Here is a 57,671-nt window from a genome sequence, read left to right as displayed (position 1 = left end):
GTTGTTGGTTACTGAATCTTCCAAAGCATCGATCGCATTAGTTAAAATATTCATAAATACCTGATTGAGTTGGCCAGCATAACAATTAACTTCTGGAAGTTTTGTGTATTCTTTGATGACTTCAATCTCAGGGCGATCGCTCTTTTCCTGGAGTCTGTGCTGTAAAATCATGAGGGTATTTTCCAGCCCGTCATGAATATTAGCCAGCTTCATGGCAGATTCATCCAATCTGGAGAAATTACGTAAACCCAAAACTATATTTCGGATTCGGGAACTGCCAAGTTTCATTGAATCTAGAATTTTTAATAAATCTGAAATCAGGAAATCTAAATCAAGTTCTTCTAATTTTTGATTAATTAAATCAGGACTATAATCTTCCTGTTGACATATATCAATCAACTCTACTAACTCTTGTACATATTCACTAATGTGGGTGATATTACCATGAATAAAATTAATCGGATTATTTATTTCATGGGCTATTCCTGCTATCATTTGACCCAAACTCGACATTTTTTCAGTTTGAATTAACTGAGTTTGAGTACGACGCAATTCCTGTATTGCTTGTTGTAAACTTTGATTTTTTTCGTTAAGTTCCTGAGTTCTTGCATCTACTTTATCTTCTAAAGAATGGTTATATTCCTCTAAATCTTTCTTGGCTTCAGCCAAATTATTGTAGAGAATAGCATTTTCAAGAGCAATTGCCGCTTGGGTAGTTAAAAGTTTGATAATTTCTACGCGATCGTGTGTGAATGAACCTGCGGTCAGGTTATTTTCGAGGTAAAGAATACCAAGCAATTTACCTTGATTTAGAATCGGTATACATAAAAAACTTTTAGGCTTATGAAGACGAAGGTAGCTATCATCTACTAAAAATGTATTGATTTTGAGATCATCACTTACTAATATTTCTCTTGTCCGTTTGACATAATTAATTAAATTTATAGGTACATCTTCACTTGCTTCTATGTGAACTGATGGAAATTTTATACAAGGGCAAATCTCATTTGAATTAACACTAACTGCTGTAACTGTTAAGCTAAGGTTAGCACCTTTGCTTAATATAAAAGCTGATTTTGAGGCTCCTGCATTCTCCATCACAACTTCCATTAAGACAGAAATCAGTCGCTCCATCTCCATTTCGCCAGAGAGTGCTTGCGACGCTTTAATCACAGCTAACAAATCTAGAGAATCAGAAATGCTGGTTTTGGAACCAATCATAGTTTGGTGGCTACTATGAGTTGATAAATGTATTTCATCGGAAATATTTTTCCTAGAGGAATTTAAGCGAATTCTCTCTTCTTGAATAATTGGATTTAATAATTGAGAGTAACGTTTTTCCAATTCCCTAACTTTGGTTTTAGCTCCCCAGTAGATATAGCCATAATATGCATCAAGTAAGTAAGTTTTAGCAATCTTAACTTTGCCCCATTCAAAATACAATTTAGCTGCAAGTTCATTAGCAATGGCTTCCTCATGAATGTATCCATATTGCTGGGCTAGAGATATGGCACGATCGTAATTATCCATTGCTTCAACATATTTACCAGTAACTCGATATTTTTCAGCCTCAACCAAATAAAATTTATGCAAATAGTTCATGGGAGCATGATGTGCCCATTGTTCCATTTTTGCTTGATTAGCTGTTACTTTGAGCATTATTTCCTGTTGTTTCTCAGGCTTAATATCTGAGTAAACAGCAAGTTGTGCTAATGAATCATAAAAATAGAATTGAGCACTTAATAGCATTCCTATGCCTGCATATAAATACTTTTCTGCCTGCCTTGCATTGTCAACTGCCTGCGGGTAATTCGTTAGCAGATAACACAGTTGCAACTTACAAACAAACAAGAAAAAAAGAGCAATACCATCATTGGATTTAATATGAATTGGCAGCATTTTTTCCTCATTGTATGCCTCACCCATTAAATAACAATGATTATCGACATTTCCCAATAAATTTAATATTGTTTGTCGATATATCTCGTTCCAGTAAAAAGCTCTTTCTTGTTTAATTTGCCTAATAGCTTTACTGTAATTTGCTACTTCTGGTTCTAGGGATGCTAATTCTTGACCAATGAAATATGCGCTATAAGAGTAAGCATAAAGAGCATAAGATCCAAACTCTAAATCTCCTGTTTCTAAATTGCTAGAATAAGCTTCTATCAGAGGTTTTAAAGTATCTCTAATATGTTCTTTCCAAGGTCTAATGAGTTGATTAAAGGTTTCAATAACTTTTAAGGTGACTTCCTTAGTATGAAATCTACTCAACATACTTGCAGCCAGTTTGCCAAATTGATAACCAGACTCAATGTCTCCTACTACGCCACACAGCATTACCCCATAAGCAACATAGGAAAAAGCAGACAATGGCCCATTACCATAGTGGATCGATAAGTTTATCTGTTTGAGTACAATCAAGGGGAATAGTGCAGGAATGGCAGTATAGGCAAAAGCAGTTGTATTCGATAGAATACGCATAACTACTAACGCTCGCTCATCTGTCATTTGGGGTAGGTTAATTAAGTCTTCAATATCTTTTCCGGCTAGATGTGATGCTGTTTCTAGCATTGCTATTTGAACATCATTAGGGCTAAGATTTTTGGGAAAATCCACTCCCAATAACTTTAAGAAAGCTAATGCAATATTTACAGCTTCTAGTGCTTTACCTTGTGCGCCATAAGCCTGAACTTGGACTTCATAAACTTTTACTTTTTCTAGCAGTTTTTTAGCTTTTGCTAAGACTACTTTTACTAATTCTTCCATCTCTTCAAATTCACCAGACAAGTAAGCTGCTTCAGCTGCTGTCTCATACAAAGCTAGAGTTAGTTCATAATAGTTATCCCAGCTATCATCAGCTAATAATTCAATACCTATTTTTAAATACTTAAGTGCAGATGAATAAGCTGTTGAAGCTAATGCTTTACGTCCGGCAGTCAGATTCATCTCAGCTAGATGATTGCGTTTAGATTGATGCGTAATAAACTCTAATGCAATATTGAACTGGTTAATAAGCTCAAAAATTTTTTCTTCCCGTTCGGATATGGGAATATTACTTAATAATAAAAGTCCAATTTTTAAATGAATTGGCTTTTTCTGATCAACGGGAATTAAATAATAAGCTGCTTGCTGTACCCGATCGTGGACAAATTTATATTTCGGAAATTGAAAGTTAGATATTTGTAATGGCTGCTTTTGTTGATGTTCAATATTTATTACTGAATCTTGGGCATCTTGAAATAACTTATAAGCATCATTTTCAGGTAAAATTAAGCCGTTACGTAAAGCTGGTAATAAGTCTAATGATGTATCTTGTGCAGATTTTTCATGGATAATTGCCAAGGTTTTCAAATCAAACGCATTACCGATACATGCTGCAAACATTAATACCTTTTGAGTCTGTATTGGCAATTTTTCTATTTGCATTGCCATAAATTTAACAACATCATCTGTAAGAGATAATGCTTTTATTTCTCCAAGATCGTATTCCCAATACCCATTATCAAAGTTAAACTTGATTAAATTTTTATCGTATAAACTATGGAGGAATTGATTGCTAAAAAAGGGATTACCTTGAGTTTTGGCAAATACCATTTGTGTCAAAGGTACTGCCATGCTCTCTTGGCAATTGAGAGTCTCTGTAATTAAACTATTTAAATCACCTTGTGTTAAAGGGTTTAAATTAATCTTACTAATATTAACTCCCCTATTTTCAATTTCCTGGAGTTTCAAATAAAGGGGATGGGCGTTTGAAACTTCGTTATCTCGATAGGCACATATTAGCAGTAAGCCTCCGGCTATTTCTGCTGGTTTACCAGTCTCACTGACAATTTGAGAAGATGTATTTTCATTCATTAATAGCTGAATGAATTTTAAGGAAGTTACATCTGCCCATTGCAAGTCATCTAGAAAAATTACCAGAGGATGCTCTTTTGTAGCGAATACTTGGATGAATCTTTGAAATAATAAGTTGAAGCGATTTTGCGCCGCACTACCAGATATTTCTGCAATTTCAGGCTGCTTACCAATAATTAGTTCTAGTTCTGGAATAACATCAATAATTATCTGACTTTGTTCGCCCAAGGCTGAAAGTAAATTAGTTTTCCATTGTTGGATTTGGTAATCAGTTTCACTCAGTAATTGCCCAATTAAATCGCGAAATGCTTGCACTAATCCAGACAAAGGTATGTCACGCTGGAACTGATCGAATTTTCCTTTGATGAAGTAACTACGTTGGCGAACAATTGGTTTATGGACTTCGTTCACTACGGCGGTTTTACCAATTCCCGATGAACCTGTAACTAAGACCATTTCCGTTGTACCGTCTGCAACTCGTTCAAAAGCAGCTAGTAGGGTTTCTACTTCTGATTGACGGCCATAAAGTTTTTCGGGAATGAGGAAATGGTCGGAAAAATCACGCAATCCTAACTCAAACAGAGGAATATTTTTTGTGTCTTGCCAGAATTGGTAACACTTTTCTAAGTCATGTTTAAGTCCTTGGGTACTCTGATAACGGTCTTCGGCATTTTTGGCTATCAGCTTACCGATCAGATCGGACAATATCTGGGGTATATTAGAATTAATTTGGTTGACTTTTGGCGGTTCTTTGGCAATGTGGCAATAAACTAACTCCATCGGGTCAGTTGTAGTAAAGGGTAACTGTCCGGTGAGGAGTTCAAAAAAAGTAACACCCAAGGAATAAAAATCGGTACGGTAGTCGATACCTCGGTTCATTCTTCCTGTTTGTTCGGGAGAAATGTAAGCTAAAGTACCTTCTAAGACGTTGGGATTGGTTATAAATTGAATTTCTCTTGGTAGGAGAGTTGCGAGGCTAAAGTCAATGACTTTTACTTCACCTGAAGTAGGATGAATTAAGATGTTGGCTGGTTTAATGTCTTTATGGATAATGCGATCGCGATGCAGTCCCTCTAAAATAGATGTAACTTCGATGGCGATAGTAAAAAACTCATCGAGAGCAAGAGAATTTGCTTCTATTCTCCCATGAGAAGATTGCCATTCTTTCAGGGAAACGCCACCAAAATCTTCCATGATTAAGGCATAGCCATTGCGATAATTTTCTAAAACTAAGGGCTTAACTATGCCTTTCAAATCAAGATTTTTAATAATATTGTATTGATTGCGGAATTGAGCTATTTCAGCGAAGGTAGGATATTCATTTCGCATCAATTTGATGATGACAGATTTTTGGTCTTCTTCTCTAATACCCCGGTAAACAAGGGTTTTATTACCTGTGTAAATTTTTTCAGTGAGACGATAACCGCTAATAGGATTTATTGTATTGATTAGTACGGACATTGGGTTTGAGGTTTTATATACTTACTTGTTAGTATTATTCCCAGGTATCTCTAGCGAATATCATAAAAAATTAAAAAATGTCTTCTAAAACACACGTTTCCTGTACTTTTTTTATCGCCCAACCGGGATATAGGTAACTCAGAAGTATAGGCAACACATAAAATTAATTTATGAATATGTAAAGATATTGACTAAATTTTCCGGACATTTATATTTGTGTGATGAAACACAAGCAACATTTGGATTGTTCATATGTTGCGCAAAAGTCAAAAGGCTGTGATTTCGAGTTTTTGCACTATTGGTAATCGGAGATTTATGACTGCGCTCGGTAGATTTTTAAATTTAAATGTTTTCTAGATAACAGAAATTATTTACCTAAGGAAATTTATTGATTCAAAATGCGATCGCGCATCAGGAGTAGATATACTTAGCCCAAACGTAGGAGGTATTTTTACGGGCGATCGTGCGAACCTAGAAATAACTCATCTAGGATAAATTTATGGCTTCCCAATCACAAAACAACCTAGAGCCAGCTCACAATTCCCGCGTTGCTGCTACCTCAAAAATCTGGGGAACTACGGTAGGAATCCTTGCATTGTGCATTCCCCTGTCAGCAGTTACCAGAAGTGGAGCGATTTTGCCTTTAGCTGCTCTAGGTGGTGCCGCAGTTGGTACAGTGGCTATATGGCGTTCTGATGAAAAGAAATCTCAAGCTAATTATCTACCACAAGAGCAGATAGAACTTTTAGAAGCAAGAATAGCAAATTTAGAAACAATTATTAGCAGTAATGATTTTGATTTGCACATGAAAATCCAAAAATTAGCAGCGAGTGATGTCCAAAAACAAGCTGCTACGCGGCTAAATCCTACAGAATCACTTCCAGAACATCAACCTTAAAATCAACTGATATTGATAATTTATAGTTATCTGATTTCCTTGCCAGGAGATGAGAGCGAAATCAGATAATTTTGAGATGGCTATCTATAGCTTACCACTCCTCCTCTCCTTTCTGTCAGCCTTGGAGCGCACTATTGCTTGCTGCTAGAACTGTTTCCATCGAAACAATATATTGTTCTGCATTTTAGTTAAAATGATTTGACATCAATTAACTCTGTATACCTCAGACATATCAGTTATGGTATGTTTGAGGGCTATCTAGGTGTATCTTTTCCGCGAACATATGCTTTAGCTTGTGTTCTCTTTGACTGCTAGAATTACTGAATTTTAATCAATAAAGATTATTAACTTGAGTAATTGTATTCGTATAGATTACCTTAGGTATGCAATAGCGTGCGGCTCTAATGCAGATGGATTGGATTAGCTTACTAAAAGCTCAACAAGTTGACTTTCTCCAACGTGTCAAAAAACTGAAAACCTATGACTTATCTGTACTGAAAAGTCAAATGAAAGGTTGTCATAGTGAAATTATGACTTTCTGGGGTGAGTCTTTGGCTGAATTAATGGAATTATCTCGTCAACAAGCCGAAATTCTCGCCAAAAATCCCCCACCTACACCACCAGAATATCCAGAACCACCTGATTGGACGATACCCTTTCCCCAATACTTTCAACAACAAGCCCAAGATTATCTTTTGCGCGAGCAAATTGTGGATCGGGTAATTGGAGAACGCTTGGGTAAGTTAGTGAAAAAAGTACCCCAAGATACCATTAAAAATATGGTTTTGGATGATGAGGGTAATTTACGCGGTGAGAGTAAATTTACTTATTTACTCACAGCTAACAAAAAACTGAGTATTCAAGTTTACGCAGCTGATGGCGAAAGTTTTAATGGCATTAAGAAAGATAAAATTAAGTGGTCAGTTACTCAAGAGGATTTAAAAAAGCACCAAGTACTAATTTTTCTGGCTTTATTTTATCCAAATTCTAGTAAATTAGGATACGAAAAAAAAGTCATTATTACTGGCTTTTTACCGACTGCTCAACTTGAATTTACTGAACAAAAAATCTCCATAACTCCCAGTAATTTATTGTATACAGGAGGATTAAATTGGTATTTAGAATCTCTAGTTAAGAAACAAGATTTAACCGTAATAGTCAATGAAAAGGCGATCGCGGAAAGGGTAGAAACTTTACCCCCAGAACATCCTCTTAAGAAGATCGTCGGTGACTGGGAATATTGGCAAACTTTAAAGGGACATACTAGAGGAATTAATTGTCTAGCTTATTCTGCTAGAACACCTCAGGCGAATGTTTCTGTGTGTAGTCTCAGTCAGACGCCACCAATATTAGCTAGTGGAAGTCGTGGAGAAACTAAGCTATGGGATTTATCTAGAGGAGAATTGATCGAGACATTGTCAGAGTCTCCTTGGGTTGTATCTGGGTTAGTCGATGAAGTGAATTCCCTGGCTTTTAGTTCCGATGGACAGACTTTAGCGAGTGTGGGTGCAGATTCTACAATTAAAATTTGGCATGTCGGAGCATTAGATTTGATCGATATCCTACACAAACATAATGGGATAGTCAGATGTGTTGCTTTTACTCCCGATGGTAGGATGTTAGCCACTGGTGGCGACGATCGCAAAATTCTATTTTGGGATTTGATGAAGCGTCAGGTAGCGATCGCTCTTTCTCTCGATGATACCGCAGCCCATTCTATCGCATTAAGTCAAGATGGGCATACTCTCGTCACCGGTAGCTATCGCAAAATCAAAGTCTGGTGTACTTCCCACATTGCAGGCGCGAAAGATGTTCAAGATGTGCAACCCCTTTACACCCTCATGGGACATTCTCACATCGTTCGTTCTTTAGCAATCAGTGCGGATGGTAAACTCCTCGTTAGCGGTAGTCGCGATCAAACGATTAAAATTTGGCAATTAGAAACTGGGGAATTAATTCATACCCTCAAAGGACATCAGGATGAAGTCTGTACAATTACCCTCAGTCCCGATGAGCAAATTATCGCTAGTGGTAGCGCTGATAAAACTATCAAGTTGTGGCATCTAAAAACTGGAGAACTTTTAGGTACTTTTACTGGACATACTGATACTGTCACCGCAGTAGCATTTACCACTTCTGGTGAAATGTTGGTAAGTGGTAGTTTGGATAAAACCATTAAAATTTGGCAACGCAGCTGAAGGTGAGTCACCCAACACATCAAAACCTTGTCTATGTTGGGTTTCCACAAGGTAAGCTCAATCTACCCATTTGTCGCATTTTTTACCTACAATTATCCTTAACAGAAGCGTGTTGTCGTATAAATAGTCACTTTCTTTATGAAAACTTCATAAACTTGCTGAGTGGCATAGTTGCATACTAGGACGTAATTATACATATTTTGGTATATTTATTGCCAAAATTAAGTAGCTAATTTAATATATTTTTTACGTAAAGACACTGTATAAAGTTGTTTTTTAAAGAAAATTTTTGTAGATTAAGTGTGTTATCAGTAGCTAAATAATTTATACAAGATTATTTGCGTACATAAAAGCATAATTAAAAACTGAAGTTATCTTCTAGTATGACTTTTAGTACAAGATGCTTTACCAATACAGAGAAAGTGTTGGTAATGCTTTTAGCATCTATCACTCAATATTTTGCTGTCGCCATTAATTTGTTTTGGGTAAAAAACATGCGTTGATTAGTATACTGCGCACCATCATCTGCAACTTTTGTATACCTAGATTTTCCACAAGATTGAAGTTTTTGAGGAATAAATTTCATGACTAGTGTAACTTTTTTCAAGAAGTTATCAATTGCTACTGCTGGAGCAGTGTTGATTGGTATGGGGATGGGAGGAACGGCTCATGCGGCTGCAATTAACTTTGATTCACCTACAATAGACTCCAGTAATGGCGAGTGGAGCCTGGGTTTTAAATTCTCTACTAATAAACAAATCGCCATCAATCAACTTGGGTTTTATGATGACGAGAAAAATGATTTAACTCAAACACATGATGTTGGTATCTTTAATGATGCTGGTCAGCTTCTAGTTTCGGGAACTGTCAAACCAGGTGATCCCCTCGATGGATGGTTTCGCTACACATCAGTAGCTAAAACAATCTTAGATGCGGGTAAAACTTTTATTATTGCAGCTGCTACTGGCTCAGAGAATTACACTTGGAATCCAGTTGGTTTTACAGTAGACCCAGCCATCAACTTTATCGGTGATTTGTTTATAGGTAGCCCAACTTTAGTTTTTCCACTTTATGGGCCTAGTGTAGAACAAGGATACTTTGGCCCAAACTTCAAAACTGCGGCTTATTCTGTCCCCGAACCTCTAACTATAGGCGGTACATTAGTAGCTGGTGGTCTTGGTTTGCTAATTAAGAGAAGAAAAACTGCTGCTCAACAAACTAGCGCTTAATTTCCTTCTCTACACAGTTGAATTAAATAGTCAAGAGTCTTTAGTAGAGAACTTTTGACTATTTTTTATATTCACAGAGTCAGTAATTTATAAAGTAATATTAAAAACCTTGGAAAAATATTGAGAAATTGTCCTCAAGCCAAACCTGGTTCTAAGGTAGAACCTATAGGAGAGACTTGAGGCGAAGGTGATGAACATGAATAACATTCAAAACTATAGATTTGTCTGTACCTTGACCTTTGGTGATATTTACGGTCAAATAATTGTTTGGTTAATTACAATTACCATTAGTTTGGCTTCAGCATTGGCACTGATGGGCGCGAGAAGACCTGTGTATGCTCTAGCTACTGTCGGTCTTGTAGTGCTACTATCTCTGCCTTTCTTGTTATTTGCATTTGTAACTACATTGTTAAATCATATTGAACTAACTGCTATCGAGCCAGGGACAAAAACTGAACCAATTCCAGGTAATGTTTCTCAACAAAAACCTGTACAAGCAACTAGCTGAACAGTTAAAAGTTGAGATTTGCAGTTAAGGATTGAGTCGTATGGCTTAAGAAATATAAATATCTGAGCGACGAGTTACCTAAATTATGCAAAATCTCAAAATACAATCCAAAATCGCAACTATCTCCCTGTCCTGTGGCAGGGAATTTCTTTGTCTACACTATTAAAAATTCATAAAAATTAATTATGCTGGAACATGATGTAATTATTGTCGGGGGCGGCTTGGCAGGATGCCGTGCGGCTGTGGAAATTTCCCGGATTAACCCTAGTTTAAATATTGCTGTGGTGGCGAAAACTCACCCCATTCGTTCCCACTCAGTAGCGGCGCAAGGGGGGATGGCAGCATCGTTAAAAAATGTTGATTCTGAAGATAGTTGGGAAGCTCACGCCTTTGATACTGTGAAAGGTTCTGATTATTTAGCAGACCAAGACGCTGTAGCTATTCTCGCCCAAGAAGCACCAGATGTGGTGATTGATTTGGAACACATGGGTGTGTTGTTTTCGCGGTTACCGGATGGGCGGATTGCCCAGAGGGCTTTTGGCGGACATTCCCACAACCGCACTTGCTACGCCGCTGACAAAACCGGTCATGCGATTTTACATGAATTGGTGAATAATTTACGGCGTTATGGCGTGCAAGTTTACCAAGAATGGTACGTAATGCGCCTGATTTTGGAGGATGGTCAGGCAAAAGGTATAGTGATGTACCATTTGCTAGATGGGCGAATAGAAGTGTTACGGGCTAAGGCTGTAATGTTTGCGACTGGGGGATATGGTCGCGTTTATAACACTACATCGAATGATTATGCTTCTACTGGTGATGGTTTAGCAATGACGGCGATCGCGGGTTTGCCTCTAGAAGATATGGAATTTGTCCAATTTCATCCCACAGGCTTGTACCCGGTAGGGGTGCTAATTTCCGAAGCAGTGCGGGGCGAAGGGGCGTATTTGATTAACTCCGAAGGCGATCGCTTTATGGCAACTTACGCACCCAGTCGCATGGAACTGGCTCCCCGTGATATTACCTCAAGAGCGATCGCTTACGAAATTCGCGCGGGACGGGGTATTCATGCCGATGGTAGTGCTGGGGGCCCCTTTGTCTACCTGGATTTACGCCACATGGGTAAAGAAAAAATCATGAGTCGCGTTCCCTTTTGTTGGGAAGAAGCCCATCGTTTAGTCGGCGTTGATGCGGTGACGCAACCTATGCCTGTACGCCCAACCATTCACTATTGTATGGGCGGTATCCCAGTGAACATTGATGGTAAAGTCCGCAGTGGTGGCGATGAATTTGTTGAAGGCTTTTTTGCCGCCGGGGAAACATCTTGTGTGTCTGTACATGGTGCCAATCGCCTAGGTAGTAATTCGCTACTAGAATGTGTAGTTTATGGCAAGCGTACCGGAGCAGCGATCGCCCAATTTGTACAAAACCGCAAATTACCGACTGTAGATGCTCAACGTTACATTAACGAAGCAAAACAGCAAATCCAAGCTTTACTAGAACAGCCAGGAAAATATCGTATTAACCAAGTCCGCCAAGCTTTTCAAGATTGTATGACTCAGTACTGCGGTGTGTTCCGCACCGAAGAAATTATGCAAGAAGGATTGCATAAACTCGCCCAAATACAACAGCAATATCCACAAATATATTTAGATGATAAAGGCAATTCTTGGAATACAGAAATTGTCGAAGCTTTGGAATTGCAGAGTTTAATGGTGGTAGGACAGACAATTCTGGCCTCAGCATTGAATCGTCAAGAAAGCCGCGGCGCACACTTTCGTGAAGACTATTCTCAAAGAGATGATGAAAAATTTCTCAAGCACACAATGGCTTATTATTCACCCGCAGGTATTGATATTCAATATCGCCCAGTAGCTATTACTATGTTTCAGCCACAGGAACGGAAATATTAAGCTATTCTGCTTTTAAGTTGCACAATCTATCGTGAGGGCTGTTGACTGTCAATAATTAACAGCCCTTATTCTATTGATGTACTCGCTAGTAATCTGACTGCGATCGCATCATTAAAACTATTGCATAGACTAAAATTTATCCTCCCTATCAAACACCAAGTTTTTAGATGGTGTATGTCTGAGGGAGGAAGAATTTCGGCGAATTAAGTAATTTTTGTTTACTTGAACTCATAGCAGGGAACTCTAGATTAAGCACAAGTAGAGCATCTAGGAAAACTAATCTGCTACGGGTTCAAAGATATGACTCAGCTTTCTTCCACTAACGACGAAATATCCACAGAATCAATCCTTCGAGAAACTGAGAGCGAAGCTACCCTAAAGCAAGAATCGATTGCTCTGCGTCAGAGGGTGGCGCAGTTAGAGCAAGAGTTGGCTAATTTACGACAGTCAACATCGTCTCAACAGCAGATAAATTCACAACTAGCAGCAAAGAAGTGTTTCCAGCAAGAGAGGGAAGAACGCCAAGCTTTGATGACAATTCTCGAAGCTAGCGCCGATTTTATTGGCATTACCTCAATAGCAGGAAAACCTATTTACCTCAATCCAGCCGGTATGAAGTTAGTTGGACTGAAGGATTGGCAGGAAACTCAGACTAAACATATTAGTGAATTTATCGTACCTGAAGACCTAGAACTATTCCAGCAAAATATTTTACCGATTGTCATGCAGGAGGGTTATTGGCAGAGCGAGTTTCGTTTTCGTCATTTCATGACTGGAGAGTCAATTTTAATTGACTATACTCTGTTTTTGGTTAAAGATCCGGTTACTAATCAGCCCACTGGCTTAGCAACTATTAGCCGCGACATTCGCGATCGCAAATGCACTGAACAGCGACTTTTAGAACAAACACAGTTATTACAAAGTGTTTGGGAAGGTGTAGACTACGGCATCTTTGTTTTAGATGTTTTAGATAATGGTGCAGAGTTCCGGTTTGTGGATTATAACCCAGCGATCGCTCGTACTCGTTCTGTAGAGATGACCAGTCTCTTGGGTAAAACTTTAGCAGAAGCTATGCCACCAGATATGGCTGAACTTTACCGCCAGCATTATACGGCTGCTGTCCATTCCGGCAAAACTAGCTTTTTTGAAGAACATTTCTGTAACAACGGTCACCAAACTTGGTGGTCTATAAGCGTTACACCCTTAAAGGATAGTAGCTCGCGTATCCATCAAATTGTAGTTACTGCTACAGACATTACAGAACGCAAACAAGCCCAAAGCGCACTAGAACAACAAGAAATCCTCTACCGTACAATTTTTGAAAATATTAGCGATGGCATAAATATTATCGATCTGGAAACCGGAAAAATTGTCGTAGCCAATACTGCTATTTGTCAAATGCATGGCTATGCTCAAGAAGAATTCATGAGACTGCATCCCTCAGAATTTATCCATTGTGATAGCCTAACAACCTTTGCAGAGTTTATCAGCAAAATTCAAGCAGGTAGTCAATTTTACGGTCAAGCAGTAGATATCCGTAAAGATGGCACTTTGATTGATGTTGAGGTGACAGCCAGTCCGAGTTTCTACAATGGTAAAATTCATGCTTTGGCACTAATTCGCGATATTAGTCAACGCAAGCGTGCTGAAGTTGCTTTGGCTGAAAGTGAAGCTAAATTCCGTAGACTCGTAGAGGATGCCAATGATGTAATTTGGGCTGCTCTAATAGATAGTACTATTACTTATATTTCCCCAAAATTTCAGGATATTTTTGGCTATGAGGTTTCCGAATGGTTAAATCAATCGTTCATACCATTAATTCACCCTGATGATTTACCTAAAGTGATGGAATTTCTTCAGCGCATCATTGAGACAGGTAAAAGTGGTGCAGGAATAGAATTTCGTCATCCGAAGAAAGATGGAACTTGGGGATGGGTAACATCCAATACTTCACCCATCAAAGATATTGATGGTAAAGTCATCGGATTACAGGGGATTTTGCGGGACTTGAGTGATCGTAAACAAGCAGAAATTAAACTCCAGCAAAAAACCAGGGAACTGGAGAACACCCTTCAAGAACTCAAACAAACCCAACTCCAGATGATCCAAAGCGAGAAAATGTCCAGTCTTGGTCAAATGGTTGCAGGTGTTGCCCATGAAATTAATAATCCTGTCAACTTTATTCACGGAAATCTCATTCATATTAGTGAATATACCCAAGATTTATTAACTCTCATAGAACTTTATCAAAAATACTATCCCCAGCCACCACAAGAAATTGCCGATGTCATCGAATCTATTGATATAGAATTTCTCATTGAAGACTTAACTAAAGCCATGCAATCCATGCGTTTAGGAACTACAAGAATTCGAGAAATTGTGCTTTCGTTGCGGAATTTTTCACGCTTGGATGAAGCAGAAGTTAAAGATGTCAATATTCACGATGGTATTGATAGCACTATTATCATTTTGCATAACAGATTGAAAGCACATTCAGAACGCCCAGAGATTCAAATTATTAAGGAATATGGTAATTTACCGCCGGTGGAATGCCATGCGGGACAATTGAATCAGGTATTTATGAACATTATCAGTAATGCCATCGATGCCTTAGAAGAATATAATAAACAACAATCTCTTCAAGAAATTGCCTTAACGGCGGGTGTTATTTCAATTCACACAGAGGTAATTAATCACAACTGGGTGCGAATTTGTATTGCTGACAATGGCCCAGGAATCAAAGAAGAAATTCACCAACGTTTATTCGATCCCTTTTTTACGACAAAGCCAGTTGGTAAAGGTACAGGCTTAGGTTTATCTATTAGCTATCAAATTATTACAGAAAAGCATGGCGGTAAGCTGTGGTGTGAATCGACACTAGGACAGGGAACAAAATTTATGATGGAAATGCCGATTACTTATGTTAATGGTTAATGGGCATTGGGCATTGGGCATGATTAAATAGAGTATTCTTTGAGACGTGGTGTTAGTCCAAATAATGTTAAAAGCGCGATCGCACTCAGCGCCACTGTAGCTTTGATCTCAAAACCTGCGAGATTCCGAAAGCCTTGCTGTATTGCTTTGTCGAAAGCAGCTTGGTTAATATCAAAAGCTTTTTGATTAGTTATTCTCAACTGTTCAAACGCCCAACTTGACTGTCCTGGGTTATTACCTATGGATAAAGCGATCGCTTGTTGACGGTTACCGCTTTTTTCTAACTGACGAATTTGGCGATCTATTGTCATGTAGGTTCCCAAGCTGGAGAGATTTGCTAATGTGGCTGCTTTTTCACCTGGAAAAACAATATTTTTCAGTTCATCAGCTAAGTAACCTGTAAACCCATCAACTTTTGCATACTCAGATTTATAAGCTTCTACTACTGACTCAATAGTCTTTCCTGGTGGTACTTGGGCAATTTTGGCGATATTTTGCAAAAAAGCTTGTTCATGGTTGCTAGCTAACGCCGGATCGAGTAAATAACGGCTTTTGGCAGTATTGGCAATATAGGCGATCGCTCTAGCTTGGCGTAAGGTATGCATAGAAGTAAAAGCATCTTCTGTCGCCACTCTCAGGTTTTGGGAAGCAGCCAGCAACGCACCAGCTGTGTGATTTAAAAACCCAAGTGCGATCGCAGTTGCTAATAAAAGCGCTGGATTAAAAGTACGACGCATCTGTCTGCTGAGAAATATTTGTAACCAACCCAGCAAAATAATCAGTGCTAAACCAATTAAGAAAATAGAAAATATATAATTTTGTGTAGCAGCTTTTTTTTGAGTGTAAGTAGCGTCTAAAGCTTGCAGATTTACCTTGTCTAACTCATCGGCTGCGGGGAGAAGGGTTTTATCCATGATTTCGCTAGCGGCGCGATAAGCAATCAGCATGGCATTATTATCCCCACGAGCGTGAGAGTCTCTTGCTTGCTGGATTTTAGCTAAATAGTTACCTAACGCCAAATGCATAGTTTCAATTGGTTTGCGTTCTATCTCTCCAAATGAGATACTTTCAGCCGCAGCTACCAGCCTTTCTGTAACTCTTAAATATCGCTCTTCGTAACCTTTAACAGCATCTTGGTTTTGTCCTGTTGGTACTAACAATTCGTTAACAACATTAGCATCCATTCCCGCCAGTCCATCTTTTAGGCGTTGCGCCGTGACGATACTGGGTGTGGAATCTTGTCCTACAGTTTTAATCGCCTGTCTCTGCGCTTGAACTCCGCTAATAATACTAATTAGTAGTAAGACACTAGTTACCCAGGTTAGATATAAACCACCGTTGAGCAGTTGCGGTGTCGTCAGTCCGCGAATTGCTTTATTTGAAACTGCAATAATTTTACTCATATTGGTTAGTGGTCAGTTGTCAGTTGTTAGTTGTCAAGAGTCAAGCTCGAAATTTTAGTATCAAAGGTGTAACTTTCAGGCTCAAAGGTGCAACTTCCGACATCAAAGGCTCAACTTCCAAGCTCAAAGGTGCAACTTCCAGGCTCAAAGGCTCAACTTCCAGGTTCAAAGGCTCAACTTCGAGGCTCAAAGGTGCAACGTTCATGTTCAAAGGCTCAACTTCGAGGCTCAAAGGTGCAACGTTCATGTTCAAAGGCTCAACTTCCAGGCTCAAAGGTGCAACGTTCATGTTCAAAGGCTCAACTTCCAGGCTCAAAGGTTCAACTTTCAGGTTCAAAGGTTCAACTTTCAAGCTCAAAGGCTCAACTTTCAGGCTCAAAGGCTCAACTTCCAGGCTCAAAGGCTCAAAAGCTATCATAAATCCACAATCCAGTTTGTCCTCCTTCGCTTGTCCTACTCATTCCTCTTGTCTCTCTCATCCCCCTAGTTCCGCGTCGATTCCTCGAATAGCTTTGATCGCAATTCTTGTCCAATGTCCTAAGGTGAATTCATCGCCATCTTGTAGAGGAATATCTACCATTGGCTTTAACTCCACACCTTTGAATTGTGTACCGTTAGAAGAACCAATATCGCGCAGGGTGAATTTACCATCTGCTTGACGGTTTAATAAAGCATGACGGTGAGAAACTGCATCATCAAAATCTAGAGCAATTTCTGGGTGAATAGCCCTAGCTTGACTATTACGACCGATGAGGTGAGTTTCCTTTTCTAAAGAAAATACTATCGGCGGTTGTTCTATTGGGGGTTCTGGGCTTTCAAGATGACGCAGAGATGGATCGATTGTCACTACTATTTGCCAACCGATAATAGGCGATTGAGGTGATGAAACAGATGTTTGTTTTTGTGTTACCTTTTCTTGTTCCTGAAGAATTTTAGCGATCGCTAATTCCCCATGCGCTTTAGTAACAAAGTTATAACCACAAATTTCGCAATAGTCGCCACTGTCAACTTCGTGGGGCGCACTACAAGCAGGACAGGTTTCAATATTTACTGTTGTTTTAGCTATTTTTGGTTCAGGTATACCCAGAATTTTGGCACCACACTCCGAACAAAAATCTGATTCTGTGGATTCGTGACCTTTAGGACATTTATATATAGGCATAGTCAATGGTCATTTGTCATTTGTCATTTGTCTCCCTTGTCCCCCCTATCCTCTGCCTTTCTTCACTCACTAAGTACACCATTTAATTAATTCATAGCGAATTGGCTGGGGAAATACTCTGCGAAACTTTGCGCTAACCTCCGCGTTCCTTTGCGTTAAAAAATTTACGTTCTTATACAAAGCGTTGCTAAGATTTCGGAATGCGAGTAGTTTTTGTAGAACGAGTTTCTAATGCCATCGCATCTTCCTTCGCTACTTCTCGCTTCAACCGCACTGTACCCGTAGGCGCATCCTGCACATCAACAACAGTTTTGAGCAATTTGGCTGTGGCTTCATTCCCAGATTCATGAGCTAATTTCACAGCTTTACCTAATTTGGCGGTAGCAACTTCAATATTGCCCTTTGCACGGGCTTCTAATCCTTCTTGAATTGATTGCGCTAGTTCTGCTTGTCCGGTGTAGTGAGCAACTCGCTTATTAATTTTGGTAGATTTAGCTTCATCATCTGTCCAAGTAGCCAAAATCCGGGCTTCTGCTACTTTTGTTTCTACACCATTAACGGTATAAACTAAGCTAGCGCGACCAGCTAACATTTCATCACCCACATTACCGGGATTAACTTCGATGCAAAAGTGGTAATCACGGGACTCATCCCTACCCCAAGCACCAGTAGGGTATTCCAAAACCTGCGGTTTAACTGCTTTACTACGATGTGTCAAATCAACAATATCTGGACTCACCTGTTTGCAAAATAGTACTTTAGCTCCTTGGGGCGTCCACAAACGCATGGTGACATCACTAACATTCTTACTCATGGCTTTTGCTAAAATTGCCTGAAAATCAGCTTCAATCATTGCCGCATCGGGAATAATATCAGTCGTTCCCAGGAGTTTCCCAGCGATTTGTTGGAGTTGAGCAACTCGCCAATCAGTACCAACACCTCGGCAATCACACTGAAATACACCCTCACATTGCTGTAAAATTTTGTTCAGTGCTTGCTCATCAGTATCATCGTTCATGCCATCAGTGAGCAGTAAAGCTTGGCGCACAGCATCGGGTTTCTTATTAAATTGTGTCAGTGCTTCAGTTAACCACTTAGACATAAGCGTGCCACCATTAGCAAGGATTTTTTTAATTGCGGCGATCGCTTCTTCTTTCTTTTCAGGTGTAGCTTTAGACACAGGGAAAACTACACTCGCTTTACTAGAACCCGTGACAATAAAAAAGTAAGCATCCTCTGGTAACAAGCTCACAACTTTTACCATCGCATCCTTAGCAGCGTGAATTTTACCGCCGCCCATTGAACCAGAGACATCACAGATAATGCCAAAAAGTCTGTCATTACTAGTAGAAACGGGTACACCATCACCCTTTTCCACGCTGACAGTCATGATGGCATGAACTTCTTTAGCACCTTCGTGTAAATATTGGTTTTGAAAAACTTCCGCTTTGAATTGGTTTGACATATTAGGGGTTAGGGGCTAGGGGCTAGTGGTTTATCGCCAAAATTTGTAAGAGTAAACTCATTCTTAATATTTCTTCTTTTCTTTCTTCTATTCTCTTCCTACCCTGCGGGAACGACTTCGTCGAACGCGTACTTCGCGTCTTTGCGGTTCGTTCCTCAAACACCTCAGAAATAACGCGATGACTCTAACAATTAAGTAGCTTCTTCTCTCCGCGTCCTTGGCGTCTTGGCGGTTCCATAAATTAAGATTTTCGGATTTTGCGAACTGATTTATTCCCCAATCATTGAGCTTATAACGCCAAAACAGCAACTGTAATATTGTCATGTCCGCCACCTTGTCGCGCAAACTCCACCAAACTCCGAGAGACACTAATCGCATCTTTCCCAGGCGATCGCTCCACTAAGTTAAGTAATTCTTCAGCTTCAGGAGCATAATTCCATAATCCATCACTACATAAAAGCAAATATCCCGACTCAGGAATCGTAAAATTCACAATAGAAGGTGTAGCATCAGCCACCGCATCTGCTCCTAGCCAACGAGTAATCGCATGAGCTTGAGGAGATTTTCTCGCTTCCGCTTCGCTCATTTCTCCAGCAGCTACCACCTCATATAACCAGGAATCATCCTGAGTTAATTGTTGGGAAGCCTTACCAGAAATCCAATAAGCGCGGCTGTCACCTAACCAACCAATAGTAACAGTACGGTTATACACAATCGCAGCCACAATAGTAGTTGATGGTGGATCGGAGTTTACACCAGATACATAAGGAATATTACATACAGAATCGAGCGCCGCAGCAAAGGCGGATTTAATCGCTAACTCTGGTTTTTCTCCAGTTTGCCAAACATGAGCGAGTTCTAAAGCCGCAGTTTCAGCAGCATTACGGGCGGCTAAGTCTGGTTGTTCCGCACTAGAAACGCCATCGCAAACCACGATAATATTTATCTGCGAGTCATTAATCTGGTGTAGAGCCAAAAAATCTTCATTGCGGTGATGTCTCAAACCGCGATCGCTCACTCCCGCTAACTGTGAATTAATAATTATTTCGATGCGATCGCTCTTTTTCGCTTCGCTGCGAAACCCGCAATTGCTACAGTAACCATCTGTATCAATGGCTTCGACTCCCGCACCGCATTTTTCACAGCCTTGTATAGCTGTTGGCGGTTGATTAGCAGTTAAAGGCGTACCGCATTCTTCACAAAATTTGTCCCCTACTAGGACTGAAGTACCACAATTTGGGCATTGGGCATTTGTCATTTCTTATTTATCCTCCTTGTCGCCCGAAGGCTGAGCGAAGTCGTTGGCGCAGCCTCTCGCAGAGAAGCCTGTCCCCCGTGCTTAAATCAACGTCCTTGGGCGTATGCGATTTGCTTCATCAACTAAGTGGATTTTCTCTTTACCTGTGGCTAAATGTGCCATGTCTCGTAAGGCTTTTTCTAGTCCTTGGCGCAGATGTTTTTCTTGCAGGGGTTGTCCTAAAATCTTCATGTCAGCAGCAGCTTTTAATTGCTGTGAGGTAAGTAAATTTAAGGCTGTTTCTAAAACCTGCTTAACTAGCCGATAGCGATCCATTCCTTCTAATGTCAGGGTTTCAATCGCAGAGGAAGCTGTTTGTAGTTCTTGAAAACTGGGAATATCGCGATCGCGGTTAATTAAAGTCCGGGCAATTTCGACTCGCGATCGCGTAAATAAACTAGAAGTAGGCGGTACTCTTTCTAAGGCGGCGACTGCTCCTTGGCGATCGCCTGTTGCAGACAAACAACGGGCTAAACCAAAGGCTGCTGTTACATAACTGGGATCTGTACGGGTGACTAACTCGTACATCTTAATCGCTAGTTGATAATTTTGCGCTTGTTCTGCGGCTAAACCTAGCGCCAATTTGGGTGCTAACTCTCCCGGTAAGTCAAAATAAACTTGATCGAAAGCTTTTTGCGCGGCTTGTGCTTGATTGTGCGCCATTAAAGCCCGCCCCCGATACCAAAAAATTCGCCAATCCCAAGGATCTTTAGCTTCGAGTTTGGCTAAGGCTTCCTCTGCTTCGGCAAAATTAAACCCCTCAATAAAACTATTGGCTAACCGCAGTAATGCTTCGCGGGAATCAGGAAATTGCTTGACGACTTCATCTAAACTCATCGCCCGTTTCATCGGATCGGCGATCGCGCTAGCATTTAGCACTGCATTAAATCCAGGATCGTTAGAATCTAGGATTGGTAACGGTAATTGTTCATATTCTGGTTTAATTGGCTCCAAACTACCACCGTAAGTCAGCGCTAGCATATCTCCCCCTAATACATGGCTAGCAGCTGGACGAGGAATATTTGTTTCCAGGGCGACAACTTCCCGCAGTACACCCAATAATTGATCCGCCATTTCATCGGCTGATTGAAAGCGATCGTCAGGATTTTCCGCAGTGGCTTTAATTAAGAAGCGATACAGAGATTCTTGTTGTGCAAATAACGGTTCTTCTTCGGGACTGGGTAATGTATACAGGTGTTCTTTACTAAAGCCTTTAATATTAGTCAGCAATACTGCCAAAGTTCTGCCAATAGTAAATAAATCGGATACAACTGTCGGCCCTTCACCTGCTTCTGGGGCGCTATAACCTACTGTACCGTAAATATCGCCATCTAAATCCTCAATCCGGCGCACGCCACCCAAGTCAATTAGCTTCACATCGCCGCCTTCAACCATAATATTGTCTGGTTTGAAGTCGCAATATACCATGCCTAAAGAATGTAAATAAGCAAAAGCACTGAGAATCCGGTGAATATAAGCGATCGCTTCCGCTACAGGTAAAGTTCCCCGACTTTTACGAATTTCCTTGAGAGTTTTACCGCCAACATATTCCATGACAATAAAACCCTCAGTACCGTGATTCACAAAATTGTAAATTCCCACGATATTGGCGTGTTTTACGGCTGCGAGGAATTGTCTTTCCGCTACCGCTACGGCTGCACTAGCTGCATCTTCCGTGTTTAGCAGTCCTTTTAAGACAACATAGCGAGAAAGAGTTTTATCGAAACCTAAATAAATCCAGCCTAAACCACCATAAGCGATCGCACCTTTAACTTCATATTGTCCGACAACCAAATCCCCAGGATTCAGACTAGGAATAAAGGAATATTTCTGTCCGCACTTACTACAAAATCCCTTTTCCCGGCGCAACTGGTGATTGCAATTACTACAAAAACGCTTATTCTCCGGCACCATTGGGTTAAGCAGAAGCGCCTTCTCTGGATCGGTAGAAGGTAATTCTGGAACAGAGATTAACCCAGCACCTAATTGTCTGCGACTACTGCGAGCAGAAGTACCACTAGTACGCCGCGAACCCTTAGAACGGTTAGTTAACGGCGAAGAACCCGTACCAGTAGTCACCGGAGAACTTCTCGCAGTAACATTTACACTTTGCTTCTGGCTGACATAGGCAGATTTTACCGCCGCCAACCCACAGACATTACAGTAACCATCTTCAATCATGCCAGTACAGGCATTTCTCGTACAGCGATCACCGTTCATTTAGTTCTCCTAGTTATTGGGCATTGGGCATTGGGCATGGGGCATGGGGCATTGGGGATTTGTGAAGAGATAAGGGTGAAATTTCGGGATAAAATGTGCAACATTCGAGATAAAAGCCTCAACATTCAAGATAAAAGGTGCAAATATCAAGATAAAAGGCTCAACGTTCGAGATAAAAGGTGCAAATTTCAAGATAAAAGGCTCAACGCTCGAGATAAAAAGCTCAACTTCCGAGATAAAAGGCTCAACGTTCGAGATAAAAGGCTCAACTTCCGAGATAAAAGGCTCAACGTTCGAGATAAAAGGCTCAACTTCCGAGATAAAAGGCTCAACAGCCATCATCAATTCATTAGCTCCCATGCCCAATGCCCCATGCCCAATGCCCTATGCCCCATTCCCCATACCCCAATTCAACCGCTTCTCATACTGAGAAACTAACTCAGCCGCCTGATCTAAAGTCGTGGGGCGCGTGTATAAAATTTGCTTTGCTTGTGCAGCTATATCAGATAGTTTGCCATCTTCAATTAATCCTTTAGCTAATGCTTTAGCTTGGAGAGCATCTAAACGTCCGCGTAACTCCCGACGATTGGCTAAAAGGGCACTATTAGCAGTAAATACTTGTTGTTCGGATGCAATATAACCTTGAGCTTTATCGATCCAATTTTCTAAACCGATGATAACTGGATTAACTAACCCCTCCGCTAGCTTAGTTTCTAACCTAGTTAACCATTGAGTCAGGGCATTTAACTCCTCAGCCGTCAATGAAGGCGATTTGATTAAATACCCCACGATTTTCTCCTGAGTTTCCGCAAAAGTAACTAGAGAATTTGCCTGGATTGTAGTTAATTTTTCTAACAAATCGCTAGCGATCGCCAATCTTGCGCGGATTTGACGTTGCTGTTGCAGTGCTTGTTCAACAACCGACTTTACTTTTACCAACATCGGCTGAATTTGTTGTTCAACCTCCACCCTCACCCCTAGAGGATCTTGTTCTACTCGTTGGCGCAAAGATGCGATCGCCGTTTGAATTTGCACCAATTCATCAATAACCTGACTATCTAAGAATTCTGCTGAGTTTTGCAGCGAGTAAATTTGCAATTCTGCATCTGCCAAAATGTTATCTAGATGATTCCAAGCCTCATCCACAGCTAAAACAGCATCCCTAGCCACAGAAAAAGCGTGAGTCATCACTTGTAATAACTCCCCAGGTGCGATCGCATTTACTGTATGAGTAGCACTCAGCAATTCTCTTTGTGCAAGCGGTGTCTGTACTGCTGGTAACTCAATTGAAACACCCATTAACAGTTGTTTAATCTCATCAATCTTGTCTGCGCTGGCTAAAAATCGTGGTAATTGCTGACGTAACTTACCCGCCTTCTCCACCACCCGCACTAATAAATCGAAATATTGAAACAGATCGTTCATCGCCTCCAGTGCCGGAGTCACCCTTTTTGCCGTAATTCCCGCCAAATTAACCTTAGGATAGCCAGAATAACCACAAAGCCTTTGATATGTCGGCTGTTCTTGTAATTCCAGGAGATTTTGGCTAGCCGCATTAATTTTCTGCTGCCAATCCGCCAAAAGTTGGTCGATTTCATCTATCACAGCGCAGACTCCCGTATTCCAGAAACTGTTGTGGTAAAGAGCGATCGCTATCTGCTCACAAAGTATTATCTGTACTTTTGCTTTATAACAACCGTTGGTTAACGAAAGTTGAAGATTTTTACAAAACCTCAGCGTACCTTCGCGCCAACCTCAGCGTACCTTTGCGTTAAAAAAATAAATTTCCTCCTCCCAAGCCTGAGTAGAACAAACCCTTCCTTCAAAGTTCGGTTTCACCAACCCTCCCAAAATCAACAACCAGATAAATTAATAAATAAATCCAGCGTAATTGAAGTAAAAATCATGAGTAACCTTTCCCCTCGCCAGCCAGATTACTTTGAATCGCCAACCCAAAACAATAACTTGTTGCAATACATACAATCCTTAAATCCCCAAACAGTCGCTCAACTTTCTCAACCCACATCACCCGAAGTATTGCGCCTAATTCAACGCGCCATTGTAGAAATGTTAGGTAACTTACCCAATGACAAATATCAGTCCTTAATTACCACCAATCGCGAAGAACTAGGTAGACTCTTAGGTTCTGCAATGGTAGATGGTTATTTCCTCCGTAACGTCGAACAACGCCTAGAAATGGAAAAAACATTACAACTTACAGGGATTACATCCACAGAACCTGACAGCCATAATGCTTAAATTAGTATTACCTTACTCACTCAAAAACCAAAAAATAAATAAAGATGAGAGACCAATAAATCTCTCATCTCCCTAATCTCAAAATCTCTAAAATTCGTCAACAAATTCTCACCAGCTTCCGTAATTACGAACTTGTACTGAGCTTGTCGAAGTATTACGAATTACGAATTAAGATTATCGCTTATTAGAAGGCTGCCAACCACGACGTTCCAACATTTGCCGCACCTCTGGACTAGGATTATAGTTATAGCCATAAGATGAGCGTTCCGAATCATCCATAATTTGAGGTGTCAGCATCACAATCACCTCTCTGCGTTCATTACTTCTGTTAGTCTTTCTAAACAGCGAACCAATTAAAGGTAAGTCACCTAAAATAGGAATCTTCGAGACACTAGTCCTATCTTGGTCTTGAATAATACCTGAAAGAATCAGCGTCTGACCATCTCGCAAACGAATCATCCCAGAAGTCAAAGAGCGTTCAGATACTAAAATTATTTGGCCATTTCCTGTATTTTCAGCAGCTGAAGGTGCGCTAACAGTTGGAGCAACCGAGAGAGAAACAAAACCATTGTCATCAATCCGTTCAATTTTCACATTCAACGTCAGACCAACTTTTTGTTTTTCTATTGTTCTCTCACTTCTTGAGCCACCTGAAGTATCCGTTGTTTGAATAGTTATGTTCCCCACAACTTCTTGAGTCAGATTGACAAGAGCTTGCTGACCTTCTTGCACAATTAAAGTTGGGTCAGTCAAAATCTTAGCGTTACCATTTGTCACCTGAGCCTGCAAACTAGCGAGTAACCGTTTCGGGAATTGATACAAAGACGGAAGTGCAGAGGTTGCAGTACCAAAAGTGCCTGGAGTTACGCTTGTAGTCCCATCAGCATTTATAGTTAGCGTGTTATTTGTTGGCTGGGTAATGTTGGTGAAACCTGGTTGTAATGGGTTGGACGACGCTGGCGAAATTGGTTGATATGTCGTTGCATTTGTGTTGGGTGTTGTAACAACACCTCCTGGCGGAACTGTGACTCCATTAATAATTCGTGTTGTTGGAGATTGGTTAATTATTGTAGTGCCTGGGCCAGCGCCTTCTATGATTGTAGACTGACTAGGATCGACAAAAGGTGTTCCTGTAACTGGGTTTGTGATAACTGGTGTTTCACTCACACTTCTTGCTGCTTCCGTAGCGTTAGCAGGTCTAGAGCCACCAAAATTGAAAGATGCTGCACCACCATCAACAGCAAAGAAGTTATTCCCCGCACCAAAAGAAAAGCTGGTGTTGTAATCCTGCGTTCCTGTGAGATTCACATCCACAATTTTGACATTAACCACCACTTGACGACGGCGGATATCAAGCTGAGTCAGTTGCGCCATCGCAATGTCAATTAATCGGGGAGAACCAATCAAGGTAATAGAATTAGTGCGTTCATCCCCTAAAGCCTGTAAACCTCTAAGCAATGGATTAGAGTCTTTAAAATCAACTCGTTGAGTCTCTAATTTAGTTTCTGTAGTGGTCTGAGTTTGGGTAACTGCGGCGGCTGAATTCCCTACAGGAACAGCACTAACACTAGTAACCAATCGTTCGCGGCTAATGGCGCTTTCTGCACCCATACCGACTAAAAAGTTGAGCGCCACACCCACCGTTACCTGATTAAGTCGCAGGCTACGCATCACCGTGTCACGGGTAGAAGTAGGCAGTTTTGAGCCTACAAAAATAGTGCGACCACTACGGTTAGCCTCTAAACCACTCAAGCGCAAGACGTAATTAAACACATCTTGTACAGGTTCGTTTTCGATATCTAGAGAAATGGTTTGAGAGATGGCTTGTCCACTAGGTGCAGTACCACCTGCTGCACCTGCACCTTCTCCACCTATATAAGCTAGGTTTAAACCAGCCGCACGGGCTAATAGTGACAATACTTCTCGCACAGGAGCATCTCTGAGTACTAACCGTGGGACACGTTCCTGAGTAGCTAGGTCAATCGTACTGGGAGAAGCATCAGTATTAGAGATAGCAATATCTCCTACTGGTGGAGCCACAGCTCTAGGTAAAAAAGGCGGCCCCTGATATGTAGGTTGTCCCGGGCCGGCTGGCTGTGCAGGTTTGCCATCAATCGTCACTTCGGGATTGGGAACAAGAACATTGGGCTGTTTACCCGGTTGAGATGGGGTGGTTGGTGTTGGGGTGGTTGGTGTTGGGGTGGTTGGCGTTGGAGTTGATGCTGTCGTGCCAGATGTGGGGCTAAAGCTGAGAGTAATCCCATTATCCTTTCGCACCACAGGTTGATTGCTAGGGGCATCATTGCTTCCAGTTACCACCACCCGGATGCTATTAGCATCAAGCTGAATAATTTCGACTGAGGCAATTCCCGAAGAGGGGTTATCTTTACGGAAATTATTGCCTTGTGGTAAGCGTAGTTGAGTATTAATAATATCTGTAACTAAAGTTTTGCCTCTTTTGGTCGTAAAAATTTGCGGGCGCGACCCTGAAGATGTTTTTAAAACAACATTAATTCCACCATTAACTGGATTTAGCTGTACGTCAGTAATTTGGGTAGTGTCTGCCCAAACCGGTTGAGCTGCCAAGAAGATAAATGCAGCAGTACCTAATAATAAATTATTACCGTGAAGCTGTTTCACAGTTCATTCCTCACCTGATAAAACCTTGTTGACAAATAATTTTTGAGTAGGTATCTTGCTACCTGTTTGTGCCCAGAACTAGGTTAGGGGCTAGAGATTAGGGTTATTTTCGTGACTCGCTGATTAGCAAGACTACTAAATTTAGATTCATAATTATGAATTGTTGATTTCCCTGCTGTTTTTGTAGCTATTTGCTGTTACTTCTTAGGAGGAGCCGCCGCAGCTGCTGCCGCCGCTATTTCCTCTGGAGTAAGTGGCATTAATGCTTGTAACTGGAAATTGGTATTAATTGATGACACAAAAGTAGGCTTTTGATCGCCTTTTTCTTTTGATGATTCAACGGGTAGTCGTTGCAAGGTAGATTGATAATCTTTAACGATCAATAAGGGCTGTAAACGCTCAATATTCCGCATAATTGATTGCGTTTGTTCATAAGTACCAACAATTTGAATATTAATGCTGCTACGTTTGAGTTTGCCATCGACTTGTAACCCAAGACTACCATCAGTTATCGGTTCTGATTTTTGTCCTGCTGGTACATACCTTTTCAGTTCACCTCTAACACCATTGGCAGAAATTTGGGCATTAGTAGTTTCCACCAGGCGATTTAAATCTAGTAACAATGTATCCAAGGTTTTTTCACTAGCAAATAAATTTAAAACTTGGATTTGTTGCTGTTTTGCCTGGTCTAGCTCAGCCTTAACCTGATCAATCTTTCTAATACTGGCCTTTTTTTGATCGACTTGTCCTTGTAGTTCGCTAATTTTCCCTTGCTGTTGTTGATAGCTATCCCAAGCAGGCATTAGCATGTTGAGAGCTACATACAAGGCTCCACCAAGACCTAAGACTGCTACCGCAATTCCAATAATTTGTGGGGTAAAGCTAATGCCAAATAGCTTGGGTGAGCTGGGAGATTCAGCAAATTCCCCACTATTTTCAGCAAAATTAAAATCTTCACTCACCGTCATTTTGAAATGGCTCCTGTTTGTTGCAAACTACGAATTCGCGCCACCAGTCCTACGGTGCCTTTTTGCTCTAGCTCTCGGATTAATTCAGAGGCTGGTACATCACTCAAACTTGATTGAATAGTGTATTTAACCACTTGCAACGGCGGAATTTTGTCACCCTCTTTAGCATTAGCAACCACTGGTTGTATTGGTGCATTTACCAACTCTGCGGTCACAATTTTGCTTTCTGATGGCTTTAAAAACCTCGACTGTTGCAGAGTCAGCAAGAAATCATTGACATCGTTAAAAGACCGAGCCATACCCGTGATTTCTATACCGCCGGCTGGATTACCTGCTGGTTGTCCTGGGGCTGGTGCAACGGCTGCAATTTGCCTGATGTTCTCAATTTGGACTTTAGCAGGAATGCGATCACGCAAATCTTGTAACATGGCTGACCAAGGTCGAATCTGGTCAAACACTGTCACCAAAGCTTGTGTTTCCCCTTTAACTTGGTTGGTCTGTTCTTTAATTTTGTTAATATTTCCGATTTCTGTGTCTAACCTCTTGTTTTCTTCATCTAGTTGTGCTATTTTTTGCTCTGATTCCACCACTTTCGCTTGTAACCACCACAAACCACCTACCGCCGCCGCAGGGAAGCATATGCCTAATGCTACTCCCACATATAACGGTGTTAAATTCCCTGTAGGAAATTTAATTCCAGGTTTCTTCGTAACCTTTTTTTGGTAAGTTGGGCGGTCTTTGAGAAAGTTAATATCCAGACTGTACATTCTGTTAAACCTCCCTCATTCCTAGACCCATTACTGTTGCTAAGCCAGAGCGTTGCACTACAGGGTACTTTTCTTCGTTAAGTTCTAAGGACAAAGATGTTATTGGATCGATTTGGGCAGTCGGTAAGCTTAATCTTTGGGTGAAAAACTCATCTAGTTGTTGTAGCCCACCACCAGGGCCAGCAAGGAAGATTTGTGCTATTTCCAGATTTTCACTTTGATTGAGGTAAAAATCGATGGAACGACGCAGCTCGTCAGTCAGTTCGCCCAAAACTCTTAATATTGCTGCCATACCGGGATTAATATCGGTGAGACCAGTTTTACCACCCTCTATAGGAGCTGTCATAATCGCCATTCCCTGCAACAGTTCCATATCTCGCGATGTGGGTAAACTCATTGCTTTTGATAAGGCCTGTTGCATTTGGTAAGTGCCTATAGGTACCGTCCGGGAAAACTGGGGTACACCATTGACAATAATGGCAATTTCTGAGCTATCAAACTCGATATCAACCAATACCGCTGCTTCTTGCGGGCCAAATTGTCGCAGTTGATCGCGAATTGTGCGAATGAGCGCAAAACTGTTAATCTCTAAAACGTCGATTTCTAATCCTGCCTGCTCAAATGTACTGATATATGTGTCCGTTACCTCCTTACGTGTAGCTACTAAGAGTACTTGTACCTTTTCTATGCCATCCTCATCTACAAAGTAGCCAAGTTTCTGGTAATCTACATCAGCTTCTTCGCGAGGATAGGGTAAATACAAAGCTGCTTCATGGTTGAGTACCATCTCTCGCAGTTCTTTATCATCTAACTCGGCCGGTACAGGTATTAAACGTACAATTGAATCTCTTCCTGGTACAGCAGTCGCAACCCGAGAAGCTTTGATTTTATTGTCAGCAAGCGCTTGCTGAATTAGCTGCGCCATCGCTGGCGGATCGGTAATTTGTCCGTCGGTAACCAGTCCTTCAGGAACTTCTACCGATATTAAGGCTTCTATTTTAAAGCCTTGACGCTGTTTGCGTAATTGAACTATATTCACCCGTTCAGGTGCTAGTTCAATACCGACTCCTTTATTAGATTTGCCAAACAGACTATTGAAGCTTTTCACCACTTTTTTGCCCGTCGCACTGCTAAATTGAAAAGTTAAATGATACTAAAAAACTCTCTTAGTACTAGGTAATTGATTTAGCCTATAATCTCGACAATTCTGCATAAGCTTTTCGTTCAAAGCAAGCGTAAATATACTAGTAAAATGTTTAAAATTCACAAATTCAAGCGGCTATCTGTATTTGTACTGCTCGGTTTATTGACTAGCTGGATTGTTAGTTGCAGCACAGGTAAAGTTGCCACCCAAACACAACAAGCTGCTGGATCAGGAGCAAGGGTTGAGTTTTGGACAATGCAACTCCAACCTCAATTTACGGACTATTTTCAAAACTTGATTGCCAGTTTTGAGTCACAAAATCAAGGTATAAAGATTAATTGGGTTGATATACCCTGGGCTGCGATGGAGAACAAAATCTTAACAGCTGTATCAGGGAAAACGCCACCTGATGTTGTCAATCTCAATCCAGATTTTGCTTCGCAACTTGCAGGAAGAAATGCTTGGCTGGATGTTGATACTAAAGTTCCACAAGAAGTACGTTCCTCCTATCTGCCAAATATTTGGAAAGCTAGCACTATCAATGGTAAAAGTTTTGGTATTCCCTGGTACCTCACCACCCGGCTAACCATTTATAACACTGATTTATTAAAACAGGCAGGTATCAACAAATCACCGAGTACTTACGCAGAATTAGCCCAAGTTGCCCAACAAATTAAAGATAAAACTGGTAAATATGCCTTTTTTGTGACTTTTGTACCGCAAGATTCCGGAGAAGTTTTGGAATCTTTTGTGCAAATGGGAGTCACCTTAGTAGATACCGAAGGGAAAGCAGCTTTTAATTCTCCTCAAGGAAAAGCCGCTTTTCAGTATTGGGTAGATTTGTATAACAAAGGATTGCTGCCGAAAGAGGTATTAACTCAAGGTCATCGTCATGCTATTGATTTATATCAAGCTGGAGAAACAGCATTTTTGGCTTCTGGGCCTGAGTTTTTGAAGACGATCGCCAATAATGCACCAAAAATTGCTCAAGCTTCTGCGATCGCACCCCAAATTACTGGTGATACTGGTAAAAAAAATGTTGCTGTGATGAATGTAGTCATCCCCAAAGACAGTAAATATCCTGATGCGGCTGTAAAATTTGCTTTATTTCTCACGAACGATCAAAATCAATTAGCTTTTGCTAAAGCTGCCAATGTTCTACCATCTACAGTTAAATCACTTACTGATAGCTACTTTAAAGATGTTCCAAGTAATGCCACAACAGTGGAAAAAGCCCGAGTTGTTAGCGCTCAACAACTACAACAAGCAGAAATATTAAAGCCGAGTTTGAAAGATATCAAAAAATTGCAAAAGGCGATTTATGAGAACTTACAAGCAGCAATGTTAGGAGAAAAGACAGTAGATAAAGCTGTAGAAGATGCAGCCCAAGAATGGAATAATAGGGTTTAGGGCATGGGGCATTGGGCATTGGGTATTTTGAATTGTATGTCTCCCTTACATTATCGGAAATAAAAGGGTTTAAGACCCCTACGTCTATACGTAGTATCATTTTCAGACAGGGTTTAAATCCCCGTCTGAAAATGTGTTTAATTTTGAATTTTGAATTTTGAATTTTGAATTTTGAATTGTTAATTCTCTTGCTTTCTCTTGCTCTATGACAATCAACGCATGGGAATTTGAATGACAAATTCTGCTCCTTTTTCAGGTTGAGAATAGCACTCTAATTTTCCACCATGTAGTTCAATAATAATTTGGTAACTAATTGCTAAACCTAAACCTGTACCTTTGCCTACTTGTTTAGTAGTAAAGAAGGGATCAAATAATTTTGTCCTCACCTTTTCATCCATACCCATACCGTTATCAGCAATGCGAATTTCCATCCAATTATTTGCGATAACTGCTGTTTGGATTTTAATTTCTGGCTGCTGAATCATGCATTGCCCTAAGTTAGTTTGATTAGTCTTTAATATTAATTCTTCTAAAGAATCAATGGCATTAGCTAAAATATTCATAAATACTTGATTTATTTGTCCGGCATAACACTTAATCAAGGGTAGTTTGCCATAATTTTTACTGACTTTAATTTCGGCAATATTACCGCCGGCTTGTTTGAGTCGGTTATTTAAAATAACTAGTGTACTATCGATTCCTTCATGAATATCAACTGATTTAAATTCGGCTTCATCTAAACGTGAAAAAGTTCGTAGAGATTTAACTATCTCCGAAATTCTTTCTGCACCTACTGTCATAGATTGGAAGAGTTTATTTAAATCTTTCTTGAGAAATACTAGGTCAATATTTTCTATTTCTTTTTGAATTACTAAATCTGGTTCGGGATATTTTTTTTGATAAAGTTCAATTAGTTTCAATAAATCTTGGAAATATTGTTGCGCATAATTTAAATTACCATAAATAAAGTTGACTGGGTTGTTAATTTCATGGGCAATCCCAGCCACCATAATTCCTAGAGCAGACATCTTTTCCGATTCCACCAACTTCATCTGTAAAGTTTTGAGATTTTTGAGTGCATCCTCTAGTTCATCACCGCGATTTCTCAGAGCTATTTGTGAATCTTCTAACTCGGAAATGACATTTTTCAGGATGTTTTCTCTAACTTCACTGGCGTTTTCTAGTTGTTCGCGATCGGCTTCTGAACGCTCTAGTTTCTTTTTTAAAGTGCGAACTGTTTTTTCTAATTCTTTTAGCTTTTTTTCATGGTCGCTGGGTTCCATAAGCCCTATTTTGTTCCTAGAAGCAAAGTCACAAAAGTTTCTTGGTGATAGTAAGTGGAACCATGAGGTTCTAGGGGTGCAAATTCACCATAGGTATAGAATCCACAAATAGGTATTGCTTGAGAAAGTGCATTTTTTACAAGTTGATATTCTTCTTTGGCTCTCGTGCCTAAAAGCCAACGACGACAGCAACAAGAAAATAATAAAATTGCTTCTGGTTCAGTTCCTGGATAATTTTTTAAAGCAGTTTGGAATGAAGTTTCAGCGGCAGCAATTACTTCGTCTCGACGAATATCTGTGACTTGAATTATGGCGTTCTCTGGGACATTACCGAGAAAATTGATGCTACCAGTTTCAAGATTGTGAGTATTAGGCACGCGCATGTAGTAGCGATCGCTATCTCCTTCATATACAGCTAGTGGATGTTCTGCCGTTGGCGGGCGTTCACCCAAATATTTTTGATAATATTCCATTGCTGTTCTACCATCAATTTCGTAAAGGACGGTTCCCTCAGCTTTGGTGACTACGCTTTTACGTCCAATGGGTTGCCAACCACAAGCAATTCCATAAGAAAAATTAATATCTCCCCCAAATATCAACACTGGCAAAGCATCAGTCAGAACTTGATTGCGGAAAAATTGGTAAGTTTTTTGAAACCTAAATTGATCTCCCGCTGTACCGCCGATAATAGGCATTTGGGAACCTAAGGCTAGTTTTAGTCCCTGGAGAATTAACTCTCCATTCGTCGTTGAACCATCTTCTATATAGCTGGCTGGTAAAGTAATGCATAATTTCGGGCTATTAGTCATTTTTGCTGTTGCTTGTTTGACAGCTTGTTCAGCCGCAGCAAAGGGGTTTTCTTTGGCTCCATAACCTACACCAGTACTGATTTCTACCGTATCGGAATAGAACAGCATCAACGTTAGAGAATCTTGTTGAAATCCTAATACGGAAGAGGCTTCACCATCTGTGGTGCAACCTATCAAATCTATTTCGGGAAAAACTTGGTTAATTTCTTTGAGGATTAATTCATACTCAAAATCAATAGCAGTAAACAAAATACCTGCTTGAGGTATTACTCCTACTAAGTCTTGACTACACTGTTCTAAAACTTCGGCAATTGCGTCTTGAGAATCTGGATCGTCACTGTGACCTACAACAACTTTTAGCATATTTATCTCCTATTAACCAGAAAGTTCTATAGCAGTGTCAATTAGGGTATTTATCTGCTAGATAATTTCTCAGTTAATTTTGCCCAGAAAATATAGTTGTAGTCACAACTATAAATTAAATTTACATAATAAATTTAATTACTTAGCATCAGATGTAAAACCAAGTTCAACCACGACCATAAACAAGGGAAAACTCTTTGATATTAACGTTTTTGGACTTGACTGGATAAAGCGATCGCATTAATCAAAAGTCAGGATATTTCCAAGAAGTGTGTTTAAATCACCAGAAATATATTACTATTTGTAAACATTTTTAATAAACTATTTAATTGGCAATACATATATAAATTGAAAGTTGCATTACTGGAATTATTTATTTGCTAAAAAATTTCCTATTAAATATAGAGAACCACACAATACAACTAAGTTGTCTGATACAGCAAAAGCTGCTTCCAAGGCTAATAATAAATCTGGGTAAGATTGGCAAAAACTTAAGTTTGGGCAACTATCAGTAGCTAGCTTAGCTAATTGATGAGGGCTAGCTGAAGATATATCCGGTACTGGTACGAGAAATAATCTATCTTCTGGGCGTAATAAGACTTGAAAAATATCAGCGTGGTCTTTATTCGCCATCATTCCCATCACCCAAGTAACAGAGGGATGATGCAAGCTATCCACATAATCGCGTAATACTTTAGCACCAGCCGGATTATGGGCACCATCAAGTAATAATGTATGCTTTTGCCAAGTTACCCATTGAATCCGCCCCGGCCATTTAGTCTTTCCCATGCCATTAATTATGGCTGTTTGGGAAATGTGCCACCCCTGTTTTTGGAGGATTTCTATAGCGGCTAAAGCCAAGGCAGAATTAGTTAATTGAATTTGTCCTTGTAAAGGCAGGGGATATTGAATAATTTTAGAATTTTCCTGAGTTTGGTATTCAGCCCATCCTGAAGATATAGGGCGCGCAGGCTGGGGGATAAATACTGGACATTGTAATTCCCCAATTCGCGATCGCACAACTTCTAGGGCATCTTGTGGCAATTGTCCCACAACTACAGGGCATCCCGGTTTGAGAATTCCCGCTTTTTCTCTAGCAATATCGGCTACAGTCGGGCCTAATTGTTGCCAATGTTCGCGACTGATAGAAGTAATTACAGTTACCAAAGGATTATCACACACATTAGTTGCATCTAAGCGCCCGCCTAATCCCACTTCTACCACCGCTACATCCACTTGCTGTTGGGCGAAGTATAACCAAGCGGCGGCGGTAATCACTTCAAACTGAGTTGGCGATTCTTCATCAGGAGCAATTTCACTTTGGACTTTTTGTAATAATTCATACAATTCCTCTGAAGAAATTGCCTGTTCATTAATACAAATACGTTCTGTCCAATCAACTAAATGGGGAGAAATATAACGTCCTGTACGATAACCCGCCTCAGTCAGAATCGATGAAAGATAAGCGCATACAGAACCTTTGCCATTAGTCCCCGCAACATGAACTACAGGCACTTGCTGATGAGGATTACCCAGATTAGCCAAGAGTTTGACAATCCGTGAGAGTCCTAAATTAATACCAAAAGGTTGAAAAGATTTTAGTAGAGAATCAATATCCACAATTGGAAGATGACGGAACGAAGATAAGGAGGAGACACTGACCGATACCCTAACACTAATCAACCGACTGTTCCTAGAAAAAGAAACAGCCGGTTAAAAAATGTTAATTTTTATGTAAATTTAGGCTTCTCTGTTTAAAAAGTTTTGCACTTGTCTTAATGCAGCAGCGCCAATGTTAAACAAAGCCCAACCAGCAGCAATAGCGATTGGAGCTAAAACAACTGCTACGCGAAAATCAATGTCCATATTTAGAACCCCTCTGTTAAATAAATTAAACTTTTGTCAACTACTCTCATTTTTATTGTTAGCTGAAGTGGACAATTTTTCCAGCCCCATTTGTAAAGAATGTTTACAATTTGGGCATGGGGCATTGGGCATGGGGCATTTAGAATTGTTTATTTCTCCGCATCACCGCGTCTTCCCCCCAGTCTTATTGTCCCCCCTGCTCCCTGCTCCCTGCCCCTTGTCCTTATCCCGGCTTGGTAAAGCCAATATCACTGCCTTTACCGGCGTGAACCAAGGCTAACTTTTGGTATTTTTCGGCGTGTTCGATTAATTCTGCGGCTTCAGTGTCTGTGATTTTGCGGACTACTTTACCAGGAATGCCCATAACTAAGGAAAATGGTGGTACATCCTTAGTGACTACAGCACCTGCACCAACAATGCTACCAGTACCTACCCGAACGCCGTCTAAAATTATTGCGCCAATACCAATTAAACTTCCTCGTTCAATGTAGGCAGAATGTATCACAGCACGATGTCCTACGGTGACACGATCTTCTAAGATGGTAGGAAAGCCAGGATCACAGTGTAGAATTGCACCATCTTGGATATTTGTGCATTCACCAATATCAATGCGTTCTACATCTGCTCTGACTACTGCTCCATACCAAATGCTTACCCCGCTTTTGATGTTTACTGAACCGACAACGATCGCATTAGCTGCTATAAAAGCAGCAACAGAAAAATCAGGAGATGGCCAGTAAGAAGCTGTAGACACGATAGAATATGAATATGGTACCCAGGAACACTGGAGAAACTCCAACATTTCAGGCTGGTTGCAAAACCAGAATATCACAGGGTCAACTCAAGGCTAAAGTCGGAAGTCTAAAGTCTGAAATTCTGAATTCATCCTTTAAACTTCAAACTTCTTTGGTCAAGCTTCTATACTGAGGAAGACACTGGTGAATACTGTTCTTGCGACCAGTCATTAAACTGTGTAGCAATGAGGTGGTAACCCCAATTGGTGGAGCCGAAGTGTAAAATCAAACCCACTGGTGCTGGTGAAGACAAAACTATGTTTCTACGCACTTCATGATGAATCCAGGCTTGCAGTACCCAATATTTGGCCCCGAAATTCAGTGTCCCCACTGTCGCCAAACAATTCAGGCATTGACGCTTACAGATACCTATTTATGTCCGCGTCATGGGGCTTTTGAAGCTAATCCGAAAACCGGTGAATTAATCCATTTACAGTCGGGACGCCATTGGCGAAAGTGGAATAACGAATGGTACAGACAACATACCCATCCCGATGGTATAAGGTTTGAAATTCACGAAGCGTTGGATAAACTTTATACTCAAGGTTTCCGAGCAACGCGAGTAATCATTGCACGTCGTTATCAGGAATTAATGAGTGGTTATCTAGAACGCAGCACTACTTGGCGTTCTGGACAACAACAGACGACGGAAAATACCTCAGCGCGGCTATACGGTTTACCTGTAGAGTTTAGCCCCGATCCCACAGATGAACCCTGTTGGGAAGTGATTAATTTTGATTTGGAAAAAGAGCCTGGTGTCCCTGTACGCTATCCTTATTTCCGATTATTTGAGTAGATAAACAATGAGATTAGGGGTTAGGGACTAGGGGCTAGTAATAAAGAAAGTTGAAGAAACATCACAAGTAAACTTTATCTACAGTCTATACTCTCACCCATAACCTCTAGCCCCTAGTCGCTTTGCTTATGCACCACGCTTCAATTCGGACTGCGAATATTCATCGGGCGATCGCCTTTTACGAACAATTGGGGTTTACAGTTTGCGAACGCTTCACTACAGGCTATACCCTGGCTTGTTGGATGGAAGGATTAGGTGGGAGAATTGAACTGATCCAAATTCCCGAACCGAAACCAGCGCCAGATGCTTTTGCGGATGAGCATTATGTGGGCTATTACCATCTTTCTTTCGATTTAACGGAAATTACACCAGATTTGCCCAGTTGGTTAACCAATTTACAAAAACGAGTAGCAACAGCAGATTTACCACCACTAAAAATACTTTTAGAACCGACACAGCAACAAATAGGCGATCGCATTTTTGAAGTGGCTTTCATTGCAGATACTGATGGCTTACCATTGGAATTTTTGCGGATTTTAGCAAAACTCAACTAATTTTGCGGCACTTTTCATGATTTTGGCTGGTAGAATAGCTGATCTCTACACCTTTAATCAGGTGAGAGATTGCGCACAGCGATTAAACTATATTCATCACTCACTTTATGTAACTTAGTTTACAAGCATCTGCAAAATCCATGTCTGTGTTATCTACCTTGTATCGATATCGTTTTTTGTTATTGCTGTTAACTCTATGGATGATTGCGGTATTGTTATTTAGCAGTAAATCTGCTGTTAGCCAGCATATAGTTACGTCACAGCAGATACACCCTCAGTCAATAGTCAATCCACAGGAAAATCTACCCCCAACAGTGACAGAAAACGTCCGCAAGACATTACTCGCAAATGGCCTGACAGTGCTAACCAAAGAAGTACATACTGCGCCAGTGGTAACTGTACAAGTATGGTACAAGGTAGGTTCGCGCAATGAAGAACCAGGACTAAATGGGATTGCGCACCAATTGGAACACATGATGTTTAAAGGAACGCAAACTCGTCCAATTCAATTTGGGAGATTGTTTAGTGCTTTAGGTAGTGACTCCAATGCTTTCACCAGCTACGATCAAACCGCTTATTACGGTACCGCGGAACGAAATAAGCTCAAGGCGCTGCTGATTTTAGAAGCGGATCGGATGCAAAATTCAGTAATTGAGACCGAACAGCTAGCTAGTGAAAAGCGAGTAGTCATTTCTGAGTTACAAGGTTACGAAAATAGCCCAGAATACCGCCTCAATCGGACTGTAATGCGCGCAGCTTTTCCCAATCATGCTTACGGGTTACCTGTAGGCGGGACAAAAGCGGATGTAGAAAAATTTACAGTTGAGCAGGTACAAAAGTATTATCAGAAATATTACAGTCCTGACAATGCTGTTTTAGTAATTGTGGGAGATTTTCAAACTGCACCAACTTTAGAAGCAGTAAAAGAAATATTTGGGAAATTACCAAAGAGTCAACACTCAACAGTCAATACTTCTCTTCGAGACGCTTCGCGTAGCTTGCTTCCCCGAAGGGGTACGGCTTCACTCAGTGACCACACTCAACACTCAACAGTCAACAGTCAACAATTATCAGAATCTCCCATTGTGCTGCGAGAAGCAGGAGCAGGGGAACTGTTGCAAGTAGTTTACCCCCTACCGGATGTTAATCATCCAGATGTGCCAGCCTTGGATGTGATGGATTATATTTTGACAGAGGGACGCAGTTCTCGGCTGGATCAAATATTGGTAGAATCTAGTTTAGCAAGCGACATCAGCGCTTCTGTGGCTAGCTTGCAAGAATCTGGATGGTATGAATTGTTGGTAACAGCTGCTTCTAACCAAAATTTGTCAAAAATTGACTCGGTATTAAATAAAGCGATCGCTGATTTAGTCAAATCAGGAGTTACAGCAGCAGAAGTAAATCGTGCAAAAATGCAATTAGAAGCAGCCGTAATTTTAGCTAATCGCGATCTCACCAACCAAGCAATGCAATTGGGTAATGATGAAACTACTGCTGGTGACTACCGCTATACAGAACGCTATTTAGCTGCTATTCGCAAAGTAACGCCAGCAGATGTTGTGGCTGTAGTTAAAAAATACCTCAAACCAGAAGCACGTATTGTGGGCTACTTTGAACCCACTCAAAAACAAGTAAAAGCTAATACCAGCAAAGCCCATTCCTCTCAAACTACAGAAAATTTCGCTCCAGGCTCGCCTGTAGCACCAAGTGAGATATTAAAATATCTACCTGCTGTGGATGAGGTCATAGACATTGGCGAACGAGATTTACCACAGCAATTTAAATTTGCTAATGGTTTACGGTTATTACTCTTCCCCGATCGCAGTATTCCGACTATCACCCTTAGTGGTCACATTAATGCAGGGATAGAATTTGACCCTGAGGATAAAGCGGGATTAGCATCTTTGGTAGCAGATAACTTGATGAATGGCACGAAAACCAAAGATTTCTTGACAATTGCCAAAGCCTTGGAAGACCGAGGTGCAAATTTAGAGTTTAGAGCCTATCGGGAAGGTGTGCGCATTGAAGGTGATAGTTTAGCTGGTGACTTACCTATAATTTTGCAAACTCTAGCAGATGTCGTTAAAAATAGTACCTTCCCAGCAAAAGAATTGGAACTTGAGCGTCAACAAGCTTTGACTAATCTTAAATTGGATTTAGACGATCCAGATGAGGTAGCTATTAGAACATTTGTTCAATCTATTTATCCGCGAAAGCATCCTTTACATAGCTTCCCAACAGCACAGAGCTTAAAAAAGATTAAGCGTAAAGATGTAATTGCTTTTAAAGAAAAATATTATCGTCCCGATAATATGGTGTTAGCAATAGTCGGAGATTTTGAGCCAGCCAAAGTGCGATCGCTAGTGGAAAAAGAATTTGGGGGATGGAAAGTAAGCGGCGAACCACCAAAATTACAATATCCACAAGTATCAATGCCCGAAAAGGAAGTGCGTGTCAACTCTATCCTACCGGGTAAAGCCCAAGCCATTACTTATATGGGTTATGCGGGGATTAACCGTAAAGATCCCCGATTTTATGCAGCCTTAGTTTTAAATCAGATTTTGGGAGGCGATACCTTATCTAGTAGACTAGGTGCAGAAGTACGCGATCGCCAAGGACTAACCTATGGAATTTATAGCTACTTCCAAGTTGGGAAAAGTGCTGGAACATTTTGGATTGAATTGCAAACCAGCCCTGAAGATACAACAAAAGCGATCGCCAGTACTCAAAAACTGTTAAAGCAAATTCATCAACAAGGTGTTACAGCTTCAGAAGTTGAAGCAGCTAAACAAACACTTATTAGCAACTACAATGTTTCTTTAGCCAACCCAGAGGAATTAACAAAAACTATTTTGATGAATCAAGTGCATGGGCTTGATAAAGTTGAATTACGTTCTTTTAGCGAAAAAATTCAACAAGTTACCCTCGCTCAAGTTAACCAAGCTGCTCGCGAATTAGTCCACCCAGATAAAATTGTAGTAGCAACAGCTGGCCCGGCTGTCTTAGCCCAAATGAAATAATTATTAATTCGTAATTATTAATTCCTAATTTCGGTAAGTCTGTGCGAGAAACCCAGTTTAAATAATCTTTTGGACGATGAAAACTATCAAGCGGATTTATATTATTGTATTATTAATGCTGTGTTTGAGTTTCAGCTATAATTCAGCATTAGCCGCAAATGTATCTGGTGATTTACTGAAACAACCCGCCATTGAAGTTCCTATTAGCTTAGGGAATACAGCTAATGAACTCAAATTTGAGCCGAATAACTTGGAATTTGTGACTGGTAAACGGTACAATCTCCGACTTACTAATCCTAGCCAACTGAAACACTATTTTACTGCCAAAGACTTTGCCGATGGCATATGGACGCAAAAAGTTGAAGCAGGGAAAGTAGAAATTAAAGGAGCTATCCATGAAGTGGAACTCAAACCAGGTGCTACAGCCGAATGGGTATTTGTACCGCTAAAGCCAGGAAAATATAGCTTACGCTGCTCAGTACCAGGACATACAGAAGCAGGAATGACAGGAGAGATTACCGTTACAAATTGACATTTCAAAGTTAAAATAAATTGGCTGAAAAAGACAGATAAGACCTAGAGTATATTTGTTTACTCATTGGAACCAATGTTTGCCATTCCCCAAATATGACTCGGCGGAATGGTTCAATTACTGTCAGAAATTAATCCGACAGTAAAAAATAAGTTAATTTAAATATAGATATTATTTCTCAACTAATCTAGAAAAAACTTAACCATCGGCCTTACAGCGCCGATTGCTTTTAATTACCCATGAACATTCTCAGTAACTTACTTGCTCAAGCAACTCAGCCGCCATCACCTAGCAAACAACGCCGAGGTATCGAACTTAAATCATCGCGTGAAATTGATATTATGCGGCAATCAGCAAAAATTGTCGCAACTGTACTCAAAGAAATTTCCGAATTAGTCCAACCAGGAATGACTACGGCTGATTTAGATGCGTATGCAGAGAAACGCATTCGCGAAATGGGTGCGACACCAAGCTTTAAGGGATATCACGGATTCACAGGTTCTATTTGTGCCAGTATTAACAATGAAGTTGTACATGGAATTCCGAACCCCAAGAAAGTAATTCGGACTGGGGATGTATTAAAAGTAGATACAGGTGCTTATTTCCAAGGTTTTCATGGCGATTCTTGCATTACAATCGCCGTCGGTGAAGTTACCCCAGAAGCAGCTAAACTAATTCGTGTCGCGGAGGAAGCTCTTTATAAAGGTATTGAACAAGTCAAGGCTGGTGCATACTTGCTAGATCTAGCTGGAGCCATTGAAGACCATGTGAAAGCCAATGGTTTTACAGTGGTTGAAGAATTCACTGGACATGGTGTAGGACGCAATTTGCACGAAGAACCTTCTGTGTTTAACTACCGTACTAGAGAAATGCCCAATGTAAAATTACGTGCGGGGATGACTTTAGCCATCGAGCCAATTTTAAATGCAGGTTCTAAGCACACAAGAACTTTAGCCGATCGCTGGACAGCCGTAACTGTAGATAATTCTTTATCAGCCCAGTTTGAGCATACTGTGTTAGTTACAGAAACCGGCTATGAAATTTTGACCGATCGCACAAAAGTTTAGTCAATAGTCAATAGTCAGTTGTTTGTTGACTGTTGACTGTTGACTGTTGACTATTCTAAAGCTGAGATTTCGGTAAATAACGAATAACCTCAGCCACTGACCAAGCTTGGGCGATCGCTCCTTTGGGTTGATGGGGTGGATCGCCATCAAAAATTTCGGAAATAGAGCCAAGACAAGCATCATCGAGAAAATGCTGCAATAGAGGTTGCCAATCAAAAGGTACTGGCTTTTCTGGATAAAAACGTTGCCAAGCACGGATAAACGGGCCAATTAGCCAACTCCAAACAGTACCTTGATGGTAGGCGCGATCGCGCTGTTCTGGAGTACCTTGGTATTTACCAATATATTGCGGATCGGTAGGTGCTAAACTCCGCAGTCCATAGGGGGTAAGTAAGTCAGAAGCCGCAACTGCAAGTACCTGACGCCCTTGTTCGGATGAAAATCCGCAATGATATAAGGATAGGGCTAAAACTGCGTTAGGCCGGATTTGTGAATGACGGCGATCGTCCAATTCGATGGTGTCATAAAAATAGCCGAGTTTTGCATTCCAAAATTTTTGCAGGGAAGTTTTAACCTGTTCTGCTTGTTGTGCATAACGCTGTGCTTGCTTTGCTAGCCGTTCTGAATTAGCATCTTGATTTTGGCTTAATTTTTCTGCCCATTGACTCAGCCAACACAAAGCAGAATACCATAAAGCATTGATTTCTACTGGCTTACCCAGGCGAGGTGTAACAGGTTCTCCTTTTACCACAGCATCCATCCAAGTCAAGGCGACATGAGGCGCATCCCAACTTACCAGCCAATCAGTAGCATCAACATGGATATTGTAGCGAGTAGCACTGACAAATGCTTTATGGATTTGCTGCACTACAGGGAATTGTTCGGCTAAAAATTGCCAATCTTGGGTGGTTTCTAAATAAAGTCCCAGAGTTTCAATCCACAACAGTGCAGCATCAATACTGTTGTAAAAAGGCTCACCACCGATATCAGGAAATGCATTAGGAATTAAACCTTGGCGACAGTAATATCCAAAAGTTTGCAACAGCCCTTTTGCTAAATCAAAGCGTTGCGTTACTAGTGCTAACCCAGGTAATGCAATTAAAGTGTCACGTCCCCAATCATTAAACCAATGGTAACCAGCAATCACTGTAGGCCCAGCAATTGAAGCACGATAAACAATAAACTGATCGCTGGCTTTGAGTAATTGCTGCCATATTGAGTATAGGGCATGGGGCATTGGATATGGGGCATTGGGGCTTTGATTAGTCCCTCGATCGAAGCCAAAAATTTGGGCTAGTCTTTCTTCTTCTGCGGCGATCGCTTCGGTAAAGGTTTCACAAGTTAAGGGTTCTGGCTGTGGATTAGGGAAACCTACTCTGGCTTCTAAAGTAACTACATCACCTGGCTGGAGATGAACTGTTAAGTAACCGGGACTATAAAGATCTTCCTTGTCGCCTAATCCCCGTCGAGTTTCTTCTTGTAATCGATAATCCCAATACCAGACACCATCAGCTTTATAGTCTCCTTGTGTCCACCGTAAATGCCAAGGCGTGCCAAAACGTCCAGCAATAATTGCTTGTAAGCAAACTTGTTCGGGTAATAGCACTTGGGAAAAGTGTAATTCCGCAGCAGCTGTTTGTTGATGATGAAAATCGCGATCGCCAATTAGCAGTCGCAACCTTAAAGTACTGGCTTGTGTACCTTCATAACGATACTGAATCAATAGCCGATGGCATAACTCCGGCGCAGAATTTGGGGAATTTACCTTTCCCCCACTTTCAGTTTCTACCAAACCGTATGGCATTAGCAATTGCCGACTCAGTTGCCAATTATCCTGTCGCCAAATCCATTTTGGTACTGGATGAATCTCAAAATCCCGTAGCAGTTGGTAACCGTTAGGTTCAATGCGTCCGCTACCCCAGTAATTTGTCCCTAAGGTGACAACTTTTCCTTCTACTTCTAGGCTAGCTTCTAAGTGCGAAAGCAGCAAAGTCCGCCCTGAAGGGGGGTTTGTCGCGGCAAATAGCCAACCGTGGTAGGTGCGTGTCCTGACATCGGAAACTGTACCACTGGCAAAACTACCCAAGCCATTGGTCAGTAACCACTCTCTTTGATCTAAATCAACCATTTGCTACTCAAAATCGTTATGACTATGATATAGTCGTAACAGATCGTAATTAAACTGTGACAGCGTGGAAGGGAAAGTTTTCACTGACCCGAATTCCAACGCTAGTAAATGGATATAAGTTGAAGGAGAATTAAGATAATGTCCCTCACTTACGGAACAGAAGGATGCCTCCGCGTTGGTCAACAGGCTCCAGAATTTACAGCAACAGCTGTGTCGGATCAGGAATTTAAGACCATCAAACTTTCCGACTATCGCGGTAAGTATGTTGTTCTATTCTTTTATCCCCTAGACTTTACCTTTGTTTGTCCCACTGAGATCACAGCATTTAGCGATCGCTACGAAGAATTCAAGAAAATTAACACCGAGATTCTTGGTGTTTCCGTTGATAGTGAGTTTTCTCACCTAGCTTGGATTCAAACTGACCGCAAATCTGGTGGTGTTGGCGACTTGAATTATCCTCTAGTTTCCGACATTAAGAAAGAAATCAGCGCAGCTTACAACGTTCTCGATCCAGCGGCAGGTATTGCTTTACGCGGTCTGTTCATCATTGATAAAGATGGTGTAATCCAGCACGCAACCATTAACAACCTTGCTTTTGGTCGTAGCGTTGATGAAACTCTACGGACATTACAAGCAATTCAGTACGTTCAGTCTCACCCAGATGAAGTTTGCCCTGCTGGTTGGCAACCAGGGGATAAAACCATGAATCCCGATCCAGTGAAGTCTAAAGTTTACTTCTCCGCTGTCTAGATTGCTATTGCCAGAAATTGGCAACGCAGTATACTGGATTGAAGAGCAGTATCATTTATAACCACAGATAAACACAGATAAACACAGATACAGATGAATCAGTGTTAACTTCAGTGCCTATCTGTGGTTTTTTCGTTTTTAATTGTCAGTTGTCAGTTGTCAGTTGTGATTAAATTTTCGACTATGGACTTTTGACTGTTGACTGCGCCGCACTGAAGCTCACTCGAAGTGTTGACTGTTGATTATTGACCTTCAATTATCAAGGATAATAAATATGCTAACTTCAACTGATTTTAGCGGCTTAATAAATGAACGTTTTTTCCGGAATTTTCTGCCAATTCCGGCTATAAATGAGTTAAGGCTGGAAGTGGGAACGCCAGATTTTCAATTACCAGATATTACCAATAATAGTTTGGTAAAATTGTCTGAGTTTCGCGGCAAGCGACCAGTATTACTGGCTTTTACCAGGATATTTACAGAAAAGCAATATTGCCCATTTTGCTATCCACATATCAAATCTTTGAATGAGAATTACGAGCAATTTCAAGAGCGTGATGTCGAGATTTTGCTAATTACTAGTACTGATGAAAGACAAAGTGAAGTAGTAGTCAGAGACTTAGGTTTAAAAATGCCTTTACTCAGCGATCCTGCTTGTGGTGTCTTTCGCAGATATCGCGTAGGACAAGCCTTAGGCGCACCTTTACCTGCACAATTTGTATTAGATAAATCAGGCAAGCTCCGCTATTATCATTTATTTTCTTTCCTAAATCATAATGCTAGTGTGGAGACATTATTAGCACAATTTGATGCTTGTAGTTGAGTGAAAATAGGATTTATTGGGCAATACCTAGCAGATAAAGCAGCAAACTTTTCATGCACAAGTAAAATTTTGCTCAATACCTTATAAAGTATACAATTGATAACATCTGAGAGATTTTCTGATGCTCAAACTTTATCACCAACCGATTTCATTTAACTCCCGTCGTCCTTGGATTGCTTTATTAGAAAAGGGACTGGATTTTGAATTAATTGAAATGCAGCTGGATGGCGATCAGTTTCAGCCAGAGTTTGTGGCGCTAAATCCCTTTCATCATATTCCCGTATTAGTTGATGATGACTTTCGGGTAGTGGAATCCCTCGCAATTCTCGACTATCTAGAAGCTAAGTATCCTACCCCTGCTTTATTGCCTAAAGAAGAGAAAGCTTTAGCAATTGTGCGCATGGTGGAAATGGTAACCGTAAATGAACTTTTACCAGCCATAAATCCCCTGTTACGGCAAATGATTGGCTTAGACTCCGAGCCTGAGAAAATTGAAGAAGCAAAACAGAAAGCGACTATCGTACTGAATTTTTTTGAGCAACTACTAGGCGATCGCCCTTACTTTGGTAGCGAACAATTAACTTTGGCCGATATTGTAGCGGGTAGTAGCATTCTTTTCTTGCCGCAAATGGGGGTAACTTTTAATTCTAAACTGCAAAATTGGAGCGATCGCATCATGCAACGCCCATCTTGGCAAACTACTCAACCTTCTCCAAAGACAATTGCAGCGTTTAAGTCTCGGATAAAAACTTTAATGGCGAAAAATCAAGCCAATTAACCTAAATAAACCATAACAATGGCTTCGCGCCGCAGATTCTCTAATTCTGGGCGCGAAACATCATCCTATAACTTGACCTGTTGTAAGTGACTGCGGGGATTATAAGTACGTATAGACCGAATTTTTTCATAATATTCCCGCTCTTGTTGGCTGAGTTCTTTGGGTGGTACAATTGCCACCTTCACCAACTGATCGCCTCGTCCACCCTTAGCTATCGGCCAGCCTTTACCACGCAAGCGCAAGGATTGACCAGAACGCACTCCCGCAGGTAGCTTAACGTTAACAGAACCATCAGGTGTCGGTACATCAATGGAAGCTCCTAAGGTAGCTTCATCTGGTGTAATTGGTAGTTCACAAACCAAATTATCACCTTCAATTTGGAAGAACGAATGGGGCTGAAGTTCCACCTTTAAGTACAAATCGCCCCTTTGCTGCGTCATCGGATTAATTTGACCTTTCCCCCGCACACGCAGACGAGTACCTGATTTAGCGCCAGCAGGGATACGCACATCAATCGTTTCGTTACCTAAACTAAAGCGCTTTTGCACCCCAGCAAACGCTTCGCTAAAAGTCAGAGATATAGTTGCTTCACTATCTTGAGCACCACTAGCACCAGCACCTACATCTTGGAAACCGAAATCGTTAAAACCGCCAAAACCCCCTGGTGGTCTACCTGTAGAAGTTCGATAAGAATAGTTTTGACGGCTACTGCGAGACCCAGCACCACCAAATAACTCATTGAGGAAGTCATTAAAACTACCATATTGGCTGAAGTCAAAGCCGCCCATATCAACCCCAGCACCACCGGGGAAGCCTTCACCAGCTTGTTTCCAGTATTGACCAAATTGGTCATACTTTTTGCGCTTATCTGGGTCAGATAATACCTCATAAGCTTCGTTAACTTCTTTAAAACTAGCTTCCGCCTGTTTATTGCCTGGGTTAACATCAGGGTGATATTTACGGGCTAACCGACGAAAAGCTTGTTTAATTTCCTCTGGACTAGCAGTCTTACTAATTCCCAAAATTGTGTAATAGTCTTTAAAGTCGGTTGCAGCCATCTACCAGCCTCCTCTAGAAATTTCTGTTATGTTATTCTTACAAAGTTGAAGCAGTCCGGTGACGGGTTCCCCCGCTTAAAGGAACTGCCGTCTGATCAGAGGAAACCTCCGCTCAGACTTTGCGCTTTTTCTAAGATATGAGATTCTGTAAGTTGCCAGGTATAATCTCAAGCTCCATAGCATCTGATTTTAAATTAACAAACATCATAGAAAATCAAGTGAGGTTCTCGCTCACCGCAAGAGTGCAATATCCGTACTTCTCTGAGGATGGGACTTGAGGGTGAAAAAGCAGGGGAGCAGAGGGGACAACTGACCATTGACAACTGACCATTGACATTAGTCCCATTTTTTCAAGCAAGCATTACTATTAAATCAAATAAGAGAAAATCGGTGTGTCATATGACTACTAAAAAACAATTCAACAGCTTTGAAGAGATGTTGTCTGGTTCTGATGTACCTGTGTTGGTAGATTTTTATGCTGAATGGTGCGGCCCTTGTCAAATGATGGGGCCGATTTTAGAACAGGTCAATAATCAACTGAAAGATCGGTTACGTATTGTGAAAATAGACACAGAAAAATATCAAGATATAGCTAGTCAGTATCAGATTTACGCTCTACCAACTTTGGTACTGTTTAAGCAAGGTAAACCAGTAGATCGAATCGAAGGTGTGATGCAAGCACCTCAGTTAGTGCAACACCTCCAAGGCATTATTTAATATTGTGGTCGAATGATTTCGTAGTTAGGACTTGAGTCCTGAATTTATTTTTCAGTACTAAAGAAAACCAGCCTACCCTTGGGGTAGGCTAACAGCAAACAGCAAAAGCACAAGGCTGGGTAGTTTACGAACGACGGACATTCAAACAACACCACTCTTTCTTTTTCCACAAAGTAGCAACGATCCAGCCATTATCTTCTAATGCATCAGCTACGGCTTTAGATTGTTCTAGGAGAATACCGCTAAAAATAGCCCAAGTAGTAGGTTTAGCGATCGCACTTATTTGGGGAAGTAACTCAATAATTACATCAGCCAAAATATTGCAAACAATCCCATCAACTGGTTGTGCAATCAGTTTTTGTAATATGTCTACACTGCCTTCTGCTGGTACTAAGCGTTCTGGACTAATGTCATTGAGTGCGCGATTGCTGAAGGTGGATTGCACTGCTAAAGGGTCATTATCTACAGCATATACTTTTTCTGCACCCAATAGCACTGCACCAATTGAAAGGATACCAGACCCACAACCTATATCCGCAATTACCACATGCTCTTTTTTTGGTGACGAACGAGCAAAAGCTTTCGGTAATTCACTCATCCGCATTTCTAGGGATTCTAAGCAGAGTTGGGTTGTTGCATGATTTCCTGTACCAAATGCTACTCCAGGGTCGAGGCGAATTACGAGGCGGTCTGTTGTTTCTGGTAATGGTAACCACGCCGGATTGATTAAAAAGCGATCGCCTATTTTCTCTGGGTGCCAATATTGCTTCCAGCTAGTACCCCAATCTTCTTCGTTAATGATTTGCCAGTGTAAAGTAGGTGCGGTTAACCCTACACACAAAGCATCTTGACGCAGCCACAGAGACAGCGCCGCTAAATCTAGCAGATGTGCTTGAAATTCCGGTAAATAAGCCTTTACCAAAGAGGCATTACCTTTACCTTCAATAGCTGTACCACGACAGCCAAAACTTTCCAGACGCCAAAAGATCGAATCTTCTAAGTCTGGTTCACATAAAATCTGTAATTCCCACCAGGTTTTTGCCATATTTTCAAGTATGAATTGTGAAGGATGAAGGATGAAATTACTTCAGCCTTCATCGCTCATTTTTCATCCTTTTTACAGTGTTACCGTGTATGCATCCCGAATTCCAGGCACTTTGGTAATCTCAGCCAAAATTCCTTCAGGTAGGGGATCGTCAATACTAAGAGCCATAACTGCATCACCGCGGACAATTTTCCGTCCTACTTGCATACTGGCAATATTGACATTAAAACTGCCCAGTAGGGAACCCAGTTTACCAATGATCCCTGGCATATCGCGGTGCAGGGTAAACAGCATATATTTGCTGGGAGGAACGTTAATCGGGAAACCATCAACATCAGTTAGGTGAATTTCTTTCTCGCCTAACAAAGCACCAGTGACAGAATGAGTTCCCAGAGTCCCTGTAGCTTCTAACCGCAAAGAACCTGCATAGTCACGTACAGAAGCATCTCTAGTTTCAATGACGCGAATTCCCCGTTCTTTGGCTTCAATGTTGGCATTGACGTAATTTACCCGTTCCCGCAGTGCTTGGTAAAGCAATCCTTTGAGGGATGCAACTACTAATGGCTGACTCTTGTTAGTTGCCAGTTCGCCTTGTAATCTGACATTCAGTAATTGTACTCTGCCACCGGCTAGTTGACCGACGAGCTTGCCTAAAGTTTCTGCCAACTCCATGTAGGGTTTGAGTTCTTCCAACACATCAGGACTGAGTCCGGGAATGTTAACAGCAGAACGTGCGGGAAGTCCTAAAAGTACATCGCGAATTTGTTCAGCTACATCTATGGCGACATTCACCTGTGCTTCCGCAGTGGATGCACCTAAGTGGGGGGTGAGGATCACATTTTTACCGAGCGATCGCAAATCTGATTCGCCTAGCGGTTCCGACTCAAATACATCTAAAGCTGCACCAGCAATTGTCCCTTCCTTGATAGCTACAGCTAACGCTGCTTCATCAATGATGCCACCACGGGCGCAGTTAATAATCCGGGCAGTCGGTTTCATCTTTGCCAAAGTTGTGGCATTGATTAAATGGGCTGTTTCCGGGGTTTTGGGGATATGTAAACTGATATAGTCAGCTTGCTGAATCAGCAAATCTAACTCGACTAACTGACAGCCAATTTGTTCAGCGCGTTCTGTGGAGATAAAGGGATCGTAACCTAATAGCTTCATCCCCATTGCCTTGGCTACAGCCGCCACATGGGAGCCAATTTTACCTAACCCCACAATACCGAGGGTTTTTTTGTAAACTTCCGCGCCAACGAAAGTTTTGCGATCCCACTCACCTTTTTTCACCGATACATTGGCATCGGGGATATGACGAGATAAAGATAACATCATGGCGATCGCATGTTCGGCAGCCGCGATCGTGTTACCTTCAGGAGAATTGACTACCACAATCCCGTGGCGTGTGGCTGCGGGAACATCCACATTATCGACACCCACACCAGCACGGCCAATTATTTTTAACTGCGTACCGGCTTCAATAATTTCTTGGGTGACGCGCGTACCCGAACGAATCATCAGTGCGTCATACTCACCAATAATTTCTATCAGTTCTGCTGGTTTTAAACCTGTTTTGACATCAACAGTAGCAACTTGCGAGAGAATGTCAATTCCAGCTTGGTCAATAGGATCGGAGACAAGAACCTTGGACATGATTACTTTAAGTTAAAGCTACAGGTTTTGCTGCACAAGACTTTTAAGTGTAGTCTTTATCCGTTACAATTCAGCAAAAATTCTTTGTTTTAATATCAACTTATCCTTACACTGACACTTGGGAGTGAGGATATGCATCAGTTATAGGCGTGGTATGATGCTGCCTCCTAATGTTTGAAGATCCGTGAACGCTTGCGCCACCTTTGGGTAAATATAAACCATTAACTGGGGTCAGCAATATATATTTATTAATAGTTAAGAGTTACCTAGATTTCTCAGTGGCTCGGTAGATGCTGGGGAATTCACCTTGTCTTGTCACTGAAGCTAAAAAGGCGATCGCTACCAGTAAATTTCTCTGGCTAGCAATTGTCGCATTTGATTCTTATGGGCACTTATACATTTATTACATCTATCAACAGATATATTTTTTAGGGGCAAAGGAGATTATAATGCCCCTTGCCTACATTAGAGCGATCGCCAAATTTTAATCGTCCTGTCACTACTACCACTGATGACACTCCGTCCATCTGGGCTAATTACTACGCTATTCACAGAACTTTTATGCCCAGTTAGAGTATTTTTAATTTCTCCAGTTTGTATATTCCAAATTTTAATCCGATAGTCCCAGCTACCACTAGCTAAAGTCTCTCCATTTGGACTAATTGCTAAAGTGCTAACTGGATAGAAATGTCCGATAAGCGTATTGATTAATTTCCCAGTTTTTAGATTCCAAATTTTGATAGTATCATCTGAACTTCCACTGGCTAAAATTTCGCCGTTGGGGCTAATTGCCACACTCATAACTGATTCTTTATGTCCGGCGATAGTATTTTTTAACTGTCCAGTTTTTAGATTCCAAATCTTGATAGTATTATCAGCACTGCCACTAACTAAAGTTTGCCCATCAGCACTAATAGCTAAAGCCATCACTGATTTTGTGTGTCCAGTGAGAGTATTTTTTAGCTTTCCAGTTTCCAGATCCCAAACCTGGATTGTATTACCTCCACCACTAACTAAAGTTTCACCATCTGGTGTAATCGCAAGATAAGTTACTGCATCTTTACTCTTAGGTAAAGTAGTTTTTAATGTCCCATTTGGTAAATTCCAAATCTGAATAATACCATTTTTACTGCCACTAAATAAAGTTTTACCATCACGGCTAATAACAACAGAATTAATCGCGTCTAAATTTTTGCTCAGAGTAGTTTTTAAATCTCCAGTGGCTAAATTCCAAATTTTAATTTTATTATCTGCACCGCCACTAATTAAAGTTTTTCCATCAGCAGTAATTGCTAGGGAATTAACCGCGCCATCATGAGCATCTAAGGTATTAGCTAATGCTAGTTTTTCCGCCTCAATTCTTTTATTTACAATCGGTTGACTCAATTGTAAAACGCCATATCCTCCCAAACCCAGCAGAAAGATAGCACCACTTACCAGCAAAGGTAATTTTAATTGCTGTTTTGGTTTAGCTAAGTCTACTACTGTTGATGGCGGAGGTTGATAGTCTAATTTTGTTGGTAATTCTGATGATGAATTTGATGATGGAATTTGATAATTTACCGTTGGTACTAATTCTGGTGATGGCGGTGAAGCTGACTGCTGATAAGCAACTGTATCTGGAATTTGTGAATGAGATTCGACATCATTAATATCTTCTAAAACTTCCTCTGCTGATTGATAACGTTCCTGATAATTCAGTTGCAGCAACTTATCCAAAATCATTGCTAATTTGTGACTAATTGGTTGCTGCAAATGCGATCGCCAATTAGCAACCCAAGCATATCCTTGTTGCTTCCATAATTCCCAAGGTGCAACACCAGTTAATAAATGAAAGCAAGTAGTACCTACACTATATAAATCGCTAGCTGGATATACTTGTCCATCTTGCATTTGTTCTGGAGGTGCATAACCAAACGAGCCGATAGTTGTGCCTGGTTGAGTAATTACCGTCTCACTCAATTGTTTTGATGCGCCAAAATCGATGAGTACAATATCACCATTTTTGGCAGAAGGTAATTTACGCCGGAGAATATTCGGCGGCTTAATATCTCGATGAATTACCTTTTGCTCGTGAACCGTTTGCAAAATAGTTAATAAATTTACTAGTAAATCCCAAATCTTTTGCTCATTAAAATTACCCTGTTGTCGTAATTCCTCAAATAAATTATCTCCATCAATAAACTGCTGCACTAAATACAATCGATTATCTTGCTCAAAATATGCTAACAGTGTAGGAATTTGGGGATGTTCTCCTAAAAATTGCAGTCGTCTTGCTTCTTGCTCAAATAATTCTGTTGCTTTTTGTATCGCACCAGCACCCTGTATTTGGGGAGCAAATTGCTTAATTACACATAGTTCATTAAACTTTTCTACATCTTCTGCTAAATAAGTTTTGCCAAATCCGCCGCTACCTAATACCCGGATTGGACGATAATGGCGCAATACAATTAGCGGAACACCACAGTGAGAACAAAACTCTGTTCCATCAGCATGGGGTGGATTGTGACAAGAAGAGTTGAGGCAACATATCATAAAGAAATGTTTATCAGTAAATAGAGTAGCGATCGCATAATGATTAATTGCTGTCAATAACCCCAGAAATCGCTATAATTCTGGTGAGTTTTGGGGAAAGCCGCCATGTTAAACTACAATCTGCCTCGGTACTTGCCCTCAGCCGAAGAATTACCAGACTCTGACGACACACCTGTGGATAATGAACTACAAGAATTAATACCAGGATTACTGAAGGCAATTCTGCTGATACTTTGGGCAGATAGAATGGATTGGTTTTTTGGGGTAGACATGGGTATATATTATCACCCCGATGAACCTGCAATTGTGCCCGATGGGTTTCTGAGTTTAGGCGTAGAGCGGTTTTACGATGAGGAATTGCGTCCCAGTTATGTATTGTGGGATGAGAATGTTATACCTAGTTTGGTTTTGGAAGTAGTTTCCCAAAATTATCGTAAAGAATACACAGCTAAATTAGATCAATATGCCAAATTAGGCGTACTCTACTATGTAATTTATTCTTCTCGCCGTCGTCGTAAACCGCGCCTAGAAGTTCATAAGTTAGTTAATGGTAGATATGAATTGCAATCAGGAAACCCAGTTTGGTTACCAGAAATTGGCTTAGGAATTGGCTGCGAAAGAGGAAATTATAGCGGTGTCACTAGAGAATGGCTCTATTGGTACGACGCAGAAGGTAAGCGCTATCCCACCCCAAAAGAACAAATTCAACAAGAAGTACAACGCGCTCAACAAGAAACTCAACGCGCACAGCAAGAAGCTCAACGCGCACAGCAAGAAGCTCAACGCGCACAGCGAGCCGAACAACAAGCCGAACAAGCAGAGCAACGCGCACAGCAAGCAGAGCAACGCGCTCAACTATTGGCGGAACAATTAAGAGCCTTAGGAATCGATCCCGATAGTCTCGGTTAAATATTATTAAGTAATACCAATTTTAAAAAAGAATGCAACAGATTGTAGGGGCATTGGCACTGCCATGCCCCGAAGCGCCTACCTCATTTACCTGAAATATGCTGTATTTTTTTAATTGGAAATCCCTTACTTATTTCTTTGCGGGATCGCATTTCGCATTCCACCTTTAGCGCCAACAGTATCACCTTTGTAGCGAGGGATAATATGAATACTGGCGTGCATCATATTTTGTCCGGCTGCTCGATTAATGTTCATTCCGACATTAAAACCATCGGGTGCAAATTCTTGTTGCAGAATTTCTTGAACTTTATTCGCCATGAGCCAGCAAGCAGATTGTTCTTTAAATGGTAGCTCAAAATAGTTGCTTACATGGCGTTTAGGAATGACTAAAACATGACCTTTACTGATAGGATAACCATCGAAAATTGCATAAGCTGTTGCTGATTCAGTTAATAATGTTAGATGTTTATAAGGATTACAGAATATACAATTCTGAGATGAATTGCGTTGATAATTGTAGTGAGTATATTCATAAAATTCACGCATTTCATCCAAGTAAATGGAATGAAACGGGAGTTTGACTACACATTGGTAGGTAGGTTTTTTATGGATATAATGCTCCCGAAAACCTTCTTTTTTAATATCCCTTCTAACTGCATAATAAGCTTTACCTCCTGGTTTGAGTAGATGAGAGACTTCCATGAGGACATTGGCTTGTTCTTCAGTAAATAAAACATTTAATACATAAAAGCAGATAATCGTATCAAATTTTTCTTGAGGGTATTCAGGAAAATAATAAGGATCGTAAGCTGTAATATCAAAGCCTTTTTGACGCAAAATTTTCACATCATTACCAAAGCCGCAACCAAAATCTAAGACTTTACCTTGCAATAGATTTTGATTTAATAAAAACTGTGCCGGGAATGAAAGGTTATTTCTTTCTATAGCTGTGAGATGGCTGAATTGATTTTTTGGCAATTTCATGGAATTTCGGTGCTGATGTGCTACTCCGCCTTTAAGTAGATTTTTGGTCAAGCGGAGTAGCTTATTATTCCCTTGATTGCTTTATGCGATCGCATCTGGATCGACACCTAACTCACGTAACTTAGCAGCTAACTTTTCAGCGCGTTGGCGTTCCTGTTCAGCTTGTTCGCTACTCCACAGCAGCAAATTTCCCTCTCTATCCCACCAGCGTAACCAATTCATAGTTTGGCATAATCTTTCACCTTGCCAAATTCCCAGAAATAACTCTAACTCTGGAATCCAGAAACGCCCATTTGCATCTGCTGGCTGCAAAGTGTATAGTCCATTTTGTAAGCAGCGTACCTCTAAACTTGGTTCATAGGGATCGTAGGTAACATAGGTGGGAACCTGAAGAATTTTTTCGTAAAAATAGAGTTTACCGTATGGTGGAGTTGAACGCACTGATAACTCTCCCCCTTCTATGTCAGAAAGAAATTCCATCACCACAGTTACAGGAGCGCCTTCTAAATTTGGGGTATAACTACGGCGAATAACATCAGCACCTACAGGCTGAACTTGAGGTATGTAAAACCAATCAGGCGCTTTAACGACGATTTTTTTATTGACTGTGGCTACCAAGCCAAAATTAGAGCCAATCAACATCTGGGGTTGAATGCATCCTGCTGTTCCCAAAGCATCGGTAAGCGCTGCTGCGAGAGTTGGTTGCTGAATATTTTCCACGGGATCGTCGGGTAAAATGAAATCGGCTGGAAGTGCTTCCCAAGTTATAGTTGGTTCTTTGTGGATGGGGTGAATTTGGAGAACCATAGAAGTATTCCTAGTATAAATTTAAATTTATCAGTAAATAGTCAGTAGAACGAGCATTGCCGAGTCTACTATGAAAATTCTACTAACTTTAAATAATCGTAAAATCTGAAATGCTAGACAAGGCTAGTGTATATACTGGTGATCAGAATATAAATAGACACGAGTATGCTCATTGAATGGGTCACTACCTGGGTAGCTACCACAGCAGTTGGATTTGTATCCAAAACTATTATCAGGGAAGAATTTCTCAAAGATTTAGTCAAAGACTGCTGTAAAGATTTTTTCAAATTTATCCTGAAAACTGCTGTAACAGTTCCCTTTCAGCAAGAACCCTTGCAAAAAGCTGAAGTCATGGCGCTGGCAGAATTTTTGCAATTGATGGAACAGGATCTAGAAGATGGTGAACTTGATGAAGATGAAATTGAAAAGTATATCCCGCCACTGAAGCAATTTCTCAAGCATCCACAAGTCAGAGAAATTTTAGGAAATGCGTTTAAGCATGACTACCAGACTATAGACACAAAAAAATTAGCAGAAATTTGGTATCAACTAAACGCATCATTTCCCTTACCTGACTTTTCACGGGATGTGGAAAAGAAAGAGTGGTTCGCGATAGATTATCGCGAACCACTTCCTATTCTTTATTATATTTGGAAGTTTCTTCGACTAAAT

General features: G+C 40.8%; 44 protein-coding genes and 1 pseudogene (1 of these 45 running past the window's edge). 19 read left to right on the top strand and 26 right to left on the bottom strand.

From position 1 onward, the window contains the following. Positions 1 to 5,316, bottom strand: partial view of an ATP-binding sensor histidine kinase gene (locus H6G41_RS13090; RefSeq protein ID WP_190746618.1) — the 5' portion only. It extends 270 nt beyond the left edge of the window; 5,316 of the gene's 5,586 nt are visible here — the first part of the coding sequence; its start codon is at positions 5,314 to 5,316; its stop codon lies beyond the left edge, outside the window. A 499-nt stretch (positions 5,317 to 5,815) separates the two neighbouring features. Between H6G41_RS13090 and H6G41_RS13085 the strand changes: the two genes are divergently transcribed. From H6G41_RS13085 to H6G41_RS13060, 6 genes are all read left to right on the top strand, one after another. Then, a complete protein-coding gene (locus H6G41_RS13085; RefSeq protein ID WP_190746617.1) occupies positions 5,816 to 6,214 on the top strand; it encodes a hypothetical protein in 399 nt (132 codons plus the stop codon). A 410-nt stretch (positions 6,215 to 6,624) separates the two neighbouring features. Next, a complete protein-coding gene (locus tag H6G41_RS13080) occupies positions 6,625 to 8,412 on the top strand; it encodes a WD40 repeat domain-containing protein (protein WP_374939425.1) in 1,788 nt (595 codons plus the stop codon). Positions 8,413 to 8,996: 584 nt separating this feature from the next. Then, positions 8,997 to 9,641: a PEP-CTERM sorting domain-containing protein gene (locus tag H6G41_RS13075; protein ID WP_190746615.1), complete on the top strand. Its 645-nt coding sequence runs from the start codon at positions 8,997 to 8,999 to the stop codon at positions 9,639 to 9,641. Positions 9,642 to 9,831: 190 nt separating this feature from the next. Further along, positions 9,832 to 10,149: a hypothetical protein gene (locus tag H6G41_RS13070; RefSeq protein WP_190746614.1), complete on the top strand. Its 318-nt coding sequence runs from the start codon at positions 9,832 to 9,834 to the stop codon at positions 10,147 to 10,149. 185 nt (positions 10,150 to 10,334) lie between these two features. Further along, the gene (locus H6G41_RS13065; RefSeq protein ID WP_190746613.1) at positions 10,335 to 12,062 is read left to right on the top strand and encodes a succinate dehydrogenase/fumarate reductase flavoprotein subunit; all 1,728 of its coding nucleotides are present in this window, start codon (positions 10,335 to 10,337) and stop codon (positions 12,060 to 12,062) included. 300 nt (positions 12,063 to 12,362) lie between these two features. Then, positions 12,363 to 14,996, top strand: a complete 2,634-nt coding sequence (locus H6G41_RS13060) for a PAS domain S-box protein (protein ID WP_190746612.1) — start codon at positions 12,363 to 12,365, stop codon at positions 14,994 to 14,996. A gap of 23 nt (positions 14,997 to 15,019) precedes the next feature. Here the strand turns inward: H6G41_RS13060 and H6G41_RS13055 are convergent, their stop codons facing one another. The 8 genes from H6G41_RS13055 to H6G41_RS13020 form a co-directional block, all read right to left on the bottom strand. Continuing rightward, positions 15,020 to 16,399 (bottom strand): hypothetical protein, encoded by a 1,380-nt coding sequence (locus H6G41_RS13055; protein WP_190746611.1) that lies wholly within the window; start codon positions 16,397 to 16,399, stop codon positions 15,020 to 15,022. A 40-nt stretch (positions 16,400 to 16,439) separates the two neighbouring features. Next, complete coding sequence (locus H6G41_RS13050) at positions 16,440 to 16,817, bottom strand: hypothetical protein (RefSeq protein WP_190746610.1); 378 nt, start codon at positions 16,815 to 16,817, stop codon at positions 16,440 to 16,442. A gap of 57 nt (positions 16,818 to 16,874) precedes the next feature. Beyond that, positions 16,875 to 17,561, bottom strand: a complete 687-nt coding sequence (locus H6G41_RS13045; RefSeq protein ID WP_190746677.1) for an FHA domain-containing protein — start codon at positions 17,559 to 17,561, stop codon at positions 16,875 to 16,877. A gap of 187 nt (positions 17,562 to 17,748) precedes the next feature. Next, positions 17,749 to 19,026 (bottom strand): VWA domain-containing protein, encoded by a 1,278-nt coding sequence (locus H6G41_RS13040; protein WP_190746609.1) that lies wholly within the window; start codon positions 19,024 to 19,026, stop codon positions 17,749 to 17,751. A gap of 289 nt (positions 19,027 to 19,315) precedes the next feature. After that, complete coding sequence (locus H6G41_RS13035) at positions 19,316 to 20,284, bottom strand: PP2C family serine/threonine-protein phosphatase (RefSeq protein ID WP_190746608.1); 969 nt, start codon at positions 20,282 to 20,284, stop codon at positions 19,316 to 19,318. Between the two features lie 81 nt (positions 20,285 to 20,365). After that, the gene (locus H6G41_RS13030; protein ID WP_190746607.1) at positions 20,366 to 22,543 is read right to left on the bottom strand and encodes a serine/threonine-protein kinase; all 2,178 of its coding nucleotides are present in this window, start codon (positions 22,541 to 22,543) and stop codon (positions 20,366 to 20,368) included. Between the two features lie 9 nt (positions 22,544 to 22,552). Then, positions 22,553 to 22,903, bottom strand: a complete 351-nt coding sequence (locus tag H6G41_RS13025) for a hypothetical protein (protein WP_190746606.1) — start codon at positions 22,901 to 22,903, stop codon at positions 22,553 to 22,555. A gap of 24 nt (positions 22,904 to 22,927) precedes the next feature. Beyond that, on the bottom strand, positions 22,928 to 24,148 hold the full coding sequence (locus tag H6G41_RS13020) for a hypothetical protein (RefSeq protein ID WP_190746605.1): 1,221 nt from the start codon (positions 24,146 to 24,148) through the stop codon (positions 22,928 to 22,930). 300 nt (positions 24,149 to 24,448) lie between these two features. On the opposite strand from H6G41_RS13020, the gene H6G41_RS13015 reads away from it, so the two are divergent. Then, positions 24,449 to 24,802: a DUF760 domain-containing protein gene (locus H6G41_RS13015; RefSeq protein ID WP_190632562.1), complete on the top strand. Its 354-nt coding sequence runs from the start codon at positions 24,449 to 24,451 to the stop codon at positions 24,800 to 24,802. Positions 24,803 to 24,976: 174 nt separating this feature from the next. On the opposite strand, the gene H6G41_RS13010 is transcribed toward H6G41_RS13015, so the two are convergent. The 4 genes from H6G41_RS13010 to pilM all read right to left on the bottom strand — a co-directional run bounded on the left by H6G41_RS13010 (position 24,977) and on the right by pilM (position 30,288). After that, on the bottom strand, positions 24,977 to 27,442 hold the full coding sequence (locus H6G41_RS13010) for an AMIN domain-containing protein (protein ID WP_190746604.1): 2,466 nt from the start codon (positions 27,440 to 27,442) through the stop codon (positions 24,977 to 24,979). Between the two features lie 197 nt (positions 27,443 to 27,639). Next, positions 27,640 to 28,410, bottom strand: coding sequence for a pilus assembly protein PilO (locus H6G41_RS13005; RefSeq protein ID WP_190746603.1), 771 nt, complete (start codon positions 28,408 to 28,410; stop codon positions 27,640 to 27,642). Then, on the bottom strand, positions 28,407 to 29,177 hold the full coding sequence (locus H6G41_RS13000) for a PilN domain-containing protein (protein WP_190746602.1): 771 nt from the start codon (positions 29,175 to 29,177) through the stop codon (positions 28,407 to 28,409). Before H6G41_RS13000 ends, H6G41_RS13005 begins: the two co-directional genes overlap by 4 nt. A 4-nt stretch (positions 29,178 to 29,181) precedes the next feature. Next, positions 29,182 to 30,288, bottom strand: coding sequence for a type IV pilus assembly protein PilM (gene pilM, locus H6G41_RS12995; protein ID WP_190746601.1), 1,107 nt, complete (start codon positions 30,286 to 30,288; stop codon positions 29,182 to 29,184). Between the two features lie 141 nt (positions 30,289 to 30,429). On the opposite strand from pilM, the gene H6G41_RS12990 reads away from it, so the two are divergent. Continuing rightward, positions 30,430 to 31,731 (top strand): sugar ABC transporter substrate-binding protein, encoded by a 1,302-nt coding sequence (locus H6G41_RS12990; RefSeq protein ID WP_190746600.1) that lies wholly within the window; start codon positions 30,430 to 30,432, stop codon positions 31,729 to 31,731. 212 nt (positions 31,732 to 31,943) lie between these two features. Here H6G41_RS12990 and H6G41_RS12985 read toward each other — a convergent pair whose 3' ends face one another. The 6 genes from H6G41_RS12985 to H6G41_RS12965 all read right to left on the bottom strand — a co-directional run bounded on the left by H6G41_RS12985 (position 31,944) and on the right by H6G41_RS12965 (position 36,806). Beyond that, positions 31,944 to 33,014 carry a sensor histidine kinase gene (locus tag H6G41_RS12985; protein ID WP_190746599.1) on the bottom strand — a complete coding sequence of 357 codons (1,071 nt, stop codon included), beginning with the start codon at positions 33,012 to 33,014 and terminating at the stop codon, positions 31,944 to 31,946. A gap of 5 nt (positions 33,015 to 33,019) precedes the next feature. Further along, a complete protein-coding gene (locus tag H6G41_RS12980) occupies positions 33,020 to 34,186 on the bottom strand; it encodes an FIST signal transduction protein (RefSeq protein WP_190746598.1) in 1,167 nt (388 codons plus the stop codon). 369 nt (positions 34,187 to 34,555) lie between these two features. Beyond that, entirely contained in the window at positions 34,556 to 35,806 is a 1,251-nt protein-coding gene (locus tag H6G41_RS12975; RefSeq protein WP_190746597.1) for a glutamate ligase domain-containing protein, read from the bottom strand. 120 nt (positions 35,807 to 35,926) lie between these two features. Next, positions 35,927 to 36,052 (bottom strand): photosystem II protein Y, encoded by a 126-nt coding sequence (locus H6G41_RS12970; RefSeq protein WP_190746596.1) that lies wholly within the window; start codon positions 36,050 to 36,052, stop codon positions 35,927 to 35,929. Between the two features lie 2 nt (positions 36,053 to 36,054). Next, positions 36,055 to 36,177: a hypothetical protein gene (locus H6G41_RS35745; RefSeq protein ID WP_277878114.1), complete on the bottom strand. Its 123-nt coding sequence runs from the start codon at positions 36,175 to 36,177 to the stop codon at positions 36,055 to 36,057. 98 nt (positions 36,178 to 36,275) lie between these two features. After that, positions 36,276 to 36,806 (bottom strand): gamma carbonic anhydrase family protein, encoded by a 531-nt coding sequence (locus H6G41_RS12965; RefSeq protein WP_190746595.1) that lies wholly within the window; start codon positions 36,804 to 36,806, stop codon positions 36,276 to 36,278. Between the two features lie 314 nt (positions 36,807 to 37,120). Here H6G41_RS12965 and H6G41_RS12960 point away from each other — a divergent pair, with 314 nt between their 5' ends. The 5 genes from H6G41_RS12960 (at position 37,121) to map (ending at position 42,815) form a co-directional block, all read left to right on the top strand. After that, positions 37,121 to 37,642 carry a TIGR02652 family protein gene (locus H6G41_RS12960; protein WP_096643054.1) on the top strand — a complete coding sequence of 174 codons (522 nt, stop codon included), beginning with the start codon at positions 37,121 to 37,123 and terminating at the stop codon, positions 37,640 to 37,642. A gap of 128 nt (positions 37,643 to 37,770) precedes the next feature. Further along, a complete protein-coding gene (locus H6G41_RS12955) occupies positions 37,771 to 38,196 on the top strand; it encodes a VOC family protein (protein ID WP_190746594.1) in 426 nt (141 codons plus the stop codon). Positions 38,197 to 38,336: 140 nt separating this feature from the next. Then, entirely contained in the window at positions 38,337 to 41,216 is a 2,880-nt protein-coding gene (locus H6G41_RS12950; RefSeq protein WP_190746593.1) for a pitrilysin family protein, read from the top strand. Between the two features lie 115 nt (positions 41,217 to 41,331). Further along, positions 41,332 to 41,748 (top strand): cupredoxin domain-containing protein, encoded by a 417-nt coding sequence (locus tag H6G41_RS12945; RefSeq protein WP_374939427.1) that lies wholly within the window; start codon positions 41,332 to 41,334, stop codon positions 41,746 to 41,748. Between the two features lie 239 nt (positions 41,749 to 41,987). Next, positions 41,988 to 42,815, top strand: a complete 828-nt coding sequence (gene map, locus H6G41_RS12940; protein ID WP_190746591.1) for a type I methionyl aminopeptidase — start codon at positions 41,988 to 41,990, stop codon at positions 42,813 to 42,815. A 55-nt stretch (positions 42,816 to 42,870) separates the two neighbouring features. Here map and H6G41_RS12935 read toward each other — a convergent pair whose 3' ends face one another. Then, positions 42,871 to 44,943, bottom strand: a complete 2,073-nt coding sequence (locus H6G41_RS12935) for an amylo-alpha-1,6-glucosidase (RefSeq protein WP_190746590.1) — start codon at positions 44,941 to 44,943, stop codon at positions 42,871 to 42,873. A gap of 138 nt (positions 44,944 to 45,081) precedes the next feature. Between H6G41_RS12935 and H6G41_RS12930 the strand changes: the two genes are divergently transcribed. The 3 genes from H6G41_RS12930 (at position 45,082) to H6G41_RS12920 (ending at position 47,291) form a co-directional block, all read left to right on the top strand. Beyond that, positions 45,082 to 45,693 (top strand): peroxiredoxin, encoded by a 612-nt coding sequence (locus tag H6G41_RS12930; RefSeq protein WP_190746589.1) that lies wholly within the window; start codon positions 45,082 to 45,084, stop codon positions 45,691 to 45,693. A gap of 274 nt (positions 45,694 to 45,967) precedes the next feature. Next, a complete protein-coding gene (locus H6G41_RS12925; RefSeq protein ID WP_190746588.1) occupies positions 45,968 to 46,513 on the top strand; it encodes a peroxiredoxin in 546 nt (181 codons plus the stop codon). 121 nt (positions 46,514 to 46,634) lie between these two features. After that, positions 46,635 to 47,291 carry a glutathione S-transferase family protein gene (locus H6G41_RS12920; protein ID WP_190746587.1) on the top strand — a complete coding sequence of 219 codons (657 nt, stop codon included), beginning with the start codon at positions 46,635 to 46,637 and terminating at the stop codon, positions 47,289 to 47,291. Positions 47,292 to 47,356: 65 nt separating this feature from the next. Here H6G41_RS12920 and H6G41_RS12915 read toward each other — a convergent pair whose 3' ends face one another. Beyond that, positions 47,357 to 48,349, bottom strand: coding sequence for a DnaJ C-terminal domain-containing protein (locus H6G41_RS12915; protein WP_190746586.1), 993 nt, complete (start codon positions 48,347 to 48,349; stop codon positions 47,357 to 47,359). Positions 48,350 to 48,748: 399 nt separating this feature from the next. Here H6G41_RS12915 and trxA point away from each other — a divergent pair, with 399 nt between their 5' ends. After that, positions 48,749 to 49,066, top strand: coding sequence for a thioredoxin (gene trxA / locus H6G41_RS12910; RefSeq protein ID WP_190746585.1), 318 nt, complete (start codon positions 48,749 to 48,751; stop codon positions 49,064 to 49,066). A 124-nt stretch (positions 49,067 to 49,190) separates the two neighbouring features. Here trxA and prmA read toward each other — a convergent pair whose 3' ends face one another. The 3 genes from prmA to H6G41_RS12895 all read right to left on the bottom strand — a co-directional run bounded on the left by prmA (position 49,191) and on the right by H6G41_RS12895 (position 54,356). Then, a complete protein-coding gene (gene prmA / locus H6G41_RS12905; RefSeq protein ID WP_190746584.1) occupies positions 49,191 to 50,111 on the bottom strand; it encodes a 50S ribosomal protein L11 methyltransferase in 921 nt (306 codons plus the stop codon). 72 nt (positions 50,112 to 50,183) lie between these two features. Beyond that, on the bottom strand, positions 50,184 to 51,764 hold the full coding sequence (gene serA, locus H6G41_RS12900) for a phosphoglycerate dehydrogenase (RefSeq protein ID WP_190746583.1): 1,581 nt from the start codon (positions 51,762 to 51,764) through the stop codon (positions 50,184 to 50,186). 465 nt (positions 51,765 to 52,229) lie between these two features. Beyond that, complete coding sequence (locus tag H6G41_RS12895; protein WP_306790430.1) at positions 52,230 to 54,356, bottom strand: serine/threonine-protein kinase; 2,127 nt, start codon at positions 54,354 to 54,356, stop codon at positions 52,230 to 52,232. A 48-nt stretch (positions 54,357 to 54,404) separates the two neighbouring features. Between H6G41_RS12895 and H6G41_RS12890 the strand changes: the two genes are divergently transcribed. Continuing rightward, entirely contained in the window at positions 54,405 to 55,208 is an 804-nt protein-coding gene (locus tag H6G41_RS12890) for a Uma2 family endonuclease (protein WP_190746582.1), read from the top strand. A 126-nt stretch (positions 55,209 to 55,334) separates the two neighbouring features. Here H6G41_RS12890 and H6G41_RS12885 read toward each other — a convergent pair whose 3' ends face one another. Then, the gene (locus H6G41_RS12885; protein ID WP_190746581.1) at positions 55,335 to 56,192 is read right to left on the bottom strand and encodes an HIT family protein; all 858 of its coding nucleotides are present in this window, start codon (positions 56,190 to 56,192) and stop codon (positions 55,335 to 55,337) included. An 81-nt stretch (positions 56,193 to 56,273) separates the two neighbouring features. Beyond that, positions 56,274 to 56,999 carry a Uma2 family endonuclease gene (locus tag H6G41_RS12880; RefSeq protein WP_190746580.1) on the bottom strand — a complete coding sequence of 242 codons (726 nt, stop codon included), beginning with the start codon at positions 56,997 to 56,999 and terminating at the stop codon, positions 56,274 to 56,276. 165 nt (positions 57,000 to 57,164) lie between these two features. On the opposite strand from H6G41_RS12880, the pseudogene H6G41_RS12875 reads away from it, so the two are divergent. Then, a pseudogene (locus H6G41_RS12875) lies at positions 57,165 to 57,671 on the top strand (hypothetical protein); the annotation flags it as partial.

The sequence above is a fragment of the Tolypothrix sp. FACHB-123 genome, assembly GCF_014697075.1.
Taxonomy (GTDB): Bacteria; Cyanobacteriota; Cyanobacteriia; order Cyanobacteriales; family Nostocaceae; genus Aulosira.
This window is presented reverse-complemented; position numbering and strand designations above follow the sequence as displayed.

Bases quoted from the DNA above. Each gene is read 5' to 3' on its own strand.
- H6G41_RS13085 (WP_190746617.1), top strand. From the start codon at position 5,816: ATGGCTTCCCAATCACAAAACAACCTAGAGCCAGCTCACAATTCCCGC.
- H6G41_RS13080 (WP_374939425.1), top strand. From the start codon at position 6,625: ATGGATTGGATTAGCTTACTAAAAGCTCAACAAGTTGACTTTCTCCAA.
- H6G41_RS13075 (WP_190746615.1), top strand. From the start codon at position 8,997: ATGACTAGTGTAACTTTTTTCAAGAAGTTATCAATTGCTACTGCTGGA.
- H6G41_RS13070 (WP_190746614.1), top strand. From the start codon at position 9,832: ATGAACATGAATAACATTCAAAACTATAGATTTGTCTGTACCTTGACC.
- H6G41_RS13065 (WP_190746613.1), top strand. From the start codon at position 10,335: ATGCTGGAACATGATGTAATTATTGTCGGGGGCGGCTTGGCAGGATGC.
- H6G41_RS13060 (WP_190746612.1), top strand. From the start codon at position 12,363: ATGACTCAGCTTTCTTCCACTAACGACGAAATATCCACAGAATCAATC.
- H6G41_RS13055 (WP_190746611.1), bottom strand. From the start codon at position 16,399: ATGAGTAAAATTATTGCAGTTTCAAATAAAGCAATTCGCGGACTGACG.
- H6G41_RS13050 (WP_190746610.1), bottom strand. From the start codon at position 16,817: ATGATAGCTTTTGAGCCTTTGAGCCTGGAAGTTGAGCCTTTGAGCCTG.
- H6G41_RS13045 (WP_190746677.1), bottom strand. From the start codon at position 17,561: ATGCCTATATATAAATGTCCTAAAGGTCACGAATCCACAGAATCAGAT.
- H6G41_RS13040 (WP_190746609.1), bottom strand. From the start codon at position 19,026: ATGTCAAACCAATTCAAAGCGGAAGTTTTTCAAAACCAATATTTACAC.
- H6G41_RS13035 (WP_190746608.1), bottom strand. From the start codon at position 20,284: ATGACAAATGCCCAATGCCCAAATTGTGGTACTTCAGTCCTAGTAGGG.
- H6G41_RS13030 (WP_190746607.1), bottom strand. From the start codon at position 22,543: ATGAACGGTGATCGCTGTACGAGAAATGCCTGTACTGGCATGATTGAA.
- H6G41_RS13025 (WP_190746606.1), bottom strand. From the start codon at position 22,903: ATGGGAGCTAATGAATTGATGATGGCTGTTGAGCCTTTTATCTCGGAA.
- H6G41_RS13015 (WP_190632562.1), top strand. From the start codon at position 24,449: ATGAGTAACCTTTCCCCTCGCCAGCCAGATTACTTTGAATCGCCAACC.
- H6G41_RS13005 (WP_190746603.1), bottom strand. From the start codon at position 28,410: ATGACGGTGAGTGAAGATTTTAATTTTGCTGAAAATAGTGGGGAATTT.
- H6G41_RS13000 (WP_190746602.1), bottom strand. From the start codon at position 29,177: ATGTACAGTCTGGATATTAACTTTCTCAAAGACCGCCCAACTTACCAA.
- H6G41_RS12990 (WP_190746600.1), top strand. From the start codon at position 30,430: ATGTTTAAAATTCACAAATTCAAGCGGCTATCTGTATTTGTACTGCTC.
- H6G41_RS12985 (WP_190746599.1), bottom strand. From the start codon at position 33,014: ATGGAACCCAGCGACCATGAAAAAAAGCTAAAAGAATTAGAAAAAACA.
- H6G41_RS12980 (WP_190746598.1), bottom strand. From the start codon at position 34,186: ATGCTAAAAGTTGTTGTAGGTCACAGTGACGATCCAGATTCTCAAGAC.
- H6G41_RS12970 (WP_190746596.1), bottom strand. From the start codon at position 36,052: ATGGACATTGATTTTCGCGTAGCAGTTGTTTTAGCTCCAATCGCTATT.
- H6G41_RS35745 (WP_277878114.1), bottom strand. From the start codon at position 36,177: ATGCCCCATGCCCAAATTGTAAACATTCTTTACAAATGGGGCTGGAAA.
- H6G41_RS12960 (WP_096643054.1), top strand. From the start codon at position 37,121: ATGATGAATCCAGGCTTGCAGTACCCAATATTTGGCCCCGAAATTCAG.
- H6G41_RS12955 (WP_190746594.1), top strand. From the start codon at position 37,771: ATGCACCACGCTTCAATTCGGACTGCGAATATTCATCGGGCGATCGCC.
- H6G41_RS12950 (WP_190746593.1), top strand. From the start codon at position 38,337: ATGTCTGTGTTATCTACCTTGTATCGATATCGTTTTTTGTTATTGCTG.
- H6G41_RS12945 (WP_374939427.1), top strand. From the start codon at position 41,332: ATGCTGTGTTTGAGTTTCAGCTATAATTCAGCATTAGCCGCAAATGTA.
- map (WP_190746591.1), top strand. From the start codon at position 41,988: ATGAACATTCTCAGTAACTTACTTGCTCAAGCAACTCAGCCGCCATCA.
- H6G41_RS12935 (WP_190746590.1), bottom strand. From the start codon at position 44,943: ATGGTTGATTTAGATCAAAGAGAGTGGTTACTGACCAATGGCTTGGGT.
- H6G41_RS12930 (WP_190746589.1), top strand. From the start codon at position 45,082: ATGTCCCTCACTTACGGAACAGAAGGATGCCTCCGCGTTGGTCAACAG.
- H6G41_RS12925 (WP_190746588.1), top strand. From the start codon at position 45,968: ATGCTAACTTCAACTGATTTTAGCGGCTTAATAAATGAACGTTTTTTC.
- H6G41_RS12920 (WP_190746587.1), top strand. From the start codon at position 46,635: ATGCTCAAACTTTATCACCAACCGATTTCATTTAACTCCCGTCGTCCT.
- H6G41_RS12915 (WP_190746586.1), bottom strand. From the start codon at position 48,349: ATGGCTGCAACCGACTTTAAAGACTATTACACAATTTTGGGAATTAGT.
- trxA (WP_190746585.1), top strand. From the start codon at position 48,749: ATGACTACTAAAAAACAATTCAACAGCTTTGAAGAGATGTTGTCTGGT.
- prmA (WP_190746584.1), bottom strand. From the start codon at position 50,111: ATGGCAAAAACCTGGTGGGAATTACAGATTTTATGTGAACCAGACTTA.
- serA (WP_190746583.1), bottom strand. From the start codon at position 51,764: ATGTCCAAGGTTCTTGTCTCCGATCCTATTGACCAAGCTGGAATTGAC.
- H6G41_RS12890 (WP_190746582.1), top strand. From the start codon at position 54,405: ATGTTAAACTACAATCTGCCTCGGTACTTGCCCTCAGCCGAAGAATTA.
- H6G41_RS12885 (WP_190746581.1), bottom strand. From the start codon at position 56,192: ATGAAATTGCCAAAAAATCAATTCAGCCATCTCACAGCTATAGAAAGA.
- H6G41_RS12880 (WP_190746580.1), bottom strand. From the start codon at position 56,999: ATGGTTCTCCAAATTCACCCCATCCACAAAGAACCAACTATAACTTGG.